Raw genomic sequence first — 56,414 nt, 5'->3', positions numbered from 1 at the left:
GGGGTCTACGTTCATTCCGGTGCCGGGGCTGACGAGGTTCCCGGCGAGCAAACCCACGACGAGGGCGACCGTGGTCGCGACCTCGAACCAGATGAGGGCCTTGATCCCGATGCGGCCGAAGGCCTTGAGGTCTCCGGCCTTGGTGATTCCGGCGACGACCACGCAGAAGACGAGCGGGGCGATCATCGCTTTGATGAGACGTACGAAGCCGTCGCCGAGCGGTTGGACGGCGGTGCCCGCATGGGGCCACAGCCGTCCGACGAGGACTCCGATCACCAACGCGCAGGCGACCTGCGCGAACAGTGAGGTTCGCAATGTGCGTGCTACGCGTCGCGGTATGGACGGTACGGACTGCGGCACGGGCACTCCTGTAGTGAGGCTTCAGTTAACTTCTGCCATACGGAAAATTCTTTCCGCGAGGCGTCACTATGGCGGAGTGAGTGCTTCTGCAAAAGACCTACAGATCACATCGGCGTAAATCTTGGATCATGCTCCAAATCGCCGAATCGGAGCGATGGGTTCCGGAGTTGGAGGAGGAGGGTTCCGGAGTCGAGGAGAAGGGCTCAGGAGTCGAGGAGAAGGGCTCCGGAACGCTTCAAGGGGCGGCCGGGGTCACGAAGGCGGCTCCGGAGAGCACCCTCCATGCCTCGGCCACCCCTTGGAGGGACAGCGCCCGGCCGGTCCGTCAGCAGCGCAGCCTGTTCGCCGTCAGAGCCCCCTGCTCGGTGGCCAGCGTGCGGTCGTAGCATCCGCCGTCGCCGTACACGCGGTAGCGCTCACGGGACGTACCGACGGCGTGCCGGTCCTCGCGGGGGACGTCGACGGTGTACGTGGCGTCGCCGTCGTAACGGTCGTCGGTCACCGAACGAGTGCGGCGGCCGTCGTGCGTGATCACGGTTTCCGCGCGGTCGCCGAGGGAGATCTCGGTGCGCAGCCGGTCACCGGCGCCGAGTGTCGTCGTACCGTCCATCGTGTACGTCCGGTCGGTGCGGGTCGCGCGTCCGTCCGTGGTGACCGTCTCGCGGTCCGTCCAGGTCGACTTGAGCGCGTCGGTCGACTCACCCTCGGTCCAGCGGTGGACGGAGGCGTTGGCGAGCGCGCGGCTGACGGTCGTCTTGACACGGCCGTGGGAGGTGTCGACGTATCCCGAGACACTGAGCCGGTGGCTGCCCCTGGTGTCGAGACGGTGCTCTCGTTCGGGCGAACCGGGCCTGTACGTCGCCTTGTTGGCGAGGTCGCCCGCCGTGCGCCCGGTCAGCTTGCCGGAGACGTGCTCGCTCTTCTCGTCCTGCCAGACAAGGATGTTGGTCGGTGTGTGCCAGCCGGCCGTCGCCTCCGGCCTGCCCGCGACGGACACCTCCACCTGGTGCTCACGGCCGTCGTTGAGCAGCCCGGCGAAGGGCGTCAGGTCGTACTCGATGGGCTTGATGTCGAAGGCACGGGGACCCGGAATCACGTACCACAGGAAGGGGTTGGACCAGCCGCCCGTCCACACGGTCGGGAACGGCGTGGCGATACCGGCGAGTTGACCGTCGACCGTGACCTGCACCTCGCGGTAGGGCCCGTCCTCGGCCTTGCAGGAGTACGGAGCCGCGTCCGGGACCGTCAGATACCAGTACTCCTCGCAGCCGCCGCCGGAGCCCGTCGCGTAGACCTCGGCGACGATGCGCTCGCTGTTGCGCGGGGTGGTGAGGGCGGTGCCGTCGCCCAGCGGAAGGACGCGGTCGGGTGGTGTCTGCTGCTTGTGCTTCGCGCCCTTCTCGGGCTTCTCGCCCTTCTCGGGCTTCTCAGCCTTCTCAGCCTTCTCAGCCATTTTCGCGGCGTAGAAGGTCAGGGTCGCCTTCACGTCGATGACACCCGTGTACGTCTCGTTGACGACGTTCCCGATGAGCATCTCGACCCGCTGGTCGCGTCCCAGGGTCTCTCGGTAGCGCGTGACGTCCTTCTCCACGGACCAGGTGATGCCGTCGACGGACGGCTCCGGAGTGGACGTACGGAAGACTTCGACGCCGCCTATGCGGAGATAGCCGAGGCGGTCGTACTGCCGCCCCTTGACCTTGCCGTCGAGGCGCAGGACCACCTTGCCCCAGTCACCCGCGCCGCACTTGCCGGGCGGGCTGTAGGCGCCTTCATAGGGCGTGAAATCCTTGAACTGCGCCTCGGCGAGGGCCATTTCGCACGACTTGGTGTGCGGCTTCGGGACGGGCGGGGCGGCCGTGATCGGGTCGTGCCAGTCGTTGCCGAACTCCGGTGGTGGCGTGTCGGCCACTGCCGGGCCCGCGCTGAAGAGTGTGCTCGCCGCGAGGGTGACCCCGGCGAGCATGGACATGACGCGTCTTCTCATGGGGGATTTCTAGCCCGGAGAAGTCGCGCGGGCTAGCCCTTCAGGTTCCCCTTGTCGCCCATCACCACGACCGGGTGCTGCTTCGGGTCGAGCTTCTTCAGGAGATACTCCATGCCCGTCTTCGACAGACTCACGCAGCCCGACGTGCCGCTGCCGTGGTCCATGTGCAGCCAGATGCTGCCGCCCTTGGACTGGCCCTGGGGGCGGGTCGGGTCGTTGGGCGGTGTGCCCTTGGCACGGTTGTAGTCGATGGCGATGACGTAGTCGAAGTCGTGCCAGTGCGACTTGGACCAGTAGTGCGGCGCCTGCATCGAGGCACTCTCGGTGTACGGGAGTCCGGCGCCGGGATCCGCGAGGACACCGCCCGCGTCGGTGAGCGTGTAGACGCCGACCGGGCTGCGCTTGTCGTTCTCGCGGTGGTCGGTGGTCCAGCCCTTCTTGCCGTTGTGCGCGGCCCAGCTACGGGTCTTGTCCCATGTCGAACCGGACTTCGTGTACAGGACGACGGTGGACTTCGCCGAGTCCTCGCCCTCCCCGTAGACCGCGACGACCTGCCGGGAGTTCTTGGGAATCTCGCTCTGGAGGCGGTCGCCGACGTCGGGGATGCTCTTGAGGTCGGTCGTCGCCGACGGCTCGGCCCTGTTCGCCTGGTCCGTGCCCGCGTCACCCTTCGCCCCGTCGTCCGTGCTTTCGCAGGACGTCAGAAGAACACCGCAGGCCGCGAAGGCAGCCACCGCTCGCACCGCACCAGCTATACGCATCCGTCCATGGTCGCACCCGGATCACGTGAGCCGTCCCGACGCTCGGCCGCGGGCGGAGAAGGGGCCGAATCTTTACTCACCGACGGAAAATCGTTTGCTTCGCACCACCGTCCGAGGCGAACCTTTCACCGCCTGTTACCGCTGCTTGTCACCTGTTTCGCTGTGCCTGTTCACCACCGTCCGTTCACGCCGGCATGCTCCGCCGAACCGACGGTCCGCTTCTCCGACCCGACCCGACCCCGACCCCGACCCTGGGACGTCACACGTCATGCAGATTCGCGATCTTCCGTTCACCGACCCGGGCATGCCGGATGCCCGCTCGGGACCTCACTTCCTGCGCTGGCTCGGACGCAACCAGCTCGGCGGCCAGCTGAAGTCCCTTGTCTGGGGTCTCCTGCACTTCGGCTCCATCGCGGTGCTCCCGTACCTCGTCGGCTACGCCGTGCAGGCCGTGATCGACCGCTCCGGAGGGCGCCTCGCCCTCGCGGGCGCGGTGATGGCGCTGTTCGGCGTGGCCATCGCCCTGGGCGACACCATGCTGCACCGCACGGCGGTCACCAACTGGATCACCGCCGCCGCCCGCGTCCAGCAGCTCCTGGCCCGCAGGACCGCGCAGCTCGGCTCGGCGCTCACGCGGCGCGTCGCCGCCGGTGAGGTGGTCGCGGTCTCCACCGGTGACGTCGAGAAGATCGGCTGGTTCGTGGAGGCGGTCTCGCGGTTCGCGGCGGCCGCGCTCACGGTCCTGCTCGTCTGCGTGGGCGTCGTCATCTACCAGCCCGCTCTCGGCATCGTCGTCGCGGTGGGCGTCCCGGTGCTCGCGCTCGCCGTACTGCCTCTGCTGCCGCGCGCCACCCGGCGGGCCGACCACCAGCGGGAGAAGGCAGGGCGTGCGACCGAACTGGCGTCGGACACCGTGGCCGGGCTCCGGGTGCTGCGGGGCATCGGCGGCGAGGAACTCTTCCTCGACCGTTACCGCCGCGCCTCGCAGGAGGTGCGTACGGCCGCCGTGCGCAGCGCCCGGATGTGGGCGGTGATCTCGGCGGTCCAGGTGCTGCTGCCGGGGCTGCTCCTCATCGTGGTCGTCTGGCACGGTGTGCACCTGGCCCGCGAGGGCCGGATCACCGTCGGCGAGCTGGTCACCGTCTACAGCACGGTCACGCTGCTGACCTATCCCTTGCGGCACTTCGAAGAGATCGCGATGGCCTACAGCTTCTCGCGTCCCTCGGCCAAGCGCGCCGCCCGCGTGCTCTCGCTCCAGCGCACGGCGCATGTCGCGGGCGGGCTACCGGACGACACCGCCCCGGCCGATGGCGGGCAGCGGGACGGCACGACCTCGGCCGGTGGCGGGCAGCGGGACGACGTGGAAATCCCCTCCGGCGATCTCTACGACCCGGTGAGCGGGCTCCTCGCCCCCTCGGGCCGTCTGACCGCAGTCGTGTGCGGCGACCCGGACGAGGCGGGGCGGCTCGCCGAACGCCTCGGCGGGCACGCGGCGTTCGACGACGCGGAGAAGCTGCCGTCCGTACTGCTCGGCGGGGTACCGCTCGACGAGGTGCCGCTGGTCACCGCCCGCACCGCCGTCCTCGTACAGGACAAGGACCCGGTCCTGCTCTCCGGCACGCTCCGAGGGCTTCTCGACGTACCGGCGTCGGGAGCGGTGGACGCCGACGAGGCTCTGGAGGCCGCGCAGTGCGCGGACGTCCTGGACGCCCTCGCGCAGGCTTCGGTCGACGAGGCCCCGCTGGACGCCCATGTCACGGAGCGCGGGCGCTCCCTGTCGGGCGGGCAGCGGCAACGGCTCGCGCTGGCCCGCTCGTTGGTCACCGACCCCGGCGTCCTCGTGCTCGACGAGCCGACTTCCGCCGTCGACTCGCACACCGAGGCACGGGTCGCCGAGGGCATCAAGGGGCTGCGCAAGGGGCGTACGACCGTGGTCCTCACGTCGTCGCCGCTGCTCCTCGACCGGGCCGAACGCGTCGTCTTCCTCCATGAGGGCGAGGTCGTGGCGGTGGGCGAACACCGCACGCTCGTGCACAGCGAGCCGCGCTACCGGGCGGTCGTGACGCGCGAGACGGACGAGGAACGGGCGCCGGAGGCGCTCACCGGCACAGCGACCGACACAGCGACCGGCACAAGGACCGACATAGAGATCAACATCGGCATCGACATCGAGGAGACGGCATGATCGGCCTGGCGCCACCGGAGTACGACCCGGCGGCCCCGACCACCGCGGACACCCTGCCCGTCGGCGCGCCCGCGACGGTCGGAGCCTACGTACGCGAGCTTGTCAGGCGGCACCGCCGGGCCTTCGCCCTGCTCATCACGGTCAACACCTGCGCCGTGGTCGCCTCCATGGCCGGTCCCTACCTTCTCGGCGATCTGGTCGAGAGCGTCACGGACAGCGCTCGCGACCTCCATCTGGGGCGCACCATCGGGCTCTTCACCGTCGCCCTTCTCGTCCAGGCCGTCTTCGTCCATCAGGTGCGGCTGCGCGGCGCGATGATCGGTGAGCGGATGCTGGCGGATCTGCGCGAGGACTTCCTCGTGCGTTCGGTCGGGCTGCCGCCGGGCGTCCTCGAGCGGGCCGGGACGGGAGATCTGCTGTCGCGGATCACCACGGACGTCGACCGCCTCGCGAACGCCATGCGGGAGGCGGTACCGCAGCTCGCGATCGGCGTGGTGTGGGCCGCTCTGCTCATCGCCGGTCTCGCCGTCACCGCGCCGCCGCTGGCGCCCGCGATCCTCGTCGCCGTGCCGCTCCTTGTCGTCGGCTGCCGCTGGTACTTCAAGCGGGCGCCCTCCGCCTACCGTTCGGAGGCCGCCGGGTACGCCGCGGTGGCCGCCGCCCTCGCCGAGACCATCGACGCGGGGCGCACGGTGGAGGCGCACCGGCTCGGTGAGCGCCGCGTGGAGCTGTCGGAGCGCCGCATCAAGGAGTGGACGGCGTGGGAACGCCACACTCTCTACTTGCGCTCCGTCCTCTTCCCGGTCATCACCTTCACCCATACCCTCGTGCTCTGCTCCGTCCTGATGATCGGCGGCGTGTTCGTCCTTCAGGGCTGGATCGGCGTCGGCCAGCTGGCCACGGGTGCCTTGATCGCGCAGATGCTCGTCGACCCGCTGGGCATCATCCTGCGCTGGTACGACGAGCTGCAGGTCGCCCAGGTCTCACTCGCCCGGCTCGTGGGCGTACGGGACATCGAACCGGACGCGGGCGAGGGCTCTGTCACTCCTGACGGACGCGATGTGCTCGCGGACGACGTGCACTTCGGCTACCGCGCGGGGGTCGACGTCCTTCGGGAGGTGTCGCTCGCCGTCGAACCGGGTTCGCGGGTCGCTCTGGTCGGCCCGTCCGGCGCGGGCAAGTCCACGCTCGGCAGGCTGCTCGCCGGGATCTACGCACCACGCAACGGTCACGTGACGTTGGGCGGCGCGGAGCTTTCGGCCATGCCCGCGGAGGAGGTCCGCGCCCACGTGGCCCTGGTCAACCAGGAGCACCATGTCTTCGTGGGCTCCCTGCGCGACAACCTGCTGCTCGCCAGGACAGGGGCGCGGGACGCAGAACTGTGGGCGGCGCTCGGCGCGGTCGACGCGGACAGCTGGGCGCGGGCTCTGAGCGAGGATCTCGACACCGAGGTGGGCTCGGGCGGCTTCGCCCTCACCCCTGCGCAGGCCCAGCAGATCGCACTGGCCCGCCTCGTACTCGCCGACCCGCACACGCTGGTCCTCGACGAGGCGACTTCTCTCCTCGACCCGCGCGCGGCACGCCACCTGGAGCGCTCCCTCGCCCGCGTCCTGGACGGCCGCACCGTCGTGGCCATCGCCCACCGGCTGCACACCGCGCACGACGCGGACGTCATCGCGGTGGTCGAGAACGGCCGGATCAGCGAGCTGGGCAGCCACGACGAGCTGGTGGGGGCGGGGGGTGCGTACTCGGCGCTCTGGCGGTCCTGGCATGGATAGGTCGTCTCGGGCAGTGGGCGAGGGGCTGGGTCGGGGGCGGGGTCACGGGCACGGGCACGGGCAGGGGCAGGGCCGGGGCCTGGGTCCGTCCAGCTTTACGCCTGGCGTATCGCATCAAGCGCTGCTGAGTCGCCTGCTGCCAGAGGAAACGGTGGCCGAACTGCCCTTCGTTGAGGGCCAGTTCCACCTTGTGGTGAACGGTAAGGATCGGGTGGTGCGCTTCGCCCGCACCGAGGCGGCAGCGGCCCGGCTGACCGCGCGGGCGGCTGCCCTGCGTGTGCTCGCCGGGCTCGACCTCGGTTTCCGCACGCCCGAGCCCCTGCTCACCGGCGGCGCGCACGGCACGGACGAGCCGCCGTACCTGGTCCTCAGCCGGGTCCCCGGAGCGCCGCTGCCGGATGGCGCACTGGCACGCCCCGAGGTGGCCGCGTCGGTTGCGGCGCAGTACGCCACGCTGCTGACCGGCCTCGCCGGGGCGGGCACCGACGAGGCCGTACGGGCGGCGCTGCCGCATACGCCCGAGGACGCGTGGCGGCTCTTCGCGGCGGACGTCCGCGCCGAGCTGTTCGGCCTCATGTCGGACGCCGGGCGTTCTCGTGCCGAGCGGGAGCTCACGGCGCTCGACGGCCGCCCCCACAACACCGGGGCGGTCGTGCACGGTGACCTCGGCGGGGAGAACGTGCTGTGGGAGGACGCCGACGGGTGGCCTCGGCTCAGCGGCGTGGTCGACTGGGACGAGGTCGCGCTCGGCGACCCGGCAGAGGACCTCGCGGCCATCGGCGCCAGCTACGGCGAGGCACTCCTGCATCGGGTGCTCGCGCTGAGCGGCCGGCCGAAGGCGGATGACGGAGTGGCCGAACGTGCCGCCACCATCCGCGGCACGTTCCCCTTGCAGCAGGCGCTGTCCGCGTATCGCGACGGCGACGAGGAGGAGCTCGCAGAGGGACTGGCGGGGTACGTGTGAGGGACGGCGGGGTGCGCGTAAGGGACCACACCCCGCCCCCCTCAGATGAAGTTGAGCGCGGCCGCGCCCCCCACTCCTCCGAGCAGCATGAAGACCGGCATCAGCACCTTCAGCTCGATCCAGCTGCCCGCCCGGAACCGCATCAGCTTCGGCGGCCCGATGGGGTACCAGCGCTTGCGGCCGATGGGGATGGGCCAAAGGATCGGGCAGCCGGAGACCGTGAGCGCGTCCCCGAGGTCGTGCACCAGGGCGCCGAGCACGATCGGAAGACCCAGCCACAGATATTCCTGGCCCGGCGCGGTGAACAGCCAGTCCGCGCCGTTCCCGGGCTTGTCCAGGACTCCGGCGAGAATCCAGGCGCTCGTCGCGGCGAGCAGCCAGACCAGCACATCGCTGCTCGAACCCCGCGCGGCACGCCACAGCAGGCCCTCGATGGCGAGCACCATGTGGATGAAGAGCAGGGCGAGGACCGCCCAGCGGCCGCCGAAGATGGCGAGGGCCGAGGAGCCCGCACCGATGAGGACGGCCCACAGCCAGGTGTGCGTCAGCGTGCGGTGCCCGCCGGCTCTGCGCGGGTCGCCCTGCTTGCGCGTCGCCTTGTAGACGGCCGCCGAGAGCTTGTCGACGATCTCGCACAGACCTCTGGATACGGGTCCGAAGGCCCGCGAGATGGTCGCCGATTTGTGGTCGAGGTCGGGCGCCAGCGCGGCCCCGGCGCAGATCAAGGCTCCGACCAGGAGGACCGGCCAGGGCATCGTGTGCCCCGCGGCTGTCGCGGCCGCTCCGACGCCCAGCCAGGCCGCCGCTCCCGACAGTGAGTGTGCCGGACCCATCATGGCTTTTCCCCGCCCCATTTCCGTTGTACTGATGCCCCGTTGGCGACACAGCGTAGCGTTCATGATCTTCGTACGGACCGCCGGTTCCCTGATCGAGGGTGAAGAAGGGCAAGATGGGGGTGTGACACTTATTGATCAGCTGCCGCCGGATGCCGACCCCGATGCCCTCTTCGAAGCCTTCTCCTCTTGGGCCGAGGGGACGGGGATCACTCTCTATCCGGCTCAGGAGGAGGCGCTGATCGAGGTGGTCTCGGGAGCCAACGTGATCTTGTCCACTCCGACCGGTTCCGGAAAGAGCCTGGTCGCGGCGGGCGCGCACTTCACTGCCCTTGCCCAGGACAAGGTCACCTTCTATACGGCACCGATCAAGGCCCTGGTGTCGGAGAAGTTCTTCGACCTGTGCAAGCTCTTCGGCACCGAGAACGTCGGGATGCTGACCGGCGACGCGTCCGTCAACTCCGACGCGCCCGTCATCTGCTGCACGGCCGAGGTCCTCGCGTCGATCGCGCTGCGGGACGGCAAGAACGCCGACATCGGCCAGGTCGTGATGGACGAGTTCCACTTCTACGCGGAAGGGGACCGCGGCTGGGCCTGGCAGATTCCGATCCTCGAACTGCCGCAGGCGCAGTTCATCCTCATGTCCGCGACGCTCGGCGACGTCTCGATGTTCGAAAAGGACCTGACGCGCCGCACAGGGCGCCCCACATCGGTGGTCCGCTCCGCGACACGCCCGGTGCCCCTCTCGTACGAGTACCGCCTGACGCCCATCACGGAGACCCTCACCGAGCTCCTTGAGACCAAGCAGGCGCCGGTCTACATCGTGCACTTCACGCAGGCACAGGCCGTCGAGCGCGCGCAGTCGCTGATGAGCATCAACATGTGCACCCGCGAGGAGAAGGACAAGATCGCCGACCTGATCGGCAACTTCCGCTTCACCACCAAGTTCGGCCGCAACCTCTCGCGGTACGTACGCCACGGGATCGGCGTGCACCACGCGGGCATGCTGCCGAAGTACCGGCGGCTCGTGGAGAAGCTGGCGCAGGCCGGCCTGCTGAAGGTCATCTGCGGCACGGACACTCTCGGCGTCGGCGTCAACGTCCCGATCCGCACGGTGCTTTTCACCGCCCTCGCCAAGTACGACGGCACGCGCGTGCGGACCCTGCGTGCCCGGGAGTTCCACCAGATCGCGGGCCGCGCGGGACGTGCGGGCTTCGACACGGCGGGCCTCGTCGTGGCGCAGGCGCCCGAACACGTCATCGAGAACGAGAAGGCGCTCAACAAGGCGGGCGACGACCCGAAGAAGCGCCGCAAGGTGGTGCGCAAGAAGGCGCCCGAGGGCTTCGTCGGGTGGACCGAGGAGGGGTTCGAGAAGCTCATCGCCTCCGAGCCCGAGCCGCTGACCTCCCGCTTCCGCGTCACGCACACCATGCTCCTCGCGGTGATCGCCCGTCCGGGCAATGCCTTCGAGGCGATGCGTCACCTCCTCGAGGACAACCACGAGCCGCGCAAGCAGCAGCTGCGGCACATCCGCCGCGCCATCGCCATCTACCGTTCGCTGCTCGACGGCGGCGTGGTCGAGAAGCTCGACGAGCCGGACGCCTCGGGCCGCATCGTGCGTCTGACGGTCGACCTCCAGCAGAACTTCGCGCTCAACCAGCCCCTGTCGACGTTCGCGCTTGCCGCCTTCGACCTGCTCGACCAGGAATCGCCTTCGTACGCCCTCGACATGGTGTCCGTCGTCGAGTCCACCCTCGACGACCCGCGCCAGATCCTCGCCGCCCAGCAGAACAAGGCGCGCGGCGAGGCCGTGGCCCTGATGAAGGCCGACGGCGTCGAGTACGAGGACCGCATGGAGCGGCTCCAGGACATCACGTACCCCAAGCCCATGGAGGAGCTCCTCTTCCACGCGTACAACACCTACAAGACGAGCCACCCGTGGGTCGGTGACCACCCGCTCTCCCCCAAGTCCGTGATCCGCGACATGTACGAACGGGCTCTGACCTTCACGGAGTTCACGTCCTTCTACGAACTCGCCCGCACCGAGGGCATCGTCCTTCGCTACCTCGCGAGCGCGTTCAAGGCACTCGAGCACACCGTCCCGGACGACCTGAAGTCCGAGGACCTTCAGGACCTCATCGCCTGGCTCGGTGAGATGGTCCGCCAGGTCGACTCCAGCCTCCTCGACGAGTGGGAGCAGCTCGCCAACCCCGAGGTCATGACAGCCGAGGAGGCCCAAGAGCGCGCCGACCAGGTCAAGCCGGTCACCGCCAACTCCCGCGCCTTCCGCGTCCTGGTCCGCAACGCGCTCTTCCGCCGCGTCGAGCTCGCCGCCCTCGACCACGTCGAGGAGCTGGGCGAACTGGACGCCGAGTCCGGCTGGGACGCGGACGCCTGGGGCGCGGCCATGGACAAGTACTGGGACGAGTACGACGATCTCGGCACCGGTCCCGACGCGCGCGGCCCCAAGCTGCTGCTCATCGAGGAGGACCCGGACCACGGTCTGTGGCGCGTCCGGCAGACGTTCGCCGACCCGAACGGCGACCATGACTGGGGTATCGGCGCGGAGGTCGATCTCGCGGCCTCCGACGAGGAAGGCCGCGCCGTCGTCCGGGTCACCGACGTCGGCCAGCTCTGAGCACGCCACGCTTCCCCCGGACTGGAGTCGAGGAACCGTCATGAACAATCCCGCCGACCGTCTTGTCGATCTGCTCGACCTGGAGCAGATCGAGCTCAACATCTTCCGTGGCCGCAGCCCGCAGGAGTCCCTGCAGCGGGTGTTCGGCGGACAGGTCGCCGGGCAGGCTCTGGTGGCCGCCGGACGTACCACCGAGGGCGAGCGCCCTGTGCACTCGCTGCACGCGTACTTCCTGCGGCCCGGCCGTCCGGGCGTGCCGATCGTGTACCAGGTCGAGCGGGTGCGGGACGGGCGTTCCTTCACCACGCGCCGTGTCACCGCGGTCCAGCAGGGGCGCACCATCTTCAATCTCACCGCTTCCTTCCATCAGCCCGAGGAGGGCGCTTTCGAGCACCAGCTTCCGCCGCGCATCACGGCTCCCGATCCCGAGTCGCTGCCGACGGTCGCCCAGGAGATCACCGAGCATCTGGGCGAGCTGCCCGAGCAGCTGGAGCGCATGGCCAGACGCCAGCCCTTCGACATCCGCTACGTGGACCGGCTGCGCTGGACCCCCGAGGAGATCAAGGACGCCGAGCCGCGCAGTGCGGTCTGGATGCGTGCGGTCGGCCCGCTCGGCGACGATCCGCTCGTCCACACCTGCGCACTGACCTACGCGAGCGACATGACGCTCCTGGACGCCGTCCGCATCCCCGTGGAGCCCCTGTGGGGCCCCCGGAGCTTCGACATGGCCTCGCTGGACCACGCCATGTGGTTCCACCGCCCCTTCCGCGCGGATGAGTGGTTCCTTTACGACCAGGAGTCCCCGATCGCGACGGGCGGTCGCGGTCTCGCGCGCGGCCGGATCTACGACATCGAGGGCAGGCTGCTGGTCTCGGTCGTACAGGAAGGGCTCTTCCGGGCCTACGGGGAGCGCCACATGGACGGCCGCCCGTCGACAGGATGAGGCAATGGACGCATGAGCTACTTCATGTACAACGTCCTGGGCGAGACGGTCGACGAACCTGACCCGGAGACGATGAGGCACGTGTTGGACGGCCTCACGAACGCTGATGACGAGCATCCCGATCTGGTGGCCCGTGAGGAGACCCTCCGGCTCTTCGGGCTTCTGGCAGCCGGTGACGTCGTACCGATCGAGGCGCTTTCGTGGCAGAGGTGACCGGTCTCCACCGGCCCCGCGCCCGGGCATCGCGGCCCGTTACCTCACCGCGCATGCCGTCGGTGAGAATCACCTCCTGAGTTCGATGGGCCCGCGCCCCCTCCAGAAGCCGCAGCGGTGACCTTCTTCGGTGAAGGTGCGGGCCACAGGGGGGCCGGGCGGCCGGAGTGGGGCAGAGAGAGGGACAGGGCATGAACAGGGACGAGGACATCACCGGTCACCGCGACCGCAGGCTCGCCGAGGCCGTTCGGCTGCGCGAGGCCGGTCTCCGCGAAGAGGCACGGGAGCAGTTGCTCGCCCTGTGCGAGCAGTTCCCCCTGGACACGGAGGTGGCGTACCAGACCGCGTGGGTGCACGACACACTCGGCCTGGAGGCCGAGGCGGTGCCGCACTACGTGCGCGCGGTCGAGAACCCGGGCCTTACTCCAGATGACCGCCGGGGAGCGCTCCTCGGCCTGGGCAGCACCTACCGCGTCCTTGGCCGGTATCCGCAAGCCGTCACGACCTTGCGGGACGCGGTGGCCGAGTTCCCCGACGACGACGCCCTCAAGACCTTTCTGGCCATGGCCCTCTACAACACCGGCCGGGCACACGACGCGATGGAGATCCTGCTGACCCTGCTCGCCACCACGAGCCAGGACCCGGACATCGCCGGCTACCGTCCCGCGATCGAGTACTACGCCAAGGATCTCGACACGACCCTGTAGCAGAGCTGCCCACGGGTCGGCCCCCGTCTCCGCCTCGATCGCCGCCTGGCTACGCTCCCCTGCGTCGCATCCACTTGAACAGACCTCGCGGCTCCGGAGCTCCCCCTTTCGTCTCCGCGTCGGGAAGTGCGGCGTCGGGCAGCGAGTCGGGGTGTGCCTCGTGATCCGGCGCGGCGGGAGGGCTTGGCCGAGCGCCGGGTTCCGCCCGGGTACCAGGACCGGGACCGGGAACGGGTTCACTACCAGGGCCAGCACCGGAGTCCGGCGCGGGCCGCGGCGCAGGTCGCTGCCCTCGGGCCTGGGAGAGACTGATGGTCAGATTCGCCCGCAGCCAGCGGATCTCGTCCGGATCGTCCGCGGTCGCGATCTTCTGAATGATCCGTCCCGCCGGTGACTCGGGTGCGCCCTGGCCGAAGGGCTCGGGCATCAGCCTGCTTACGTAGGCGCGTTCATAGGGATCCTTGATGATTTCCGCGATCTGGACCGGGTCGAGCAGCGAGGCCACGACTGCTGCACGCTCCCAGGGATCTTCGGACTGCCGCAGCAGCGCTCCCGCGTGGCGGCCCCGCCAGTTCCGTGCCCGCAGGTCGGCACCCGCCTCCAACTGGGCGCGGAGCGCGCCAGGGGCACGGCCGGTGAGCAGACTGGCATTGACCTCGGACTCGGCGAACTGCCTTAGCTCCTCGGCCAGATACAGCCAGACGACTGCCCTGTACCGGTTTAGGTAAAATTTTACCGGCGTCACGAGACCCGCGCGTGTGAGCCGGGTGAACCGGGCCGTGGAGATGTCCATGAGAGTCGCGCCCTCAGTGGTCCCCACGGCTCTGATGCGCTCCACCCATGCCTCGGGAAAGTCCTCCCCGGCACGGACGCGCTCGATCTCCCCGCGTGTGACGCGACGCCGTCCACCGACTGCGTCGCCGACGGTGCGGATGCGCCCCAGCATCACGGCCAGTTCGAACTCGCCGCGTTTCAGACCCAGTTCTCGTGCCGCGCGGGTCTGCGTGACCGATGTCTGCGCTGTCGTGTCCGCGGCTTCTTGCGTGATCGTGTGACCTGACATGGTGGTTCTCCCCCGTGAGGCGTCTTTGCTCTCGGGAAAACCGTAGCGCGATCACCGCAATCCGCGCCGAGCCTGTGGATAACTCTCGCCGCGCCGACGTTTCAGCTGGTCAGAGGTCTACCACGGGTGTCCGCTCCAGCTGCCGCGCGTCCACACCGAGGTGCTCGCCGACACGGTTGACGAGCAGTGTCATCTCGTACGCGACCTGGCCGATGTCCGCCTCCGCGGAGCTGAGGACGCACAGGCAACTGCCGTCGCCGGCCGCGGTGACGAAGAGCACCGCGTCGTCGAACTCGATCATCGTCTGGCGCACGTTGCCCGCATGGAAGTGCCGGCCTGATCCCTTGGCCAGGCTGTGCAGACCGGACGACACCGCGGCCAGATGTTCCGCGTCCTCCCGCCTCAGCTCGGAGCTCGCGCCGGTCACCAGACCGTCATTGGACAGCACCAGCGCGTGTCGCACGGACTCCATACGCTTGGTCAAGTCGTCGAGCAGCCAACCGAGCCCCGAGTTCTGCACCATGTTCCCGTCTCCCCGCCTCACTGCTCCCCCTGGCTGGAGGAACTGACCTGCCAGCCTTCCCCACCATCGGCGCCCCGGCAAGCATGATGAGGACATGGCACAGAAGATGACCGATGACCAGTGGCGGGCTTTCGTCTCGCAGGGCACCCGCACCGGCAAGCTGTCGACCGTCCGGGCGGACGGAAGCCCACATATCGCACCGATCTGGTTCCTCTTGGACGGGGACGAGCTGGTGTTCAACACCGGAGCCGAGACCGTCAAGGGGCGGAATCTGGCGCGGGACGGGCGTGTCGCACTGTGTGTGGACGACGACAACCCTCCGTTCGCGTTCGTGGTACTGCAGGGGCAGGCCCGACTGAGCGACGATCCCGACGAGGTAAGGCACTGGGCGGCCCGGCTCGGAGCCCGCTACATGGGTGAAGGGCGCGCCGAGGAGTTCGGCGAGCGCAACGGCGTGCCCGGTGAACTCCTCGTGCGCGTCAGGATCGACAAGGTGGTCGCTCTCGCCGCCGTATCCGACTGATGCTCCGGTCCACCGTGTGACGCCTCAGCCCACCGTGTCGAGCAGCCGGGCGGTATGCATCCGCCCGGCGTACTCGACAAGACGTATCAGCACCTCCTTTCCCGAATCGCGGTCCCGCGCGTCGCACAGCACCACGGGGGTGCCGCGGTCGAGGTCCAGGGCCCGTGACACTTCGTGCGCACCGTACGTACGCGCGGTCGCGAAGCAGTTCACGGCCACCACGAAAGGGATGTGCCGATGCTCGAAGTAGTCGACGGCGGGGAAGCAGTCCTCGAGCCGCCGTGTGTCCGCGAGGACGACGGCACCGAGCGCGCCCTGGGACAGCTCGTCCCACAGGAACCAGAAACGGTCCTGCCCCGGCGTACCGAAGAGGTACAGCGACAGGCCCGACCTGATGGTGATGCGGCCGAAGTCCATGGCGACGGTCGTCGTGGTCTTGCGGTCGACTCCACCGGTGTCGTCGACCAACTGGCCCGCCTGGCTGAGCAGTTCCTCTGTGCGCAGCGGGCGGATCTCGCTGACCGCGCCGACAAGCGTGGTCTTGCCCACCCCGAAGCCGCCCGCGACCAGAATCTTCAACGCCATGGCAGTCGTGTCGTCATCGTCGGCGTCAGAGCGCTCGGAGCCCATCGATCACCTCTCGCAGGATCTTCTCGTCGGGTAGCTGCGCGGGCGGCACGGGTCGGCTCACCTTCACGCAGCCCATTTCCAGCAGGTCGCCGAGCAGCACCCTGACCACTCCCACGGGCAGATCGGCATCGGCCGCCAGCTCGGCGACCGACTGGGTCTCGGTGCGGCACAGTTCGATGAGCGACCGGTGTTCCGGTCCGAGCGCGGTGTCGTCCCCGGCGCCCGGCGCGTTCTCGTCCAGCGTGACGAGTGCGATCAGATCGAAGCGCACTCCGCTGGGTCCCGGTTGGGTCCGCCCGCCGGTCATCGCGTAGGGACGGACCAGCGGTCCGGCCTCGTTGTCGTACCACTGGCTGCCCACGTCGTGCGGGACGCCGCTCCTGTCCTCGGTCATCTGCGTCGACCGCCCTGTGTCATCCGGCGGCCGGTGGCTGGGAACCGAAGCGCGATGGCGTGTGGAGGTGCTCGCCCACCCGCTTGACCAGGCGTGCCATCTCGTAGGCGACCAAGCCGATGTCGGCCGTCACGGAGCTGAGTACGGCGAGACACGAGCCGTCGCCCGCCGCCGCCACGAACAGGAAGCCGTCGTCCATCTCGACCATGGTCTGGCGCACTCCGCCGGCCCCGAAGTGGCGGCCCGCGCCCTTGGCGAGGCTGTGGAAGCCGGAGGCGACCGCGGCGAGATGTTCGGCGTCCTCACGAGTGAGGGCGGTCGAGGCGCCGACGGCGAGCCCGTCGTTGGACAGCACCACGGCGTGCCGTACCTCGCCGACGCGCAGTACCAAGTCGTCCAGCAGCCAGTCGAGTTCGCCGGACCGGCCGGCGGTGATGCTCTGATCCTGGATCATGCGGAGTCTCCTTCGGTGCTGTCACTGGCCGGTGCGGGCCTTGGAGTGTCGGGAACCGCACCGACGATGCCCGGTCGGCGACCGCCGCCGCGGGCCCAGCCGTCGCGGTAGGCGGTCATGCGATCCCGTACCTCGTCGGGGTTGCGTTCGGTCGCTTCGCGGGCGCTCACGGACCCAGCCGCGTCATCGGGGCGCCGTTCGCGCAGTTGGGGGGCCAGGCTGGCCTGGCGCACGCGGCGAGGGAGGTCTTCCGAAGGCTCCGGCTCCGGGACGCTGTCAGGTTCCGGGTCCGGGGGCTTGCGAAGGCGGAGTGTAGTGACGCCCGGTGGTGTCGTCTCCGGGGCTTCCGTCGAAGCTCCCAGTGCGGGGCGGGCGGCCGGGGCGGGAACGGAGTTGCCGTTCATCGATGCGGCTTCGGGCACGCGCGCGTGCCCGTTCTGTTCGCGGTCACGTTCCATGGTGTGGGCTCCGGGACTCTCCGGTGTGATGCTCTGCAGCAGTGCGGTGGGCAGGAGGACGACCGCGGTGGTACCGCCGTAGGGGGACGTACGGAGGTGCACTTTGACCCCGTGTCGCGCGGCGAGCCTGCTGACCACGAAGAGCCCCAGTTGGTCGCTGTCGAACAGGTCGAGCGCTTCGGACTGCTCGATACGGCGGTTGGCTTCAGCCAGGGCCTCTGCGCCCATGCCGAGGCCGCGGTCCTCGATCTCCAGGGCGTAGCCGTTACCGACCGGCTCGCCGTTGACCCGGACTTTGGTGTGGGGCGGCGAGAACTGGGCGGCGTTCTCGACGAGTTCGGCCAGGAGGTGGATGAGGTCGGCAACGGCCGTGCCGACGACCGCGGCCGCGGGGAGCTGTCGTAGCTCCACGCGCGCGTAGTCCTCGACTTCGGAGACGGCTGCGCGGACGACGTTCGTCAGAGCGACAGGCGTGCGCCAGGCGCGCCCCGGCGCGGCTCCGGAGAGGATGATCAGACTCTCGGCGTGCCGCCTCATCCGGGTGGTGAGGTGGTCGAGCCGGAAGAGGTCGCTGAGTTCGTTCGGGTCGTCCGACCTGCGCTCCATGCGGTCGAGGAGGTTGAGCTGGCGGTGGACGAGGACCTGGCTCCTGCGGGCGAGGTTGACGAAGACGCCCGAGATGCCGCCGGCGAGTTCGGCGCGCTCGATGGCGGCGTGCAGGGCCGCCCGGTGCACGGTGCCGAGCGCTTCGTAGACCTGCCCCGTCTCGTCCTCCGCGGGAGGGCCGGGTGGCGCTTCGGCGTGAATGTCGATCTCCTCCCCGGCGCGCAACCTCCGCATGGCGTGGGGAAGTTTGTGCCGGGCGATCTCGAGTGCGCCGTTGCGCAGGCTCACCAGCTCGACGACCAGGCCCCGCCCGATGCGTACGGAGATGACCAGTGAGGCGACTACCGCCACGAGTCCGAGGAGCACGGCGGCGCCTGCCGGAGTGAGCAACCCGCGGGTGAGCGGATCGGCCCGATCGGCGGCGCTGCGACTCGCGCCCACGTCGATCACGCGGAGCTCGTCCTGTACGACTCCATGAGCGCTGTCCCATGTGGCGGCCGGTGCCGCGGCGGCGGCTTGCCTGCCCGGGGGTGCGACGATCACCTTGTCCTCGACCGCGCGCACGTCGGCGTACGCGCTCCCCTCCACGAGGTTCTGCCAGGCTGCTCGTTCGGGTCCGTGCAGATCCGCCACCGCCGCCTCGGTCAAGGTCCGCCGGGTGTCGACGGCTCCGGTGAACTGCCGCAGCCGCTCCCCGTCCAGAGACCCGTCGAGTCGCGCGCTGGACAGGACGGCGTCCTCGCGCGCCAGCATCTCGGAGGCCCTGGCGAATTCGAGCAGCACGCGCGCGTCGGAGCCGAGTTCGGCCTCCTGGATGCCGGTGAGCGCGCCGCCGACTCCGAAGGCTGCCGAGATGGTCCTCGTGTACTGGCCGTAGGTCGCGTCCCAGGCCGTGCGGTGGTCGAGCACGTCGGTCCGCAACGTGCTCAGGTCATCGGCCGCGGAGACGAACGTCGCGAGCCTGGACGCCACGCCGGTGGGCAGATCGCCGCCATCGGCGATCGTCCGTCCCCCGCCACGACGCAGCTTCGCCACAGCGCGATCCGTACCTTCCGCCTGCCTCTTGAGTTCGCTGCCACGCTCCGGCGTGGGCTCGGTCGCGTAGCTCACGGCTGCCACTCGCTCGGCCTGCAACGCGGCGATGGCAGTGTCGACCGGGCCGCGCACCTCGGCGTCGACGCGCTGCAGTTGTCGTAGGCGCGCCACGTCCTGAGCCGTGGTGACCGTGGCGTATCCCCACAAGGCGAGCAGGGAGATGACCGGCACCATGAGCAGGCACAGGATCTTGGCTCGTACGGTACGAGGGCGCGGCCACCACGACCCCCGGGGCGCGGGGGTCGTCAGCGGCCCGGGCTCCGAGGGGGCTTCCACTTCGGGCCGTTCGTCGGCGGGCGCTCCCGCGTGTGCGCGGCGACCACGTGCCGGGTCCCCGGACTGCGGCGGCGATGTGCCGTCGGCCGGGTCGGGGGTCCTACGGGGTGTGCGCATGGCCTCCTCGTTCGGAAGGTTTCGAGGCGTGTGTCCGCCCGACCGTGAGCGTCCTGGTGCGCCGCTACCGGGCGGCTCCCTCCACCGGTCGCTGGGCGGCCACGGAGGCTTCACGCTCCCCCGAGGTCGGGGACAGCGCGACAAATGCCGAGGTCAGGAAGAGGTACGACCCAAGGCCGACCGCGAGGGGGAAGACGAACTGCATCGTCGTGGCCCCGGGCAGCGCGGCGCCCGACTCCGTGATCCGCACGCTCACGGCCAGCATCCCGGTGTAGTGCATGCTGCTCACTGCCCCGCCCATGACAAGCGACGCGACGGCGACCGCAAGAGGGGAATTGATGTTGAGCGCCGCCCACAGGGCCGCGGTCGCGGCGACGACGGCGATGACTACGGAGAGGCCGACCAGTACCGGGTCATAGCGCACGTCGCCGTTCAGTCGCAGCGCGGCCATGCCCAGGTAGTGCATGCTCGCGACGCCGAGCCCGGTGGTGAGCCCGCCGAGCGCGAGCGCACGCCCGCGGTCACGGCCGTAGCCGACGGAGAAGACGCCGACTCCTACGACGGCCATCGCGACGATCAGACTCAAGATCGTCAGGGGCACGTCGTAGCGGATCTCGGTGCCGGTGACGCCGAAGCCGAGCATGGCCACGAAGTGCATCGTCCAGATGCCCGTACCGATGGCTGAGGCCGCCGTGATGAGCCAGTTGCGGCGCGAGGCGCCCGTGGCGCCGAGCGCACGGACGGTACAGCGCAGCCCGAGAGCGGCGCCGATACAGGCCATCGCGTACGACAGCACGGGGGTCAGCCAGCCGAAGGTGGCGTGGTCCAGGTGTCCCATGGCTCCGGGACGCTAGTCCGGGCAGGGGCGCACAACGGGGGCGCAGTTCGAAAGGTGTTGGAATATGACTGAGAGAGGATCCTGAACGATCGCAGCACGCTCGAACGTGTGCCCCCAAACGCGCATGCGCGTCATTGAGTAATCATGGCCACATGAGCGACGACCACACGCGTGTCCGTGACTTCTTCACCGCCCGAGCGGCCGACTGGGACACCCGGTTCCCCGACGACGGTCCCGCCTATCGAGCCGCCGCGGCCGAGCTCGGCCTTCGCCCCGGCGGTCGCGTCCTCGATGCCGGGTGCGGCACCGGCCGGGCACTACCGGCCCTCAGGGAGGCCGTAGGGCCCTCCGGGTCCGTACTCGGGGTCGATCTGACTCCCGCCATGCTCGAGGCCGCCACACGAGCGGGCAGGCACCGTGAGGGACAGCTCCTGCTCGCGGACGTGACCCGGCTCCCGTTGCGCGACGCGTCACTCGATGCCGTGTTCGGCGCGGGCCTGATCTCCCATCTGCCGGATCCGGCGGAGAACCTGCGGGAGTTGAGGCGCGTGGTGCGGCCCGGCGGGGCCCTCGCCCTCTTCCACCCCATCGGCCGGGCGGCGCTCGCGGCGCGGCAGGGCCGCCGGATCACCACGGACGATCTGCGGGCCGAGGGGAATCTCCGTCCGCTGCTCGCCGGTTCCGGCTGGCGGCTGACCTCGTACGTCGACGAGGACACGCGGTTCCTCGCTCTGGCCGTACGACAGGACTAGGCCGGTCCGGGCTGCGGGCAGGAGACGACGGCTGTCGGCGTCTCCAGGGCGTCAGCGTGTTCCTCCAGGGAGTGGCAGAAGCTGCGTCCGCCTACTCGTCCGTGTGCGCCACCGGGCAGCCCCGGACGCCGGGCACCGGGAACGTACCGAGCTCGCCGACCCGATACCCCCTCGGGTAGCCCTTGATCTCCCGGTTCTGCCGGGCGTAGTGCGGTGCGGTACGGGGCGGCATCAGGCGCACGGCACGGCCGCGCAACCGCACCGCGCGCCTGACCAGCGTGCGGGTGGCGGCGCCCGGCGGTTCGTAGTGGAACGCGTGCAGAAGAGGCTCGTCGAGCAGGGCGAGGGTCGAGGCACGCAACAAGGGCGCCAGAGGGCGGGGATACCAGGAGGCCATGAGATCGAGGGTCGCTTCGGACACCTTGCGCGCGCTCTCGTCCCACGCGAAGTGGGCTTCTTCGTAGGCGTCGAGACACTCCTCGAAGGCTACGTAGGAGTCCGGGATGTCCTGGATCCCCATGCGCCGCCCCAAGGTCCGGTAGTGGACGGCGGTCGCGGTCGTCTCGTGGCGTGACAACCTGCGCCATCCGTAAACGTCGATCCAGCGCTTGGGCACCACCACGAACGTGCACAGCACGTAGCGCATGTCTTCATTACTGATGTCGTAGCTGCGGTGCATCTGGTTGATCCGGCGAATCGCCGTGCGGCCTTCGTCCGTGCCGAAACCGTGCTCCACGACGGTGTCGAGGAGCAGGGCCGTGTCGTCGTACCGCTTCTGCGTACGGTCCGTCAGTTCCGCCGTCTCGGCGAGGAGCCGACCGATGCTGGGCACGGCATATGTGCGGTAGAGCGCCAGCTCAAGAGCTCGGGTGTAGTCCCAAGGGAACTCGTACGTCGCGCTGAACCGGTAGATCGTCAGGGCGTCCTTCTCCGGGTCGAGACGCCGAATCTCCTTGAGCCGGTCATAGCGCTTCACCACCCGGTCCCCCTTCTGTCGTCGGGGCTCCAACTCTACTTTGGAGTAAGGCAGATGAGTGGTCATCAGCGGTAAACAGAACCGGGGGAAGGTGGCCCACATGTTCGACAAGCTCCGCAAGCTCTGGCGCTCGGACGACGCTGTTCGCAGCAAGCGGCAGCGCCCGCACAACCTCTTCGAGGCGGCCGCCGCATACGTGGCCGCGTGCGCCGAGGACGACCAGGACCGCATAGACGAAGCCACGGACTGGGTCTCGCCGGAGGCCTTGTCCTTCGGCGTCAGCGAGCTCGCCTGTCGAGCGGTCATCGCCCTCGCCAGGGAGCGCGACGAGTCGCCGACGGACGTGGCGCGTACGCTCCTCGGCCTGCCGGCCGCCTGACGTCCGTGCGCGAGTTCCGCGTGCGTACGGGAGAGTTTCCTGGTCATGTACCCCTCGACGATCAACCGGACCTGTGGTTAGGGTGCGCCGACAGATGAAGCGATGGGGAGGCTGGCATGGCCGGAACGGACGACGCTGTCGCCGCCGAGGACGACGCGCTGTACGTGCTGACCGCGGTGCTGCTGACGCCCGCGAAGTTCCCGAGTGTGCTCGGCGACGACTATCCGGAGGCGTGCGCGGCTCTGGGGATCGCGCCGCTCGCCGACGGGTACGGTCTCGTGCTCGGTCAGGACGGTGCGGGCGCCCGGTGGACCGTCGTCGTCGACGACGTGTCACTCGTGGCCGTCGCGATCGCTTCCTGGGACTGCGGCATGGAGTACGACCTGTCGCCCGACGAGCGTACGGTGGTCGCCGGGCTGCCCGGCTGGCCGCTTGCGGTGGCCGTCGCGGCACCCAATGTGCCCCCGCCTCACGACCCCGAGGACGCGGACGAGAAGCCGCTCTCACCTCCTCAGTCCGACTCGTGGGGACCGGCTCAGCGAAGGCTCGGCGCCGACGAGATCGCGCTCCAGTGGGCGGTGTGGCGCGAGCAGATCGACGACGTCGACTTCTTGAGCGACGGTGCCGATGACGGCGCGGCTCAAGAGGAAGGCGCTGCTCAGGAGGGCGAGGACGCTCGCCCGGAGAGCAGTGACACCGACGCCGAGGTCGATCAGGGGCAGCTCACCGGCGTACGCCGTGTCCTGGCGGAAGCACGGGCGTACGTGAGTACGCCGCCGCCCTTGGGCCGCGTGCGATCCTCGTTCGCCTCCGGAGAGGCCCGCACCCTGCGTGCCGACGGCCCTGGCTGGTCCATGGTCGCCAGGACCGACGACATCGCGTTCGTGCTCCTCGACGAAGAACCGGGAGAGGTGCTGCCGGTGGGCCGCGGGCCCGAACTCCCCTGGCTCCTGGACGCGCTCGACAAGATGGCCGTACGCCCCACCTGACCCCTCTGTTCCGGCGCCCCCGTCAGTGGTTCTGCGCGGGTTCGAGCAGAAACGCGGCCATCGCCGTGTCATGGTCTGCTGGCAGCCGTTCGGGGCGTTCCTCGACGAGGTCGAGGAGCCGTTTTAAGCGCGCCGCGTGGTGTTCGCCGTGGCGCACTGCGGCCAACGACGTGTCCCATGTCAAGGCTGCCGCATGGGTGCACAGGCCCACTGCATGCATCGACAGGGCCAGGGCGTCAGCGATGAGGGTTGTCTGGGAAGAGCCGCGCCGGACGCGCAAGGCTTCACCGACGCCCGAGAGGTGACGTCGGCGACGACGGTTTCCTCGTCGCCTTCCCTCACCAGACGTGCCAGAAGGTCGGCGTAGGCCTCCCCCATGGATTCGCGCACGGGCCCCCCACGCTCGCGTGGGGGGAAGGGCCGTGGGTCGAAGTAGGCCTTCAGCCAGGCCGATGTCAGTGGCGCGGGAGTGGGCTGAGGCTGGGAGGACGGCGGCCGCGACGCCTCGTATGCGGCCATCAACGATCACCGAGGGATCGCTGGGCCTCCTTTCGGGAAGTCATGTGCGTCATCGTCACCGCCGGGCTGCAGGGGCGCGATGGGATTTCCGCTCGCGGAGCCGCCCCGGGCAGGACCGCGAGCGGAGCAGCCGTCAGCCCCAGTTCATCGAGCGTCCGCTCACCGGTGCAGAGCGCCGTCCGGGGTGGCGGCTCAGCGGCCGAGCTCCTTGCGGGAGACGCGGCGCAGCCTGCGCCGCTGTGCGGGGTCGAGGGTCAGATAGGCCGCGGCCGGTACCCCGAGCACGATCAGGAGGGCGGCCCACCATGGCAGCCAGATCAACAGAATGATGCCGGCCGCCACACCTCCTGCGGCGATCTTCGCGTTCTTAGACATGTGTGTCGCCTCCTTCGCGGCTGTTGCCGCTCTCTGTCTTGAGAAACGGGCTCGGGCCGCACACAGTTCCAGTCTGCTCCCCTGATTGATCCCTGAGGAGCGACCCTGACGCAACCCTGAGCCGCACCTCGTGTCGGCCCTGTTACTCGACCCGCAGGGGCTCGCCGACCTCGTACATGTGGCGCAGCACCTGTCGGTAGGAGTCGATGAATCCGGCCTCCGTGTACGGCATGCCCAGCTCGGCGCAGTGGGCACGGACCAAGGGCTGGGCGCGTCGCAGGCTGGGGCGGGGCATGCTCGGGAACAGGTGGTGCTCGATCTGGTAGTTGAGTCCGCCCAGGAACCAGTCGGTCAGTACGCTGCCGCGGATGTTGCGCGAGGTGAGGACCTGGCGGCTGAGGTGACCCCAGCGCTCGCCGTCGGGGTCGGGCATCTCCATGCCCTTGTGGTTGGGCGCGAAGGCAAGGCCGAGGTGCAGTCCGAAGAGAGCCTGGTGGATGGCGGCGAAGGCAAGGGCGTGGCCCACCGGCATGGTGGTGAGCAGGAGCGTCACGTATCCGACGAGGTGGGCCACCAGGAGAAGGCCCTCAAGGACGCGTTCGCGCGGGGACTGTCGGCGCAGGTCCTGGAAGCCGTAGATCTTCATGGCGATGCCCTGGAGCAGCGTCAGCGGGAAGAACAGCCAGGCCTGGTTGCGGGTGAGCCAGCGCCGGAAGCCCACACGGACCTTGGCCTGCTTGCTGGTCCAGACGAGGACGTCGGCGGCGACGTCGGGGTCCTTGTCGATGTGGTTGGGGTTGGCGTGGTGGCGGTTGTGCTTGTCGTTCCACCAGGCCGAGCTCATGCCGAGGAGGAGATTGCCGTGGATGAGGCCGATGGCGTGGCTCACGCGGCGGTCCCCGGTGATCTGGGAGTGCCCGGCGTCATGGCCTATGAACGCCGTGCGGGCACACAGTGCGGCCAGTACGGGCGCCAGGAGCAGCACCCACCAGGAGCCGCCGATGAGGAACATGCCCGTCACCACGGCGGCCAGCGCCAGGGCGTTGACCACGATGGTGCGCGCGTACCAGCCGGTGCGGCGCCCCAGGAGCCCCTGCTCCTTGACGGTGCGCAGGAGAGGCGCGAAATCGCTCCCGGCGGGCTGCCTCGTGGTGGTGCCTGGGGAACGCTCCGCGACTGCTGCGGCGGCCTGGGACATGGTGAGGTCTCCGGTCTCTGACTGGATCGGGCTGACGTGACACAACGTATGAGCCCGTGACCTGGGGCAACCATGGCGCCTTCACCCGTCTTCCGGCGGGGGCCAGCACCGTCGGTAAGGGGGGTTAAGTACACCCCCGAGATGGCGTGACGGGGATCACTGCGCCACCGCTCACGCCTTAGCCGTAACGTGCTGTACTCTCGGCCGACCCAGGCCCAGTAGTCAAGTTTGAGGAATGCGCCATCGCCGTGCCCAGGCCCCCTGCCGCGTCACCTTCCGAGATCTCTGAACTGTCCCGCTGTTCTGTGCTGTTCGTATCCGCCGACCCGGCACGCACCAGTCGGGTCGCCTTCTGGCGGCCCGACGGGGACGCGCCGCCCGCCTGCTCCGCGGGCGCCCCCGAAGAGCTGACCATCGCCGTGCCCGGCGACGACGGAGCACAGCTGAGCGACATCTCCGCGACGGTGCTCCCGGTGCGCGCGGCGCTCCCGGTCCTGACACGCGCGCGTGCCGCGACAGGTGCTCATCCGACGGCCGCGTTCTGGGGCACGGCAGGCGTGCTCGCGCTACAACTCGCCGCACGCGGGCTGCTGCTGCCCGGACTTACGCCGAATGATCACGATGCGTGGCGCTCGGGTCCGCTGGGCGAAGACAACCTTCGTCGTCTGCGCGACCTCGCCGCCGCGATGCCGCCCGCCGCGCACGCCCTCCCGCTGGACGACTCCGAACCACTGCGGCTGCCCGAAACCGAGCGGCTGTTGCGCCAGTTCCTGGACGCGGTGGCCGACACGCTGCCTCGTACCCCCGCCGCGACACTCGCCGCGGGCGCTTCGCCCTTCGCCTCTCCGCAGCCGCAGCGCATCCCCGAGCAGCGCCCCTGGGCCACTGATGTCGCCGCCGGGCACGACGCAGGCGTACGGATCTCGCTGCGCGTCGAAGTGCCCGGCCTGGTGTCGGACACTCCCGACGGGAACCGGCTGCCGTTCCGCGCCGTACTGCAGATGCACAGCGTCAGTGACCCCTCGCTCGTCGCGGACGCGGCCGAGGTCTGGGCGGGCTCCGGCGCCTCGGGGCAGGCCTTCGGGCCGCGGTCACGGATGGACGCCCTGCTCGCGCTGCGTCGCGCCACGCGCGCGTGGCCGCCGCTCGCCCCGCTGCTCTCGGCCACCGTCCCGGATGCGGTCGAGCTGGCCGACGAAGAGGTCACCTCGCTCCTGGGCGAGGGATCTCGCATGCTCGCCACCGCGGGGGTCGAGGTGCACTGGCCCAAGGAGTTGGCGCGCAACCTGACCGCCCGTGCGGTCATCGGCCCGCCCGACGACGACACTAAGGACCCCGACAAGCCGTCGTCGGACACGCCGTCGCACCTCTCCGCCGACGCGTTGCTCGCCTTCAACTGGCGGTTCGCGCTGGGCGGTCAGCAGCTGTCACGCGAGGAGCTCGATCTCCTCGCCGAAGCCAACCGTCCCGTGGTTCGCCTGCGCGACCAATGGGTGCTCATCGACCCCGAAGAGGCCCGGCGCGCTCGCGCACACCAGGACCACAAGGTCACGCCGATCGACGCCCTGAGCGCCGTTCTGACGGGTACCACCGAAGTGGCGGGTCGCCGCGTGGACGTCCAGCCCACGGGCTGGCTGGCCACACTGCGCGAACGCCTCGCCGACCCCGAGGGCATGGAACCCGTGGGCCAGCCCGAAACACTCGCCGCCGACCTGCGCGACTACCAGTTGCGGGGCCTGAACTGGCTGGCCCTGATGACCTCTCTGGGCCTGGGCGGCTGTCTCGCGGACGACATGGGCCTCGGCAAGACGATCACGCTCATCTCCCTGCATCTGCACCGGCAACTGGACAGTGAGTCCGCAGGACCCACCCTCGTCGTCTGCCCCACGTCCCTCATGGGCAACTGGCAGCGCGAGATCGAGAAGTTCGCCCCCGGCACCCCCGTGCGCCGCTTCCACGGTGCCCAGCGCAGCCTTGAGGACCTCGCCGACGGCGAGTTCGTGCTCACCACGTACGGCACGATGCGACTCGACGCGGACAGCCTGGCGCACACTCCGTGGGGCATGGTCGTCGCCGACGAGGCCCAGCACGTCAAGAACCCCTACTCGGCAACCGCCAAACAGCTGCGCACCATCGGCGCACGCGCGCGCGTGGCGCTCACCGGCACCCCGGTGGAGAACAATCTCTCCGAGCTGTGGGCCATCCTCGACTGGACGACACCTGGCCTCCTCGGCAAGCTCGGCACCTTCCGCACCCGCTACGCGCAGGCCGTCGAAGGCGGCAAGGACCCGGCAGCCGCCGAGCGGCTCGGCCAGCTCGTACGCCCCTTCCTGCTGCGCAGGCGCAAGTCCGATCCGGGCATCGCACCCGAACTGCCGCCCAAGACGGAGACGGACCGGGCGGTGTCCCTCACCACGGAGCAGACGGGCCTCTACGAAGCAGTGGTGCGCGAGACCCTCGCGGAGATCTCCGGCGCAGACGGCTTCTCCCGCCGCGGTCTGATCGTCAAGCTGCTCACCGGCCTCAAGCAGATCTGCAACCATCCCGCGCAGTACCTCAAGGAGGACAAGCCGCGGATCGAGGGACGTTCCGGAAAGCTGGAGCTCCTCGACGAACTGCTCGACACGATCCTCTCCGAAGACGCGAGCGTGCTCATCTTCACGCAGTACGTCCAGATGGCGCGCATCATCGAGCAGCACCTGGCAGCGCGTGGCACTCCGTCCCAGTTCCTGCACGGCGGTACGCCCATCGCGGCGCGCGAGGCGATGGTCGAACGCTTCCAGGACGGCGAAGTCCCCGTCTTCCTGTTGTCGTTGAAGGCCGCGGGCACCGGGCTGAATCTGACGCGGGCCGAGCACGTCGTGCACTACGACCGCTGGTGGAACCCCGCCGTCGAGGCGCAGGCCACCGACCGGGCATACCGCATCGGGCAGACGCAGCCGGTGCAGGTGCACCGGCTGATCGCGGAGGGGACGATCGAGGACCGCATCGCCGAGATGCTGCTGCGCAAGCGGGAGTTGGCGGACTCGGTCCTCGGTTCCGGCGAGGCGGCGCTGACGGAACTCACCGACGCCGAACTGTCGGATCTGGTGGAGCTGCGAGGGGGGACGCGATGAGCGACATGTACGACGAGTCGAACGGCGACACACACGCGGACGGCCGCCATGGGGAGGACGGGCACGAGCGCACCTTCGCCGCCCTTCCGGCCACGCACGGGCGGGGGTTCGCGCAGAGCTGGTGGGGCCAGGCCTGGCTGAAGGCGCTCGAGGACACGGCACTTGACCTCGCGCAGTTGAAGACCGGCCGCAGGCTCGCGCGCTCGGGAGCCGTGGGCGCGGTCTCGGTGCGCCCCGGTCGGATCACCGCCGTCGTCCACGACCGTGACGGCACCCCGCGCCGCTCCGACGTACTGCTGCAGCGGCTCAGCGAGGACGAGTGGGACCGCTTTCTGGGCATGGCCGTCGAGCGGGCCGGGCACATCGCGGCGCTGCTCGACCGCGAGATGCCGCCGCACCTGGTGGAGGACGCGGCGGCAGCGGGTGTCGAACTGCTGCCCGGCATCGGCGACCTGGAGCCGCAGTGCGACTGTGACGCCTGGGACCATTGTGGGCATACTGCCGCGCTCTGCTACCAGGTGGCCCGGCTGCTCGACCAGGATCCGTTCGTGCTGTTCCTCATGCGTGGCCGTGCCGAGCGCGAGCTCCTTGACGAGCTGCAAGTACGCAGCGTGGCGGAAGCCGAGGCCGAGGAGACCGCTGCGGAGGAGCAGGAAGAGGCCCAGGAGGGCGTGAGCGCCGACGAGGCGTACGCGGAGGGAGCCATCCTGCCCCCACTGCCCGACCTCCCTCCGCTGCCGCCAGAGCCGGGCCTGCCGCCCTCCCTCGACACGGAGGCGGATCCCGCGCCCGGTCTCGATGTGGCAGCACTGGAGTTCCTGGCGGCGCGGGCGGCCGTGGAGGCGCACCGGATGCTGGCCGAGGCGCTCTCCCCCGGGCACGAACGGCAGCCGGTCGAGCAGGAACTGACGCCGGACGAGGATGCCGTGCGCCTGGCCGCCGCGGCTCCCGCGACAGCGGTGGCCGCGCGCCTGTCGACCGCCGCCGGCCGCGGCAGGGACGGGCTCGCGATGGCCGTGCGGGCCTGGGGGTACGGGGGTCCGGCCGCGCTGTCCGTCCTGGAAGAGGAGTGGACGCCTGAGGCAGAGGCACTGGCACGCGCGCGTGCGGCGCTGGAGGCTGCCTGGGACGACGACGAGCGGCCGCGGCTGCGCGCGGCCCGCAATCGCTGGACCGTGGTCGGGAGCGACGCCCAGCTGCGACACGGGACCGACGGCCGCTGGTGGCCCTATCGCAAGGAGCGCGGCCGCTGGACCCCGGCGGGCCCCGCGGCCCATGACCCCGCGACGGCACTGGCCTTGGCGACAGGCGGCGAATAGGGCAGGCAGGTCTGGTGCGGGCTTCCCCATACGCCTGCACCGGACCAGACCGAAGGCGCGACCCGATCACGACGGCGGCCGTATGGAAACATTCGCGCCCCCCGAAGCACACTCCATCTCCGGAAAGCACGCGGCTGCCACCGGCGCATCGACGCCGCTGACACACGCGCCGGGAACACGAGCGCGTGCACTCCCCCTGACCAGCGATTGAGCGCGGGCATGACATCCGGGAGTGTGGATCACACCGGTTCAGGGAGTACCGACCGCGACTGGACTCCCCCGTCCCGCAGGGCCGTCCGGGACTGATTCAGTACGTCAGCGCGATCCAGACGAAGGGACGAGGAGGGCCAGGTGCCCAACCACCGCTGACCGACCTGCGGGTGACGGCGGCGCCTCCTGCCCCTCGCGGGAGGCGCCGTCAGCATGCCCCCTCGCGTTCACCTTCCTGCCTCCCTGTGTTCGCGGCGACGGCGAAGTCTGACCCTTGTCACCGAACCGAACACTTGCGCCTCAGGAGGCACTCATGTCCCCGCACGCCGCCCGTAAGCGTCGCGTCCGCCGTTCCGTTGTCGCGGGCGTGCCGTTCGCCGTGCTCGCCGCGATCGCGGTGACGGGTACCGCCACGGGCGCCCAGACCGGCGGCGATGAGAAGGCACCGCGGATCATCTCGACGGCGACGCTGGGCGACGTCCCTCTGGGCACGTTCAGCAACTCCCTGTTGCCCGGAACAGTGAGCGACGACCGCGGTGTGGATCTCGGCGGCATCGGCAGCGACATCTTCCCGGCGGGACGCAAGGGCGAATTCTGGACGGTCACGGACCGGGGGCCCAACGGCCAGATCAAGGTGGACGGCAAGAAGCGGCGCACCTTCCCCGTCCCCGGATTCGACCCGGCGATCGTCAAGGTCCGCGTCTCGGGTGACTCCGTGAAGGTCATCGACGCGCTCCCGCTGACGACCTCGTCCGGGAAGCCCGTCACCGGACTGCCCAACCAGAAGGGGCGCGACGAGGCGCCGTACACGTACGACGCGAAGACGGCCCTGCCCTACGACCCGAACGGTCTGGACACCGAGGGCATCGTGCGGGCGCACGACGGCAGCTTCTGGCTGGTCGACGAGTACGGGCCCTCGCTCGTCCATGTCTCCGCGCGCGGGAAGGTTCTCAAGCGCTACGTTCCCCAGGGGCTGAAGCTGTCGGGCGCCGACTACCCGGTCGTCGAGGCGCTGCCGGGCGTGCTGCTGCACCGCAAGGGCAATCGTGGCTTCGAAGGGCTCGCCCAACTCCCGGGCGGAGATCTGGTGATGGCGGTGCAGAGCCCGCTGTCCCTCCCGGACGAGGACGCGGGTGACGCGTCGCGCACGACGCGGCTGCTGCGCTTCTCACCCAAGAAGCAGGCGGTCACCGCCGAGTACGCGTATCGCTTCGACGCGGTGGGGGTCGTCGACCCGGGCGAGGACGACACCTCCGAGTTGAAGATCTCCTCCGTAGTGGCCGTCGGCCGTGACCGCCTCCTCGTAGAGGAGCGCACCGACAAGGCCGCGCGGTTGCAGACGGTGAAGTTGGACCGCAGCGCCGACATCCTCGGCAAGCGGTGGGACGACGCCGCCACGAAGCCCTCCTTGGAGCAGCTCGACGATCCGGCGGCCTCGGGGGTGCCCGTTCTGAAGAAGCGCCTCCTGGTCGATCTGGGCGGCATCGACGGTGTGCCCGACAAGATCGAAGGCGTGGCCCGCGTGAACAGTCACACCCTTGCGCTGATCAACGACAACGACTTCGGTATGACGGACGGGGCGGAGGCGTTCGACAAGAACGGCCGGCTCGTGGACAGCGATGTGGAGACGAAAGTGACGTACGTGAGGCTGCCGAAGGCCATCTGACCTCGCGTCCGAGGCGCCCGCCAGCACAGCGGCTCGGGCTCGGGCTCGGTGAAAGAGTGGGGGCACTTCACTGTCCGGGCGTCACGGGATCAGGGAGTCCAGGCCGCTCGGCAGATCGCTGGGGAGGCCCGATGGCAGGTTGCTGGGCAGATTCGACGGCACCTGCGTCGGCAACTGCGAGGGAATCTCCGACGGGATGCTCAGCGACGGGCTGGGCTTGCCGCCTGAGCTCCTGCTTGTCTCGGAGGGGCCCTTCTTGCCGTCGGAGCCGTCACCGCTGGTGACCACAAGGAACACCGCGACGACGGCTCCGACCGCGATGATCACGGCAAGCAGCGCGAACAGCGCGCTCCGCCGTCCGGCGGGCCCTCCGGACGGCGGCTGAGGCGGCCAGCCGCCTCCACCACCACCACCAGGGGGCACACCGCCGCCTCCCGCAGGAGGCCATCCCCCGCCGCCCGGAGGCGGTCCGTACCCTCCGCCGGGCGGTCCGAAGCCACCGTCGCCCGGAGGCGGCGTGTCACCCGGCGGAGGGGGAGGCTGCGGCGGTACGGGCGGCATGGCCATACCGTCAAGAGTCGCCTCGAAAGGGTCAAGATGCGACCCTTGTGCGGAACTTGCTACCTGCGGAGTGAGAGCCTCCGGTCAGCCCCGCGCCCCAAGAAGATGATCCATGGCCAGCTGGTCGAGGTGCTCGAAGGCCATGCCACGGTCCGCGGCGGCCGTCACGTCGAAGTCCTCGAAGGCGCTGCGGTCGGCGAGCAGGCCGGAGAGGCCGTCCTCGGCGGTCGGCAGGGACAGCTCGTCCAGGCGGGATGCCCGCAGGGCCTCCTGGACCTCCGGGTCGGCGCGGAACGCGGCCGACCGCTCCCGAAGGATCAGGTAGTTGCGCATGCAGCCGGACGCCGACGCCCACACTCCGGCGTAGTCCTCCGTACGCGGCGGCTTGAAGTCGAAGTGCCGCGGTCCCTCGTAACCGCCCCTCTCCAGGAGGTCGACCAGCCAGAAGGCGCTTCGCAGATCGCCAGCCCCGAAGCGCAGGTCCTGGTCGTACTTGATGCCGGTCTGGCCGTTGAGGTCGATGTGGAAGAGCTTGCCCGCCCACAGGGCCTGGGCGATGGAGTGCGGAAAGTTGAGACCGGCCATCTGCTCATGGCCCACTTCGGGGTTGACGCCGAACAGCTCGGAGCGCTCCAGGCGCTCGATGAAGGCGAGGGCGTGCCCGACAGTGGGCAGCAGGATGTCACCGCGCGGCTCATTGGGCTTGGGCTCGATCGCGAAGCGCAGGTCGTGCCCCTGCTCCGTGACGTAGTCGCCGAGCAGGTCGAATGCCTCCTTCATGCGGTCGAGAGCGACGCGCACGTCCTTCGCCGCACCGGACTCCGCACCTTCCCTGCCGCCCCACGCGACATAGGTCTGAGCGCCCAGTTCCACCGCGAGGTCGATGTTGCGGATCGTCTTGCGCAGCGCGTAGCGGCGCACGTCCCGGTCGTTGGCGGTGAACCCCCCGTCCTTGAAGACGGGGTGGGTGAAGAGGTTCGTGGTCGCCATCGGCACGACGAGGCCCGTTGCGTCGAGCGCCTGCCGGAAGCGCTTGATGTGCGACTCGCGCTCGGTGTCCGTGGCGCCGAAGGGGATCAGATCGTCATCGTGGAAGGTCACTCCGTAGGCACCCAGTTCAGCCAGGTGACGCACGGAGTCGGCCGGGTCGATGGCCGCCCTGGTCGCGTCGCCGAACGGGTCCCTTCCCTGCCAGCCGACGGTCCACAGGCCGAAGGTGAACTTGTCCTCAGGAGTGGGCTGGTACGTCATGTGCGGCTCCCTGGATGACTGGTGCACGTCTGCGCGGCCGACCCGGGCACGACGACGTGCCCGTTCATGTACGGCTGCCACGACTATTTCGTCATGGCACTTAACAAATTAGTATCCAGAGGCATCCCTGGGAAGGTCGGACGGAAAGAAGTCCGGGCGTGCCCGGAAAGAACCGCGGGAACGGAGACCCCCGATGTCATCAGCGCCAGCAGCCGACGGACCCCTCGTCGTCGGCGTGGACAGCTCCACGCAGTCCACCAAGGTCCTGGTCGTCGACGCCGCCACGGGCAGGGTGGTGGCAAGCGGTCAGGCCCCGCACAGCGTCAGCTCGGGCACCGCCCGCGAGAGCGATCCCGAGGAGTGGTGGAACGCCCTGTGCTCGGCGCTCGACCAGTGCGGCGACGCGGCGCGCGAGGCCGCCGCGGTATCGGTCGGCGGTCAGCAGCACGGGCTCGTCACACTGGATGCGCAGTCGAGGCCGGTGCGACCGGCGCTGCTGTGGAACGACGTGCGCTCGGCGGAGCAGGCCCGCTCGTTGGTGGACCGCCTGGGGGGACCGAAGGCGTGGGCGGAGCGCGTCGGCAGCGTGCCGGGGCCCTCCTTCACGGTGACCAAGTGGGCCTGGCTGAGCGAGCACGAGCCCGCGGCGGCCCGTGCCACCGCGGCCGTGCGACTCCCCCACGACTACCTCACCGAACGCCTCACGGGATGCGGCACGACCGACCGGGGCGACGCCTCCGGGACGGGGTGGTGGGCGTCAGGGACGGAGGCGTACGACGAGGAGATCCTGGGATTGGTGGGCCTGGACCCCGAACTGCTGCCGCGCGTGATCCGCCCCGGCGAAGTCGCCGGCACCGTCCGCGGAAGCGGCGAGCTGCCGTTCTCCAAGGGCACGCTGGTCGCGCCCGGCACCGGCGACAACGCGGCGGCCGCACTCGGGCTCGGGCTGCTCCCCGGCACCCCGGTGCTGAGCCTGGGAACGTCGGGCACCGTCTACGCGGTCTCCGGCAGGCGCCCAACGGACCCGACGGGGACGGTGGCCGGGTTCGCCGACGCGCGCGGCGACTGGCTGCCGCTGGCCTGCACGCTCAACTGCACCCAAGCCGTGGACCGGGTGGCCGCGCTCCTGAGCCTCGATCGTGAGGCGGTGGAGGCGGGCGGCGCGGTCACCCTGCTGCCCTATCTGGACGGCGAGCGCACCCCTGACCTTCCGCACGCCTCTGGGCTGCTGCACGGGCTGCAGCACGACACGACTGCGGGCCAGGTGCTGCAGGCGGCCTACGACGGAGCCGTGCACTCGCTGCTCGGCGCCCTCGATCTGGTCCTGGACGCGGACGCGGACCGTTCGGCTCCGCTCCTGCTCATCGGCGGCGGGGCGCGGGGCACCGCCTGGCAGGACACCGTGCGGCGGCTGTCCGGACGGGCCGTTCAGGTGCCCGAGGCCAAAGAACTGGTCGCGCTCGGCGCCGCCGCACAAGCCGCGGGCCTCCTCACGGGCGAGGATCCGGCGGCTGTCGCGCGCCGCTGGGGTACGGCCGAGGGGCCTGTACTGCCCCCTGTGGAGCGCGACGAGTCGGCGCTCGCCCGGATCGCCGGGGTAGTCTCCGACGCGGCGCCGCTGCTCGGTGCCACGGGCCGCGAAGAAGCACGGCCATGAGGACGGAAGAACAGGGACTGACGGGGGCATGACCGCACCACCGCACGACGCGCGCCGGGGCACGTCCGGAACCCCGCTGCCCGACACCCAGCAGGGGATGCGCCGCCGTAACCTCTCGCGCGTCATGCACGCCGTCGCGGCGCACGGGCCGTTGTCCCGTGCCGCCGTGGCCACCCGGATCGGTCTGACGCGAGCCGCTGTCTCCACCCTGGTGGACGAGTTGATCCGCTCCGGGCTCCTGGACGAGCTGGGCCCCGAGCGCCCCGGCAAGGTGGGGCGTCCCGGCTCCGCACTCGCGGTCAGCGGAAGCGGACCGGCCGGGATCGGTGCCGAGGTGGGCGTCGACCATCTCTCGGTGTGCGCGGTCGATCTGCGCGGAGAGGTACGCGCGCGTGCCGTGCGACAGGGCGACAACCGGGGGCGCGACCCCGAACCCGTCCTCGCCGAACTCATCGCCCTGGTACGGCAGGTGATCAGGGAGGCCCAGCTGGCAGGACTGCGTCCGGCGGGACTGGCCGTCGCCGTCCCGGGCCTCGTCGCCCGCGGTACAGGGCTGATCGTCCGCGCCCCCAACCTCGACTGGCACGACGTCGACCTTGGCGCACTACTGCCGGGCAAACTGCCGCTGACGGTGGACAACGAGGCCAACTTCGGCGCACTGGCCGAGCTGTGGCTCGGCGACGGGGTGCCGCAGGACTTCCTCCACGTATCGGCGGAGATCGGCATCGGTGCCGCCCTGGTCGTCGACGGGCGGCTGCTGCGCGGGACGCGCGGCTTCGCAGGTGAGCTGGGGCATGTGCCGGTGTGGCCGGACGGCCCGGCGTGTCCGTGCGGCGGCCGTGGCTGCCTGGAGCAGTACGCGGGCGAGGAGGCGGTGTTGCGCGCGGCCGGTCTTGATCCGGGTGCAGATCGCGTCGGGCTGCTTGCGGAGCGCGCCGCGCGAGGCGACGAGGATGTACGAAGGGCGCTGCACGGTGCCGGGGCCGCACTGGGCATCGCGCTCACCGGTGCGGTGAATCTGCTGGATCCGCGCTCGGTGGTGCTCGGCGGCGCACTGTCACGGCTCGCACCGTGGCTGCTGGCTTCGCTCGGGGCCGAGTTGGGGCAGCGCACGGCGGGCACGACGTGCGATGTCGGTGTCTCCGGACTGGGATCCGATGGCCCCCTGCTGGGGGCAGCGCACTCGGTCGTGCGGGCGGTGCTGGATGATCCCGCGGGTGCGGTGGCATAGCGTCGATCGGGCTGCCAGGGCGCTACGTAGCTGTTCGGCTGCCTCCGTGTGGCCCACCCCTTCTGACCCCTCCCCTTGTGGCCCGCTTCCTCGCGGTCCTACTCCCTGTGGCCCGCTCCTTGTGACCCGCCTCCTTGTCGGCGCCAAACCGGTCCCCCGACGAAGTGCACGTCGTACCTGTCGTGCAGATCATCCATGCTGTCCCACTCTGCCTCACCTCGCGCGATGCGCCCCAGCTGCCGGAAGTACCCGAACCGTTCGATCCCCGGCGTGAGCACGGCGAAGAACTCAGCAGGTCCGTCGGCCGACGCCCCGAAGGCGTGCACTGATCCGGGCGGCACCACGATCAGGCCGTCTTTGCCGACTGCCGTCAGGGTGCCGTCGAGCAGGAACTCCATGGTGCCGTCGAGCACATAGAAGAGTTCCGTCGAAAGCCGGTGGTGGTGCGGGCGGGTGCCGTCGGTCCCGGCGGGCAGGACGAGCCGGTTGGCCCCCAGGAGGCCGCCGGTCGCTCGGCTGTCCTCCAGCAACCGGAACTGGCCGCCTCCGGGCAAGGGCACTTCCTCCGCGTCTCGTGCGTGGACGATCAGGGCTTGCGCGTTACGCGGCATGTCGTACTCCTCCGGTGCCGTGAGCTCGTGAGGACCAGTCCATCGCGGGAACACAGCGCGTCCAAGAAGCTGTTCATGAAGGGAGTGATCACTCGCGCTGATGAATGCGCGCAGTGTGTACCGCTCCACGGAAGGGGTGGCGACGGTTGTGGAGCTTCGACAGCTTGAATACTTCGTGGCGGTCGCAGACGAAGGCGGCTTCGGCAGGGCGGCCGTGCGGCTGCACGTCGTGCAGGCCTCGGTGAGCCAGCAGATCGCCCGTCTCGAGCGGGAGTTGGGCGTACGCCTCTTCGACCGGACCACCCGCCGAGTGGGTCTGACAGCGTCCGGCGAGCGGCTGCTGCCGGAGGCGCGGGACGCGCTCGCGTCCGCTGCCCGTGTGGGCCGCGTAGCCGCCGAGATCGTGTCCAGTGGGGAGGGTGTGCTGCGACTTGGCACCGCCCGGGCATTCGCGGAGCGCGTCCACCCGGCTCTCGACGCGCTGGCGGAACGGGTTCCCGGACTTCGGGTCCGGTTGGTCCAGGACGCCCGTGAGCGGCGTATCGACGCACTACGGAGTGGCGAGTTGGATGCTGTGCTCGTCCGGGGAGACACACCGCTACCCGGGCTTGCGGCGGTGCCGGTCTGGGACGATCCGTTGATCGTCGCATTGCCCGCGACGCATCCGCTGGCGGCTCAGCCTCTTATCGAGACGGCCGATCTCGCGGGCCTGCCCCTGCGGTTGGCGCCGCGAGACCGCAATCCCGCGTTTCATGATCTGGTGACTGGGCTGTTGCGGGCCTCGGGCATCGATGTGCCGCCAGGGCCGTACTTCACCACCTTGCACGAGACTCTGACGGCGATCGCCACGGACGCTGCGAGCGGGGCGGCCTCCTGGACCGTCTTCGACATCGTGGGTGCACTGCCCACGGCGCGCCGTATAGCGTTCCGGCCGCTGCCCGGCACGCGCTCGACCGTCAGTCTTGCCATGAGGCCCGGGCCGCCGTCCCACACGATCCGGCATCTGATCGCGGCGCTGAAGCCCGCGGATGCACAGCAGATGCCGCACTGCGTCCCCGTAGGTGACGGAGCTTGAGTCTCCAGTAGGGGGAGACGTGAGGGTGAGGACATGAACGGCGACATGCTCTATTCGATCGGTGATCTGGCGCGGCGGACCGGCCTTACGGTCAAAACCGTCCGGTTCTACTCCGATGCGGGGATCGTGCCGCCCGCCGACCGCAGCCCGGCCGGCTACCGCCTGTACGGCACCGATGCCCTCGCCCGCCTCGATCTCGTACGCACCCTGCGCGATCTGGGTCTTGACCTTCCCACCATCCGGAAGGTCGTGGACCGGGAGGTCTCACTTCCCGAGGTCGCCGCGGCGCACGCGGATGCGCTGGAGGTGCAGATCCGTGTGCTGCGCCTGCGGCGCGCGGTCCTGACGGCGGTGGCCAAGCGCGGGTCCACCCCTGAGGAATTGGATCTCATGCACAAGCTGGCCAAGCTCTCCGAGGACGAACGCCAACATCTGATCGACGACTTCCTGGGCACCGTCTTCGACGGCCTGTACGACCACCCTTCCTTCGCGGCGGTCACCCGCTCCCTCACTCCCGAGCTGCCCGACAACCCCGAGACTGAGCAGGTCGAGGCGTGGGTGGAGCTGGCCGAGTTGTTCCAGGACCCCGGGTTCCGTTCCACCATGCAGGGCATGGCCAGAGATCTGGCGGCCGATCGCGCCCCGGACGACAGCACCGGCCTGCCGCGCATCCTCGCCGAGGCGGTCCGGGCACAGGTCATGCCGGCTCTCGCGGCAGGCACCGATCCAGCCTCTCCAGAAGCGGAGCCCGTCGTCACGGCGCTCTCGGGGCACTACGCGCACATTCTCGGCCTCCCCGACGAGACCGGCCTCCGCCAACGCCTGGTGACCCGCCTGGAGACCATGGACGACCCCCGAAGGGATCGCTACCTGTCACTGCTCGCCGTGATCAACGGGTGGCCCGCGCCGGAGAGCCTGGCGCCGATGCTCGACTGGACTGTCCGGGCTCTGCATGCCCGAATGCCCCGATAGTGGACCGACAGAGCTCGATCTGCGCCGCCCCCGTCGAACCGACCGATGCCGCGCCACGACGATCTCTCGCAGGCTACCGGGACTTGATCGACGTACCGGGCTTCTGGCGTCTCGCCACGATCGATATGGCCTCGAAGCTGCCGCCCGGCATGGTCGGCCTGAGTCTGCTGCTCCTGGTCGGCCAAGGCCACGGGTACGGAACCGCGGGCCTTGCGGTGAGCGCCTTGGCGATGGGCTAGGGAGTCACCGCTCCGCTGCGCGGACGACTCATCGACCGACACGCTCCCCGTCCGGTCCTACTGGGCTGTCTTGCCGCGTTTCTGCCGGCCACCCTTGTGCTGGTCCTTGTGGCGCACGGAGACGGGTCCGTCCCCGCGGTTCTGACACTCGCCGCGGCCATGGGTGCGAGCACTCCGCCGGTCGCCGTCATGATGCGATCGGTGTGGCACCACTCCACGGACACCGGGACGCTGGCCACGGCGATGGCTCTCGACTCGTCGATGATGGGCACCGCGCTGATCACCGGCCCCGTGCTTGCCAGTTGGCTGAGCCTCTCGGTCTCACCGGTCGTGCCGTTCGCAGTCGTCGCGGTGCTGACGGCGGCTACGGTCGGCCTGCTGATCAACTCGCCGCGCCCACCGTCGCGTACGGCTCGGTCCGGGCACTGGCTCGGCCCCCTGGCATCCGCTCCCCTGCGTCGCCTGCTGGCCGCAGACGCCCTCTTCGTCATGGCGGTGACCGCGGTGGATGTGGTGCTGCCGATCTACGCACGGGCCTATCACGCGGCCGAGTTCACCGGCTTGTACCTGGGGAGTCTCGCCGTCGGCAGTGTCCTGGGGAGCCTCGCCATGGGCGCCTTTGCGAATCTACTGTCACGCGGCCCGAAGATCTCCGCACTCCTCTGCGCGTTCGCGACAGGGACCGGTGCGCTGTCCTTGGCCACAGGGATGTCGCCTCTTGCGGTCCTCATGGTGTGCCCGCTGGCCGGCCTTGTGATCGGCTGCGTCTTCGCGACGCTGCGCACGACCGGCGGCGACCTCGCCCCTGACGGCCGCGTCACCGAGACGATGTCCTGGCTGAGCAGCGTCGACATGGTCGGCGGTGCGGTGGGTGCGGCGGTGTTCGCCCGCGTCGCGGTGGCCGAGGGAAGCAGGACGGCACTGCTGCTGATACCGGCGGTCGCCCTGCTGGCTGCGGTGATCGGTCGCAGCACGCGGACGAGGCAGCCGTGACGGGTCTGCGGTCCAAGATCGGTAGCAGCCCGCATCGCGGCAATATGTCGTTCCGGTGAACCGAGCGTCGCCCTCGTATCGCGCGGGCAGAATCGCGAGACTGGACGAAGCCGACGGGAGAGGGGACAGCAATGGAAACGGACCGGCATGCCCACGTCCTGAGTGGCACCAGCGACGAAGCCGCGCGCCACTACGAGCGGGCGCTCGACGCGCTGTTGTTCTTCCGTGGGGAAGTCGCCGACGAGGCGCAGGCGATGGCGGCGGCGTCCCCGGATTCCGCCATGGCGCACGTCTTCGGCGCCTATCTCGGGCTTCTCGGCACCGAGGAGAAGGATGCCGCCGAGGCCCGGCGGTCCTTCAGCGCCTTCCGAGGCGCGGTCGATCTTGCCGGGCTCTCGCCTCGCGAGAAGATGCACACGGCGGCTGCCGAGGCGTGGCTTGACGGGGACATGCTTCGGGCCGGTGAGATCCTCGGCGAGATCGGCACCGAGTTCCCCCGCGACGCCCTCGCCCTGGCCGTCGGTCACCAGATCGACTTCTTCACCGGCGACGCCCAGCGGCTGCGCGACCGGATCGGTGGCGCGCTCTCCGCGTGGGACGGCGACGACCTACACTTCGGCCCGCTGCTGGGGATGTACGCCTTCGGGCTCGAAGAGGCAGGGCACTACGGCCACGCGGAAGAGATCGGGCTTCGGGCTGTCGAACTTCACCCGCGGGACGTGTGGGGGATCCATGCGGTCGTCCACACGTACGAGATGCGGGGACTGTTCGGCGACGGGATCCGCTACCTGGACGCGCGGACCGAGGACTGGGCCGACGGCAACTACCTCTCCGTGCACAACGCGTGGCACTACGCCTTGTACGCGCTGGAGGCCGGGAGCATCGAACGAGTCCTCGGCGTCTACGACAGCACATTGCACAACGAGGCCTCGCAGGCAGTCGCCATGGAACTTCTGGACGCCTCCGCTCTGCTGTGGCGGCTGCTCCTTGCCGACATCGACGCCGAGCGCCGCTGGGCGGCGCTCGCCCAGGCATGGGCCGGGCGCGAGGACGGCGCCTACTACGCCTTCAACGACGTCCATGCGGTGATGGCGTACGCGGGGGCCGGGCGGCTCTCCGATGCCGAACGGCTGGTGAAGGACCGTGAGCAATGGCTCGCCCGGACCGATCCCGCCGTGTCGAACCGCGCGATGACACGCGAGATCGGGATCCCGGTGTGCCGCGCCCTCATCGCGTACCGGCAGAGGCAGTACGGCCGGGTGGTCGAGTTGCTCGCCCCGATCCGCTACCACCTCAACTCCTTCGGCGGAAGCCACGCGCAGCGCGACGCCATCCAGCGGACGCTGGTGGAGGCAGCCATCCGCTCCGGCCGGCACGACCTCGCCCGCACCTTGCTCAGCGAACGCATCAATCTGCGTCCCGTCTGCCCCTACAACTGGCGGGCCCGTGCCCGGCTGGCCGATCGGCTCGGAGAGACGTCGCAGGCGGCGACTGCTCGCTCCCGTGCGGAGGAACAGGCCGCTGTGGGGGCGGCTGCGTTGGGCTGAGTACGGCTCATTCATCCCGCTCATCGCGCCCAGGCCGAGGCCCAGACTTCCGTTACCGGCCCCTCTCAAGAGTGGGCGAGTTATCCACAATCACGGTGCCGTACACAGATTTTGATCCTGCTCTTCCGCCTCAACCAGCCAGCGCCGTAACGTAATTCACGCGAGACGCTCCCCCGATCCACGTGAACCCGACCCCGCTGGCGTCGTGACACCCACGGCGCTCCTTACGGCGCCACCCCAGGCACATAGCCATGGCGGCGCGCGCCCATTTCGACGACTACGACGATCCCGAAGAACACGACGAAGCTCGACGACCTCGACGACCAAGGCAACGCAACCACCGGGGGTCGCACGCGCGGCTGCGAGAGACGGCCACGCTGCTGCCCCATTGAGAAGTCCAGCTGTTCCCCCCACCGAGAGGCAGGCCAGCCATGGATCGAGCGAGACGATTCCCCAGCAGGCGCAGGCTGTTGCAAGGAGCGGCCCTGGCCGCCGTCCCTGCCGCGCTCCTCCCCGCCACCCGCGCCACGGCCCGACCTCAGGCCGTCGACTATCCGCTCGCCCAGTGGGTTCCGGCAAGCACCTCCAACTACACGGCCGCCAACCGCCCCAGCACCTACCCCGTCGACTTCGTGATCGTCCACGTCACCCAGGAGACCTACGCCGACACTCTCGCCATCTTCCAGAACTCGGCGAAGAAGGTGTCGTCCCACTACGTGGTGCGCTCCCAGGACGGTCACATCGCCCAGTGCGTCCGCGAACGCAACGTCGGTTGGCACGCGGGAAACTGGGACTACAACACCCGCAGCATCGGCATCGAGCACGAAGGATGGGTGGATCAGCCCGAGTACTTCACCGACGCGATGTACGAGCAGTCTGCGCTGCTGACCTCGGCCATCTGCGATACGTACGACATCCCCAAGGACCGCAAGCACATCATCGGGCACGTCGAAGTGCCCGGAACCGACCACACCGATCCGGGGGCGCACTGGGACTGGACGCGCTACATCCGACTGGTCAACTCTGCCTGACGCCGCCCGGCTGATACTGGGGAGCCTGTCGAGGCGCTTGTCGGGGCACGCTCACGGGGCGACCATGGCAGCACCGCATCGCCGTCCCGGGAGGCCGAATTGACCGAACCATGGGTGGCCCTGGAGTCGGGTGCCGATCCTGCCGAGCGGATGCGGATACTGCGGCGGGCGCACGAGAGGTTCACCGAGGCGGGGACGGTCGCGCGGCCGGTGCGTTCCGTGGTGGCCGACTCGTGGCGGCGTTCGGCCAAGGCCAGGGTCAGCCCGGAGGACACCGGTGCGGCGGTGGAGCTCACCGACGGGGACCTCGGTTCGTATCGGGCCGAGCATCCGCTGGCCGCGGTGATGCCGCTGTTCCGGGAGCTGATGGGCACGTTCGCGATGGACGGTGAGCATCTTCTCGCGGTGTGCGACGCGCACGGCAGGCTGCTCTGGGTCGAGGGCCACTCCGCGACCCGGCAGAAGGCGGGGCGGATGAACTTCGTGCCGGGCGCGCGGTGGGCGGAGTCCGCGATGGGGACGAACGCTCCGGGTACGGCGGTGGCGGTGGATCGGCCTGTGCAGGTGTTCGCCGCCGAGCACTTCATCCGGCGCGTCCAGCCATGGACGTGCGCGGCGGCTCCGGTGCACGATCCGCGGACCGGGCGGCTGCTCGGGGCGGTGGACATCACCGGAGGTGACCGTCTCGCGCATCCGCACAGCCTCGCCTTCGTACAGGCGGTCGCTCGGGCGGCGGAGTCCCACCTGGCTCTGCTGGCGCCGCCGGTGAGGACCAGGAACATCGTGGGGCTCACCGCGCTCGGCCGTGATGAGGCGTTGCTGCTGACAGGTGGCCGCAAGGTGCGGCTGAGCCGTCGGCACAGCGAGATCATCCTCCTGCTCGCCCGGCACCCGGAGGGGCTGACCGGCGACGAGCTGCTGTGCGCGCTGTACGAGGACGAGTCGGTGACGCCCGTGACTCTGCGGGCCGAACTGGCCCGGCTTCGGCGGCTGCTCGGGCCGGAGCTGCTGCGATCGCGCCCGTACCGGCTCGCGGTACCCGTCGATTCGGATGTCGATGCCGTCGAGCGACGCCTTGGTTCGGGGGCGGTCACCGCGGCCGCCGCCGCGTACGCGGGTCCGCTCCTGCCCGCTTCGCAGGCGCCTGCAGTGGCGCGGCTGCGGCGCAGGCTCGCCGATCAGCTGCGGGCGGCGCTCATCGCACGCCGCGACCCCGACCTCCTGGCCGACTGGGTGCACACTCCGTGGGGCGAGGACGACCTGGCGGTGTGGCGCGCCCTTGCGCAGGTACGGGCGACCCCACCGGTGCTGGCCCGCCTCCGAGAGCTGGACGGGGAGTTGACGGACGCGAGACACGAGAACTGAGCCCGCCAGCCCGCCGGTCGACTTCCGCAACGTACCTGCAACGTCTGCGCTCCTACGCTCCGGGCGAGAGCTGCCCAACGGCGGGCAGCCTTCCCCGGGAGGCCAGCAAGATGACCCGTTACGCAGCGCCCGGCACCGACGGTGCAGTTGTCTCCTACCAGGCCCGCTACGACCACTTCATCGGCGGCGAGTACGTTCCGCCCGCCCGCGGCCAGTACTTCGAGAACCCGAGCCCGGTCAACGGGCAGCCCTTCACCGAGATCGCCCGCGGTACAGCCGAGGACGTGGAGCGCGCCCTGGACGCGGCGCACGCCGCCGCCCCCGCCTGGGGCCGCACCTCCCCGACCGAGCGCGCGGACGTCCTGCGGAAGATCGCCGACCGCATGGAGGCGAACCTCGAACAGCTCGCGGTGGCCGAGAGCTGGGAGAACGGCAAGCCGGTCCGCGAGACACTGGCCGCCGACATCCCGCTCGCCATCGACCACTTCCGCTACTTCGCGGGGGTCCTTCGCGCGCAGGAAGGGTCGCTGAGCGAGGTGGACGAGGACACCATCGCCTACCACTTCCACGAGCCGCTCGGCGTCATCGCGCAGATCATCCCGTGGAACTTCCCCATCCTGATGGCGACATGGAAGCTCGCGCCCGCTCTGGCCGCGGGCAACGCGGTCGTCCTCAAGCCCGCCGAGCAGACCCCGGCCTCCATCCACTACTGGATGAGCCTGGTGGCCGATCTGCTGCCGCCTGGAGTCGTCAATATCCTCAATGGCTTCGGCGTCGAGGCGGGCAAGCCCCTGGCCTCCAGCCCGCGTGTCGCGAAGGTCGCCTTCACCGGTGAGACCACGACGGGGCGGCTGATCATGCAGTACGCCTCGGAGAACATCAAGCCGGTGACGCTGGAGCTGGGCGGGAAGTCACCGAACATCTTCTTCGACGACGTGTGGGCCGCCAACGACGACTTCCGTGACAAGGCACTCGAGGGCTTCACCATGTTCGCCCTCAACAACGGCGAGGTCTGTACCTGCCCGTCGCGTGCCCTCGTCCAGCAGGGTCACTACGGCGAGTTCATGGAGGCGGCGGTCGCCCGCACGGAGCAGATCGTGCCGGGCCACCCGCTGGACACCGACACGATGATCGGCGCCCAGGCCTCGAACGACCAGTTGGAGAAGATCCTCTCCTACCTGGACATCGGCCAGCAGGAGGGCGCCAAGGTCCTGACGGGCGGCCAGCGCATCACGTACGACGGGGAGTTGGCCGGTGGCTACTACGTCCAGCCGACGATCTTCGAGGGTGACAACCGCATGCGGATCTTCCAGGAGGAGATCTTCGGCCCGGTTGTCTCGGTCGCGTCGTTCAGCGACTTCGACGACGCCATCAAGACGGCCAACGACACGCTGTACGGCCTGGGCGCCGGAGTGTGGACACGCGACATGAACACCGCGTACCGAGCGGGCCGGGCGATCCAGGCGGGCCGGGTCTGGACGAACTGCTACCACGCGTATCCCGCACACGCGGCGTTCGGCGGCTACAAGCAGTCCGGGATCGGGCGCGAGACGCACAAGATGATGCTGGAGCACTATCAGCAGACGAAAAACCTCCTGGTGTCCTACTCCCCGAAGAAGCTCGGCTTCTTCTAGGGGCGCAAAAGAAGGCGCCTGACCTGGTCTTTTTCCCGTCAGGCGCCTTGCTTTCTGTTCGGTCGGCATCGAGGCCGGTTTGCGAGGTACCTCCCAGTAATTCCCACGGCTGCCCCAGTCCTGACCAGCTCTTCCGGACCAGTCGCGGACCAGAATCCCTACTCACTCCGCAGACTCCCCGCTCTGGCTGACGCGATCCCACTCCTGCATCGATCGTTCGATGAAACGGTTCACTTGCTCCTGCACGCCGTCCAGGAACTTCGCGTAGTAGCGGAAGAGGACTTCGATGCTCTGCCCAGCCCTGCGGGCGCATTCACGCCGGAGTACAGCCAGAACGAGATCCCTGCGTGGCGAAGATCGTAGGGCCGCTTCGCCAGTCTCGAAGCCAGTTCTGTACAGGTCAGGACGTACTCCCGGGCCTGTGACCAGGTGATCCCATAGGCCGTTGCGTCCACATAGTCGCCCACCTGGTTCCGGAAGAGCCGGCCGTCCGGCGTGGCACCAAGTCGCTCGATGTGGGAACGCAGGACGCGGACGAATTGAGGCGGGATGGGCACAGGTCGGGTAGCGGTCGCCGCGCGCCGCTTCAGGGAGTGCACCTCGTACACGGCGCCATCGTCCGACCACCTCTAGCCAGCGGCCACGACGCCACCCGACAGGTTGAGCAGGCCCCACCCAGTCTCAGGCGGATGACACTGCTCAAGTCGCAGATGAATTGCCTCCCCCGGCCGCATGGGCGCGTAGTACGTACAGTCGAAGAACGCCTCCAGATGAGGGCCGCGTCCGCGCTGTTGGGCAACGCCCGTGATGAGCCGGGCGACCTGCGCCGGGTTCGGGACCGCCGTCGGATCAACCTCCTCGTTGACCGCTGGAGGTTTCCACCGAATTCCATTCAGGGGCTTTCTGTGAAGCACCCCTTCTCCACTGCCGTGTTGAGCACCTCGCTGAAGGCGGCTCGCTTGCTCGCGCGGTCGTGGCGGCAGCTGCATTGCCATCCACCTTGCGGCATATGGCGTCCAGCGCCCGTCGGATCACATCTGCTTCCGAGAGCGCGCTCACTGGCAGGAAGTTCCGCTTTATCCAGTCCAGCACCTTGCGCCACTCGTCCGGCGGCCCTTGAGCCCACGCCTTCTTGTTGAACGCCCACGGGTTTAGGGCGCGCCGTAGCACCCTCGGTTCCGGGTAGCTTGCGCCCCGGGGTACGACGGCAGGGGTGATGGTAGCGAACGCGTCAGCCAGGGTGCGGCGCGTGTTGCCCGGCGTGCGGTCCCAGCGTTCGTCAAGATACTCGTGCGCAAGATCATACCACGTGATCCTTTGCCTGATGGCCCGGAGTTCAGACGCCGGCAACCCGGTATGGACGTCGAAAGCCTCACCGTCGCGTGCCGCCGTCATCAGTTTGGCTCGCCGACTATCAGCGAGCCCAAAGGCCATGAACGACTCTGAATTTTCGCGCCTCGACAGTCCAACGAACCATGAACGACTTACGCCGGTCGGGATGCTCACGTATATCCCAGAACCGGACGTTGTAGCCCATCGCCAATGATCCGCATCCTTCTGACACATATCCCACCAGGCGTCCAGGTCGGCTCGGCGACACCGGAGTTCACCATTGCGTAGCTTGATCATCTGAGGCGCCTGCCCACGAGCGCGCATCCGGCAGAACGCTGACGGACTCATGCGGAGCTCCGCCAGAACCTCGGCGAGCTTAAGCACCGGACGGCGAGCTATTTCGTTTCACCTTCATTTCTGGAGAGACTCGGCGTCGAAATCTCCACGTGCAGCAGAGACAAGTAGAATTCCAAAGCCGCTGACATCAAGAGGTGACAACGGATCCAAGCAATAGCGGCGGCGCACGGATCCTCTACTCCCCCTAATTTCTTGCGAAGTCACCGGCTCCCTTCCCCCGACCCCACCGCCAAGCACAGGTGAATGCGAACACCTCAATGGTCGCCAGGATCGCCGGTTTGGCTAACCGGCGATCGTGGTCTATGTTGCGCGCCGCATCAGATGAATCCGACAGCTCCGCGGGCTGGCCGAATTCAGGACGCCAGCCGGTACGAGCGCAGAGCTGAGATCGCACCATCCGCGACGAGCACCACCAGGCCGCCATCGGTCAGGCGTTCAAGATTCCTCACCACGACACGCTTGGGAACCCCGACGGCATCGGCTACGTGCCGAGTTGCGGCTCTGGGCTGCGCCGCAACAGGTGCGAAGACGGCCCTGTCACGGGGGTAGCTGCGCTGCAGCAGGTCCTCGCTGAAAGGGCCGGCAGCGCAGACGCATATGCGCAGCCCGATGGAAGCGGCGTCGTATCCCCCGCCGCGTGGTCGAACCAGGCGTTCAGCGCGCCGAACGCAAAGAGGACAGGGGAAGTGAAGCGGGTCGATCGAACAGCGGAATCCGACAGATGGTCCTCCCAAGTAGGACCATGCCAGCGAGGCAGCCCGATGCGGTGCGGGGTTCCGAATCAATCGCAACTCGGCCACACCGGAGAATCCGCATCGACCTGACCTGGTATTTTCCGAGACATTGTACGTTGACATGCTCCCGGCGGAGGTTTCCAGTCCTTTGGAGTTCCTTCTTGTCTGCCGTAGGCGAATTCTTACCCAGGGCCCCACGTAGAGTCCTTCCGTGCGGCCCTATTGACCGGAAGGAAGGGCGGTGGACCTGCGCAAGGCGTTGCCGCAGGTCGGGGATCTCACTGCGGGCTGCTCCTGGATGGGGTCCGAGTTCAGCGCTGCGGAGCGCTTTTGGCCCACTGCCCGATGGCGGCGAATGAGCGCGCCCGGTCAGCACCGCCGAGCAGGCCACCAGCGGCACGCTCACGAACGATGGACGTCTGCCGCGCTGGTGTTGCGGATCGGCCAGGGTCTGCAGCCGTTTCGCCAGCGGCCTGATCACCCTGCCGTCGTACCCCTGACCCCACCCCCACAAGGGTGGGGTTCTCCATACCTCCCAACGGGGGGCTCCGTCATGGTCACCCAGCGCTTTCCCATGGGTGAATGATCTTGGGCCGGACGCACCGTCCAGCCGACTGTTCGGCACCACAACACACCTTGCTTGCAAGGGAGTTACGTGCTTCGAACGGCCTCCAAGACATGCGAGGTAACCACCATGACGCAGCTAAGAAACTCCGCCTCCAGGCGCCGCCGTCTCGCCCTGGGCGCCGTGGCGGCAGTCGCCGCCACGGCGGCACTGGCGATGCCCACGGCGCAGGCGGCCCAGCCGGACGCCCGCCCGGCCGATTCCGGCCGGGCGGACCTTCAGCGGGGCCTGGACGACATCGTCCGCAAGGACGGACTGGTAGGCGCCGAGGCCACCTTGGCTAAAGGTCACGGGAGCAGCTCCGTGCGCAGCGGCACCGCCGAACTCGGCACCGACCGGCCGGTGCCGCGCCAGGGCTACTTCCGGATGGGCAGCAACACCAAGACCTTCGTCTCAACCGTTGTGCTGCAACTCGTGGGCGAAGGCCGCATGCGACTCGACGACACCGTCGAGCGCTGGCTGCCCGGAGTGGTCAAGGGCAACGGCAACGATGGCGGGCGGATCACCGTGCGCCAGTTGCTGCAGCACACCAGCGGGGTGCCCGACTATGCCGGTCACCTGCCCATCCTCGACGGAGACCAGTTCCAGAAGCACCGCTTCTACCGCTACCAGCCGCGCGAACTGGTCGACATGGCCCTGCAGGACCGGCCCACCTTCGAGCCCGGCAAGGGCTGGAGCTACTCCAACACCGGCTACATACTCGCCGGGATGATCATCGAGGAGGCGACGGGGCGTCACTGGAGCGACGAAGTCCGTGCCCGGATCATCGAACCCCTCGGCCTCAAGCACACGTTCTCCGCGGGCATGCGCACCGGCCTTCCTCGGCCGCACGCCAAGGGCTATCACCAGTTCAAGCCCGGCGCCCCACTGGTCGACAGCACCAAGATGAGCATGACCTGGGGCAGCTCGGCGGGCGACCTCGTCACCAACTCGAACGACCTCGCGCGCTTCTGGCGTGGTCTGCTCGGCGGCAAGTTGCTCAAGCCGAAGCAGTTGGCGCAGATGCAGAAGACGGTGCCGGTCCCTCAGGAGGGCAACGCGGCGCCCAGGAAGGCAGGACTCGGCATGTTCTGGACGCAGCTCAGCTGCGGCGGCGGCTCCTGGAGCCACGGCGGGACCACCATCGGTCATCTGAACGCCAACGGCTTCATCGACAAGGGCAAGAAGGGAGTCATCGTGATGCGCTCCACCAACCTGAATAAGGAAGACCGCGACAAACGCACCGACCGGCTCGTCGACGCCACCTTGTGCAAGATGAGGTGACCGCGCGGGCACGCCACTTGCGCTAACTGTCTCCAACAAAAGCTGTTGATCGTGTGACTGTTAGCGTCTTCGCTCGTTGGTCTGGTTGTGGCGAAACGTCAGTCGCGGCCGTAGATCGTGTCGGATGAACTGCGGTCGCTCATCGAGCCGTTGCTTCCCGAACCGGCACCGAAGCTGGTGCAGGGAAGACCACGGGTGCCGGACCGGCAGGCCTTGTGCGGGATCCTGTTCGTGCTGCACACCGGGATTCAATGGGAGTACCTGCCCCAGGAGCTGGGCTTCGGCTCGGGCATGACCTGCTGGCGGCGGCTGGCCGCCTGGAACGAGGCCGGCGTCTGGGACCAACTCCACGTCGTCCTGCTGGAGAAGCTGCACTCGAAGAACCAGCTGGACTGGGACCGGGCGTTGATCGACCCCTCGCACGGCCTGGCGGGATGCGGCCCCTGCGCCCCGACGCCCGGCACGCACTCCCCCAAGTTCTCGGCTTCGCTCGAGCCGGGGGACCCCCGGTCGCACGCATTGACCGCCGCTGTGCCCGCGCTGCGCGCGGACGACGGGCGTCCAAAGACAGGATCTGAGGGGCCAAAGCCCCGCCCTCGGATCCACACGCCTGCCGCCGTTCAAATGCGGGGACGCCAAAATCCTGGCGGGCCCGTGCCGTGCTCTGGGAGTTCCGGCCGGGGCCGCAAGAGCTGGGCCCGTACGCGCGGGCGGTCCTCGACGGCAAGGAGGTGGCCGGGACCGGCCGGCTGCCGTACGAGCGGCACCTGCCGATCGTCTGGCCCCGCCTACTTGGCCTCGGATGATGTGGACGGAACGGCCGCCAGTGTGCGGCACAGTGGGCGTCGACCCGCTGGACGCCGGTGAGGCGGGCCGGATGGCCATCGGCTCCGATCCGTCGGGCGCGGTGTTCGGCATCTGGCAGGCGGCGGAGCACCTGGGCATGGCGGCGACCGGTCGTACCGGGCACGGTGGCGTGGAACGAGCTGGTGACGCGGGAGACCGCGAGCGTCACCAAGTTCTACCGCTCGGTCTTCAGCTACGCCGAAGAGGCCGTCGTCTCGGCCGACTTCGACTGTCTGACGCTGCTCCTCAAAGACCGTCCGGTGGCCTCCGTACACGGTGTCGGGCACGCGCTGCCGCCCGAGCGGGGATCGCGCTGGATGACGTACTTCGAGGTGGCGGACGTGGACGAGGCGGTGAAGTAGGTCGCCGACCTCGACAGTCACGCCGTCCAGGCCGCCCGGGACGGCGCGCGGGGCCGGGTGGAGACGGCGGCGAATCTCTAAGGGGCGCAGTTCGCGCTGGTGGCGTCGGCGCCCTCGTGACCACGCGGTCCGCCGTCACCGACTAGGCGACATCAGGTGCGGGGAAAGCTCCGGCCCCGCTCAGCCGCTCAGCCACTCACCACACCGAGCAGGACCCGGACCGTCTCCGCCATCGTCTCCCGGCCCTGGGCGACGTAGGGGCGGGGGTCGGTCAGGTCGGGGCGCTCCGCCAGCGTCTCGCGGACCGCGCCGGTGAACGCGACGTTGAGAGCGGTACCGATGTTGATCTTCACGATGCCCGCCTGAACGGCTTGTCGCAGATCGTCGTCGCCGACGCCCGACGAACCGTGCAGCACCAGAGGTACGGGCACGGCCTCCCGCAGGCGTTCGATGAGCGCGTGGTCCAGGGTCGCGGAGCGTTCGGTCATCGCGTGGCTGCTGCCGACGGCGACGGCCAGGGCGTCCACGCCGGTGTCCGCGACATAGCGCGCCGCCTCCTGCGGGTCGGTGCGCACCCCGGCCGCGTGGGCGCTCGCGGGAGCGTCGGGCTTGCCGCCCACATAGCCGAGTTCGGCCTCCAGCCACAGGCCCGCGCCATGGGCCCACTGGGCCGCGGCGCGGGTGGCGGCGAGGTTCTCGGCGTACGGCTGCGCCCCGGCGTCGAACATCGCGGAGGAGAACCCCGCGTCGGCCGCCGTGCGCAGCAGCCGCATGTCCGTCACGTGGTCCATGTGCAGTGCGACGTCGACGTCACAGGCCTTGCCGACCTCGGCCGCGGCCCGCGCGATCGGCTCGACCCGGCCGCCGTGGAACCGTACGGCGTTCTCGCTGATCTGCAGGATCACCCCCGGGGCGCCCGCGGCGGCCGCGCCGGCGGTGATCGCCTCGGCGTGCTCCAGCGTGATCACGTTGAACGCCGCGACGGCCCGGCCTGCGGCGGCGGCCTTCGAGACGAGTTCGCGCGTGGGAACCAGGGGCATAGAGGTGTCCCCTCGCTTTCATGTCGGTTCGGTGCGTACGGGCCGGTGTCGGCCCGTGCCGCTACGTGGTTCGGCCGGTACGGATATGTGGGCGATCAGGCCTTCTGCGGGGCCGGACTCACGTCCGCGCCGTCGTCCGCCGCGCCCGGGGCCACGGAGTTCTCGCCGCTCTTCTCGTCGCTGTAGACCATCAGGGTCGAGCCCGCGAGGGCCAGCACGATACCGAGGGCGCCCCACACGTTCGGGAGCGTCCGGTAGATCGCCAGGGACAGCACGATGGTCAGCACCGGGGCCAGCGCGTTGGTGATGGGGGCGACGACCGTGGCCTTGCCCCGGCTGAACGCCATGACCAGGAACAACGCGCCTACCGCGTTGAGGACCTGTGTCACCGCGGTGAGTGCCGGCGCCTGCCACGGAGCGTCGGACGGGAAATCGCCCATCATCACGAACGCCACCGGAACCAGCAGCAGTCCGCTGATGGTCATCCAGCCGAAGGTCGTCGCGTCGTTGACCCCGACCACCGCGGCCTTGCGCATGCAGAACGCCTGCACGCCCCAGGCAACACAGATCAGGATGGCCATCAGCAACCACGGGCCGTGCGAGTTCGAGTCGTCCTTGCCGCTGGGAATGCTGAGCAGCACGATCGCCGCCAGCGCCGCGACGACACCCACTAGGGCGAGCCGGTTGATCCGCTCCCGCAGCAGCGCCATCGCCATGAGGACGGTGACCACCGGGGAGAGCGACACCAGGGGGAAGATCAGGTACGCCGGGCCGTTGGCGAGCGCGTGGAACAGCAGGAGTTGGCCGCCGGCGCCGGTCAGTCCCGCGATCAGTCCGTACACAGCGGCGATCGGCCGGCGGTCGAACCTGTTGCCGCGCATCGCGAAGTACGCGGGTATGAGCATCGTGAAGGCCCAGATGATGTAGATCATCTCGTTGGGGTAGCCGTACCTGCTGTTCGGCTCGCTGGAGAAGGCGCCCCACACACCCCAGAACAGGACCAGCAGCGACGCGTACAGGATCCAGCTCTTCGTGCCTCTGTTCATCGGTCTTCCCCTCTTGAGGCAGAGACCCCGGAGGCCATGCGCAGCGCGTCGAGCGCGGGCTGGTCGAGCGGGGATTCGGCGATTTTCGCCGCGTACAGGGCGGCACCTACGACGGGCTCGTACAGAGGGTGTCGCAGTTCGTAGTGGGGGAAACGACTCTTCAGTCCGGTGGCGAACGCCTCCAGAACCGCGTCCGCGCCGAAGGTGCCGCCCGAGTAGGAGACCGGTACGGTCTCGTCCTGGCCGAACTCCAGCCGCTCGCGGGTGACTTCGACGAGTAGGGCGAGTTCCCGGCCGGCCTCGGCGAGGATCGCCGAGGCGGCCTCGTCGCCCAGACCGGCCGCCTCGGCCACCGAGCGGCTGAGCGCGGCGATCCGGCCGCGGTCGCCCTGCCACTGGTTGTGGACGACGTCGATCACGTCGAGGTCGGACGCGAGATCCAGGTGGCGCCGGAACACCTCGGCCAGGGGGCCCTCGGGGAGCCGTCCGTCGCCCATCCGCGAGAAGGCGTTGAGGCCGCGGACCGCGATCCAGTGCGCCGATCCCTCATCGCCGAACATCTCGCTCCAGCCCCCGACGCGCACGCCCCGGCCCAGCCGCTCGCCGTAGGTCATGGAGCCGGTGCCGCTGATGACGTTGATGCCGTCGACTGCGCCCAGTGAACCGGCCCAGCCGCAGACCATGTCGTTGTCGCAGGCGTAGCGGTCGTGTCCGAGCACGGCTCGCGGGGTCGCGTTCAGGGCGGGCAGATCGCGGGCCGCCTCCCCGTAACCGGGCAAGCCGAAAAAGGCGTACTCGATGTCGGCGGGGGTCAGCTCGGCCGCCGCACAGACAGCATCGACGCCTTCCCCCAGCACACGCTCGACGAGCTCGATGCCGTGGGAGAAGTAGTACGAACTTGCCGCTTGCGCTCGCGCCACGACTTGTCCGGACCGGTCGACCAGGCAGAATGCGGTTTTCGTACCGCCACCGTCGACACCTAGGAACATCGTTGTACCTCCGTCCGGCGCCCTCGATCCGCGCCGTTGATGCCTTTGATCAGTTGTGCAAGGAGTGCAAGGTCACGCCCTGCACCACGCGGTTGATCTCACCCGAGGGGAACGGGTTGTCGGGCCGCAGGCCCCGGGCCAGGGAGGCGCGCAGGGCGATGAGCTGGGCGTACACCACGGCGGACAGCGCCAGGGCGACATCTTCGACGCCCTCGAGGCCCGGCAGCGGCCAGGCATCGTTGCCGTCCGCTTCGGCGTCGGGGCCCGCGGAGACTGTGACGACGCTGCCGGCGGGAAGATTTCCGCGCAGCTCCGCGGAGATGTCCTGGTCGTACTTGCGGGTGTAGGGATCGTTCGACATGTACACCACGGCGACCGAACGGTCGTTGAGCACCGCCTTGGGGCCGTGCCGGAATCCCAGCGAGGTCTCCGAGACGGCCATGAGCCTCCCACCGGTGAGTTCGAGCACCTTCAGCGCCGACTCCTCGGCCAGGCCCTTCAGCGGGCCGCTGCCCAGGAAGACGATGCGCTCGGGCGCGCGGGACACGAGGGCGCCGACGGTGCGGTCCACGGCGTCGCTCTCGCAGATCGACTCGACCGCCTCGGCCAGGCGTTCGGCGACCCCGTCGTAGGCGCTGCCGCCGAGAGCGAGCAGTGCCGCGAGCGTCATGCACGTGAAGCTCGACGTCATGGCGAAACCGCGGTCGTTGGACGCGGGCGGCATCAGCAGCACGTGGGACTTCGGCAGCTCCGCGTGCTCGCGGGCCAGGCGGCCCTGCTCGTTGCAGGTGATCACGAGGTGGTGCACCTCGGAGAGGACCTGGTCGGCCAGGGCGGCGGCGGCCACGGACTCGGGGCTGTCACCCGAGCGCGCGAAGGAGACCAGCAGCGTGGGAACGTCCTCGGCGAGACAGCCGCGGGGGTCGGCGACGAGGTCCGTGGTGGGGACCGCGTCGACGCGGCGTCCCAGGCGCCGGGCCAGGGCGGTCTTGAGCACCTGGCCGGCGAACGCGGAGGTGCCGGCACCGGTGAGTACGACGCGCAGGTCACCGCGGGCGACGAGCGGACGCACGAAGGCGTCAAGCGACTCCCGGGAGGCCGCGACGATCCGGTCGACCTCCCGCCACAGGGCGGGCTGCTGGGCGATCTCGCGGACGGTGTGGGCGGCGCCGTCGTCCAGGGACAGGGTGCCGGGGGGCGTGGTCACACGTGCTCCATCAGGTGGGGGTGGGAGGCGCGGTCGTAGTCGCGCAGAACGTCGCGGACGTGGTCCACGGCCAGGTCGCGCGGCCGGGCGGCGAGCTCGTCGTGGCGGACGCGGGCGTACTGGAGTGGTAGGTGGGCGCTGAGCAGCGGCAGGGGAATGTCCACGGCCGAGAGGTTGTCCATCAGCCGGGCCTGGGCCTTTTCGATCTCAGGGTCGGGCCAGTAGTAACGCATCCGGTCGCTGTAGCTGTAGCGGCGTGCGAGGCGCTGCTCGGCAGCGCTGCCCGGGTAGTAGCCCTCCCACTTGGCGGGCTCGGCGAGCATCCGCTCCTCGACGACCTCGGGAAGGCGTGACCGCTCGGCGGCCGGGACCAGTTCGTCCTCGATCGCGGCGAGGGCGAACAGCGCCTCGCGCAGGGCGAAGGTCAGCCCGGGGCCCACCTTGAGGACCGCCCAGTGGTCCTCGACCAGCGCGGTGAGCGCCTCGGCGGTCTGGTAGTCGGTCGAGTGGGCCTCGTAGACCATGGTGGGCTCGTCGTCGAGGACCTTGCGCAGCTCCTCGGTCAGCTCGCGCCGGTAGTCGACGACCTGCACATGGTCGAACT

General features: G+C 69.5%; 48 protein-coding genes and 3 pseudogenes (2 of these 51 only partly in view). 27 read left to right on the top strand and 24 right to left on the bottom strand.

The window, feature by feature from the left end; all coding sequences use genetic code 11:
- The 3 genes from ACWFRJ_RS04115 to ACWFRJ_RS04105 form a co-directional block, all read right to left on the bottom strand.
- Positions 1 to 360: the 5' portion of a cation:dicarboxylate symporter family transporter gene (locus tag ACWFRJ_RS04115; RefSeq protein WP_453524621.1), read on the bottom strand. It extends 1,101 nt beyond the left edge of the window; 360 of the gene's 1,461 nt are visible here — the first part of the coding sequence; it begins with the start codon at positions 358 to 360; its stop codon lies off the left edge, out of view.
- 325 nt (positions 361 to 685) lie between these two features.
- A complete protein-coding gene (locus ACWFRJ_RS04110) occupies positions 686 to 2,344 on the bottom strand; it encodes a peptide-N4-asparagine amidase (protein ID WP_453524620.1) in 1,659 nt (552 codons plus the stop codon).
- Positions 2,345 to 2,376: 32 nt separating this feature from the next.
- Complete coding sequence (locus ACWFRJ_RS04105; protein ID WP_453524619.1) at positions 2,377 to 3,105, bottom strand: L,D-transpeptidase family protein; 729 nt, start codon at positions 3,103 to 3,105, stop codon at positions 2,377 to 2,379.
- Positions 3,106 to 3,373: 268 nt separating this feature from the next.
- Between ACWFRJ_RS04105 and ACWFRJ_RS04100 the strand changes: the two genes are divergently transcribed.
- The 3 genes from ACWFRJ_RS04100 to vph all read left to right on the top strand — a co-directional run bounded on the left by ACWFRJ_RS04100 (position 3,374) and on the right by vph (position 8,032).
- Positions 3,374 to 5,290, top strand: a complete 1,917-nt coding sequence (locus ACWFRJ_RS04100; RefSeq protein ID WP_453524618.1) for an ABC transporter transmembrane domain-containing protein — start codon at positions 3,374 to 3,376, stop codon at positions 5,288 to 5,290.
- On the top strand, positions 5,287 to 7,068 hold the full coding sequence (locus tag ACWFRJ_RS04095; RefSeq protein WP_453524617.1) for an ABC transporter ATP-binding protein: 1,782 nt from the start codon (positions 5,287 to 5,289) through the stop codon (positions 7,066 to 7,068). Before ACWFRJ_RS04100 ends, ACWFRJ_RS04095 begins: the two co-directional genes overlap by 4 nt.
- Positions 7,069 to 7,147: 79 nt before the next feature.
- A complete protein-coding gene (gene vph / locus ACWFRJ_RS04090) occupies positions 7,148 to 8,032 on the top strand; it encodes a viomycin phosphotransferase (protein WP_453525062.1) in 885 nt (294 codons plus the stop codon).
- A 41-nt stretch (positions 8,033 to 8,073) separates the two neighbouring features.
- On the opposite strand, the gene ACWFRJ_RS04085 is transcribed toward vph, so the two are convergent.
- Positions 8,074 to 8,868, bottom strand: coding sequence for a metal-dependent hydrolase (locus tag ACWFRJ_RS04085; RefSeq protein ID WP_389910778.1), 795 nt, complete (start codon positions 8,866 to 8,868; stop codon positions 8,074 to 8,076).
- A gap of 61 nt (positions 8,869 to 8,929) precedes the next feature.
- Here ACWFRJ_RS04085 and ACWFRJ_RS04080 point away from each other — a divergent pair, with 61 nt between their 5' ends.
- The 4 genes from ACWFRJ_RS04080 to ACWFRJ_RS04065 all read left to right on the top strand — a co-directional run bounded on the left by ACWFRJ_RS04080 (position 8,930) and on the right by ACWFRJ_RS04065 (position 13,366).
- A complete protein-coding gene (locus tag ACWFRJ_RS04080) occupies positions 8,930 to 11,503 on the top strand; it encodes a DEAD/DEAH box helicase (protein ID WP_453524616.1) in 2,574 nt (857 codons plus the stop codon).
- A 40-nt stretch (positions 11,504 to 11,543) separates the two neighbouring features.
- A complete protein-coding gene (locus ACWFRJ_RS04075) occupies positions 11,544 to 12,446 on the top strand; it encodes an acyl-CoA thioesterase (RefSeq protein WP_453524615.1) in 903 nt (300 codons plus the stop codon).
- A 12-nt stretch (positions 12,447 to 12,458) separates the two neighbouring features.
- On the top strand, positions 12,459 to 12,659 hold the full coding sequence (locus tag ACWFRJ_RS04070; RefSeq protein ID WP_453524614.1) for a hypothetical protein: 201 nt from the start codon (positions 12,459 to 12,461) through the stop codon (positions 12,657 to 12,659).
- 191 nt (positions 12,660 to 12,850) lie between these two features.
- A complete protein-coding gene (locus tag ACWFRJ_RS04065) occupies positions 12,851 to 13,366 on the top strand; it encodes a tetratricopeptide repeat protein (protein ID WP_453524613.1) in 516 nt (171 codons plus the stop codon).
- Positions 13,367 to 13,415: 49 nt separating this feature from the next.
- Here the strand turns inward: ACWFRJ_RS04065 and ACWFRJ_RS04060 are convergent, their stop codons facing one another.
- Both ACWFRJ_RS04060 and ACWFRJ_RS04055 read right to left on the bottom strand, forming a co-directional pair.
- Positions 13,416 to 14,429 (bottom strand): DUF6397 family protein, encoded by a 1,014-nt coding sequence (locus ACWFRJ_RS04060; RefSeq protein WP_453524612.1) that lies wholly within the window; start codon positions 14,427 to 14,429, stop codon positions 13,416 to 13,418.
- Positions 14,430 to 14,538: 109 nt separating this feature from the next.
- Positions 14,539 to 14,952 carry a roadblock/LC7 domain-containing protein gene (locus ACWFRJ_RS04055; protein WP_389910795.1) on the bottom strand — a complete coding sequence of 138 codons (414 nt, stop codon included), beginning with the start codon at positions 14,950 to 14,952 and terminating at the stop codon, positions 14,539 to 14,541.
- 94 nt (positions 14,953 to 15,046) lie between these two features.
- Here ACWFRJ_RS04055 and ACWFRJ_RS04050 point away from each other — a divergent pair, with 94 nt between their 5' ends.
- Complete coding sequence (locus ACWFRJ_RS04050; RefSeq protein ID WP_453524611.1) at positions 15,047 to 15,475, top strand: PPOX class F420-dependent oxidoreductase; 429 nt, start codon at positions 15,047 to 15,049, stop codon at positions 15,473 to 15,475.
- A 24-nt stretch (positions 15,476 to 15,499) separates the two neighbouring features.
- Here ACWFRJ_RS04050 and ACWFRJ_RS04045 read toward each other — a convergent pair whose 3' ends face one another.
- From ACWFRJ_RS04045 to ACWFRJ_RS04025, 5 genes are all read right to left on the bottom strand, one after another.
- A complete protein-coding gene (locus ACWFRJ_RS04045; RefSeq protein WP_453524610.1) occupies positions 15,500 to 16,105 on the bottom strand; it encodes a GTP-binding protein in 606 nt (201 codons plus the stop codon).
- Positions 16,086 to 16,499: a DUF742 domain-containing protein gene (locus ACWFRJ_RS04040; RefSeq protein WP_453524609.1), complete on the bottom strand. Its 414-nt coding sequence runs from the start codon at positions 16,497 to 16,499 to the stop codon at positions 16,086 to 16,088. Before ACWFRJ_RS04040 ends, ACWFRJ_RS04045 begins: the two co-directional genes overlap by 20 nt.
- A 19-nt stretch (positions 16,500 to 16,518) precedes the next feature.
- Positions 16,519 to 16,953, bottom strand: coding sequence for a roadblock/LC7 domain-containing protein (locus ACWFRJ_RS04035; RefSeq protein ID WP_453524608.1), 435 nt, complete (start codon positions 16,951 to 16,953; stop codon positions 16,519 to 16,521).
- Positions 16,950 to 19,505 carry a sensor histidine kinase gene (locus tag ACWFRJ_RS04030; protein WP_453524607.1) on the bottom strand — a complete coding sequence of 852 codons (2,556 nt, stop codon included), beginning with the start codon at positions 19,503 to 19,505 and terminating at the stop codon, positions 16,950 to 16,952. Before ACWFRJ_RS04030 ends, ACWFRJ_RS04035 begins: the two co-directional genes overlap by 4 nt.
- A 64-nt stretch (positions 19,506 to 19,569) precedes the next feature.
- Positions 19,570 to 20,343, bottom strand: coding sequence for an MHYT domain-containing protein (locus ACWFRJ_RS04025; protein WP_453524606.1), 774 nt, complete (start codon positions 20,341 to 20,343; stop codon positions 19,570 to 19,572).
- A 152-nt stretch (positions 20,344 to 20,495) separates the two neighbouring features.
- Between ACWFRJ_RS04025 and ACWFRJ_RS04020 the strand changes: the two genes are divergently transcribed.
- Positions 20,496 to 21,095: a class I SAM-dependent methyltransferase gene (locus ACWFRJ_RS04020; protein WP_453524605.1), complete on the top strand. Its 600-nt coding sequence runs from the start codon at positions 20,496 to 20,498 to the stop codon at positions 21,093 to 21,095.
- 91 nt (positions 21,096 to 21,186) lie between these two features.
- Here ACWFRJ_RS04020 and ACWFRJ_RS04015 read toward each other — a convergent pair whose 3' ends face one another.
- A complete protein-coding gene (locus ACWFRJ_RS04015; RefSeq protein ID WP_453525061.1) occupies positions 21,187 to 22,071 on the bottom strand; it encodes an oxygenase MpaB family protein in 885 nt (294 codons plus the stop codon).
- Positions 22,072 to 22,171: 100 nt separating this feature from the next.
- Here ACWFRJ_RS04015 and ACWFRJ_RS04010 point away from each other — a divergent pair, with 100 nt between their 5' ends.
- Entirely contained in the window at positions 22,172 to 22,450 is a 279-nt protein-coding gene (locus ACWFRJ_RS04010; protein ID WP_453524604.1) for a hypothetical protein, read from the top strand.
- Positions 22,451 to 22,566: 116 nt separating this feature from the next.
- On the top strand, positions 22,567 to 23,439 hold the full coding sequence (locus ACWFRJ_RS04005; RefSeq protein WP_453524603.1) for a hypothetical protein: 873 nt from the start codon (positions 22,567 to 22,569) through the stop codon (positions 23,437 to 23,439).
- Positions 23,440 to 23,461: 22 nt separating this feature from the next.
- Here ACWFRJ_RS04005 and ACWFRJ_RS04000 read toward each other — a convergent pair whose 3' ends face one another.
- The 3 genes from ACWFRJ_RS04000 to ACWFRJ_RS03990 all read right to left on the bottom strand — a co-directional run bounded on the left by ACWFRJ_RS04000 (position 23,462) and on the right by ACWFRJ_RS03990 (position 25,531).
- Positions 23,462 to 23,719 carry a hypothetical protein gene (locus tag ACWFRJ_RS04000; RefSeq protein ID WP_453524602.1) on the bottom strand — a complete coding sequence of 86 codons (258 nt, stop codon included), beginning with the start codon at positions 23,717 to 23,719 and terminating at the stop codon, positions 23,462 to 23,464.
- Positions 23,720 to 24,150: 431 nt separating this feature from the next.
- Positions 24,151 to 24,333, bottom strand: a complete 183-nt coding sequence (locus ACWFRJ_RS03995; RefSeq protein ID WP_453524601.1) for a hypothetical protein — start codon at positions 24,331 to 24,333, stop codon at positions 24,151 to 24,153.
- Between the two features lie 142 nt (positions 24,334 to 24,475).
- Positions 24,476 to 25,531 carry a fatty acid desaturase family protein gene (locus ACWFRJ_RS03990; RefSeq protein WP_453524600.1) on the bottom strand — a complete coding sequence of 352 codons (1,056 nt, stop codon included), beginning with the start codon at positions 25,529 to 25,531 and terminating at the stop codon, positions 24,476 to 24,478.
- 248 nt (positions 25,532 to 25,779) lie between these two features.
- On the opposite strand from ACWFRJ_RS03990, the gene ACWFRJ_RS03985 reads away from it, so the two are divergent.
- From ACWFRJ_RS03985 to ACWFRJ_RS03975, 3 genes are all read left to right on the top strand, one after another.
- Positions 25,780 to 28,647, top strand: a complete 2,868-nt coding sequence (locus ACWFRJ_RS03985; RefSeq protein WP_453524599.1) for a DEAD/DEAH box helicase — start codon at positions 25,780 to 25,782, stop codon at positions 28,645 to 28,647.
- Positions 28,644 to 29,966 carry an SWIM zinc finger family protein gene (locus ACWFRJ_RS03980; protein WP_453524598.1) on the top strand — a complete coding sequence of 441 codons (1,323 nt, stop codon included), beginning with the start codon at positions 28,644 to 28,646 and terminating at the stop codon, positions 29,964 to 29,966. The genes ACWFRJ_RS03985 and ACWFRJ_RS03980 overlap by 4 nt, the downstream gene beginning before the upstream one ends.
- A 523-nt stretch (positions 29,967 to 30,489) precedes the next feature.
- Positions 30,490 to 31,842 (top strand): esterase-like activity of phytase family protein, encoded by a 1,353-nt coding sequence (locus ACWFRJ_RS03975; protein ID WP_453524597.1) that lies wholly within the window; start codon positions 30,490 to 30,492, stop codon positions 31,840 to 31,842.
- An 81-nt stretch (positions 31,843 to 31,923) separates the two neighbouring features.
- On the opposite strand, the gene ACWFRJ_RS03970 is transcribed toward ACWFRJ_RS03975, so the two are convergent.
- Entirely contained in the window at positions 31,924 to 32,265 is a 342-nt protein-coding gene (locus tag ACWFRJ_RS03970) for a hypothetical protein (protein ID WP_453524596.1), read from the bottom strand.
- A 222-nt stretch (positions 32,266 to 32,487) separates the two neighbouring features.
- Positions 32,488 to 33,654 carry a xylose isomerase gene (gene xylA, locus ACWFRJ_RS03965; protein ID WP_453524595.1) on the bottom strand — a complete coding sequence of 389 codons (1,167 nt, stop codon included), beginning with the start codon at positions 33,652 to 33,654 and terminating at the stop codon, positions 32,488 to 32,490.
- A gap of 193 nt (positions 33,655 to 33,847) precedes the next feature.
- Here xylA and xylB point away from each other — a divergent pair, with 193 nt between their 5' ends.
- Positions 33,848 to 35,311 (top strand): xylulokinase, encoded by a 1,464-nt coding sequence (gene xylB, locus ACWFRJ_RS03960; RefSeq protein WP_453524594.1) that lies wholly within the window; start codon positions 33,848 to 33,850, stop codon positions 35,309 to 35,311.
- A 28-nt stretch (positions 35,312 to 35,339) separates the two neighbouring features.
- Positions 35,340 to 36,542 (top strand): ROK family protein, encoded by a 1,203-nt coding sequence (locus ACWFRJ_RS03955; protein WP_453524593.1) that lies wholly within the window; start codon positions 35,340 to 35,342, stop codon positions 36,540 to 36,542.
- 98 nt (positions 36,543 to 36,640) lie between these two features.
- Here the strand turns inward: ACWFRJ_RS03955 and ACWFRJ_RS03950 are convergent, their stop codons facing one another.
- Complete coding sequence (locus ACWFRJ_RS03950; protein WP_453524592.1) at positions 36,641 to 37,153, bottom strand: cupin domain-containing protein; 513 nt, start codon at positions 37,151 to 37,153, stop codon at positions 36,641 to 36,643.
- 100 nt (positions 37,154 to 37,253) lie between these two features.
- Here ACWFRJ_RS03950 and ACWFRJ_RS03945 point away from each other — a divergent pair, with 100 nt between their 5' ends.
- From ACWFRJ_RS03945 to exaC, 8 genes are all read left to right on the top strand, one after another.
- The gene (locus tag ACWFRJ_RS03945) at positions 37,254 to 38,228 is read left to right on the top strand and encodes a LysR substrate-binding domain-containing protein (protein ID WP_453524591.1); all 975 of its coding nucleotides are present in this window, start codon (positions 37,254 to 37,256) and stop codon (positions 38,226 to 38,228) included.
- A gap of 33 nt (positions 38,229 to 38,261) precedes the next feature.
- Positions 38,262 to 39,200 carry a MerR family transcriptional regulator gene (locus ACWFRJ_RS03940; protein WP_453524590.1) on the top strand — a complete coding sequence of 313 codons (939 nt, stop codon included), beginning with the start codon at positions 38,262 to 38,264 and terminating at the stop codon, positions 39,198 to 39,200.
- Positions 39,201 to 39,283: 83 nt separating this feature from the next.
- On the top strand, positions 39,284 to 39,439 hold the full coding sequence (locus ACWFRJ_RS03935) for a hypothetical protein (protein ID WP_453524589.1): 156 nt from the start codon (positions 39,284 to 39,286) through the stop codon (positions 39,437 to 39,439).
- 15 nt (positions 39,440 to 39,454) lie between these two features.
- On the top strand, positions 39,455 to 40,432 hold the full coding sequence (locus ACWFRJ_RS03930) for an MFS transporter (protein WP_453525060.1): 978 nt from the start codon (positions 39,455 to 39,457) through the stop codon (positions 40,430 to 40,432).
- A 131-nt stretch (positions 40,433 to 40,563) separates the two neighbouring features.
- Positions 40,564 to 41,979 (top strand): tetratricopeptide repeat protein, encoded by a 1,416-nt coding sequence (locus tag ACWFRJ_RS03925; RefSeq protein WP_453524588.1) that lies wholly within the window; start codon positions 40,564 to 40,566, stop codon positions 41,977 to 41,979.
- 431 nt (positions 41,980 to 42,410) lie between these two features.
- Positions 42,411 to 43,010 (top strand): N-acetylmuramoyl-L-alanine amidase, encoded by a 600-nt coding sequence (locus ACWFRJ_RS03920; RefSeq protein ID WP_453524587.1) that lies wholly within the window; start codon positions 42,411 to 42,413, stop codon positions 43,008 to 43,010.
- A gap of 99 nt (positions 43,011 to 43,109) precedes the next feature.
- Complete coding sequence (locus ACWFRJ_RS03915) at positions 43,110 to 44,375, top strand: GAF domain-containing protein (RefSeq protein ID WP_453524586.1); 1,266 nt, start codon at positions 43,110 to 43,112, stop codon at positions 44,373 to 44,375.
- A 110-nt stretch (positions 44,376 to 44,485) separates the two neighbouring features.
- Positions 44,486 to 46,009 carry an acetaldehyde dehydrogenase ExaC gene (exaC, locus tag ACWFRJ_RS03910; RefSeq protein ID WP_453524585.1) on the top strand — a complete coding sequence of 508 codons (1,524 nt, stop codon included), beginning with the start codon at positions 44,486 to 44,488 and terminating at the stop codon, positions 46,007 to 46,009.
- 1,548 nt (positions 46,010 to 47,557) lie between these two features.
- Here exaC and ACWFRJ_RS03905 read toward each other — a convergent pair.
- Positions 47,558 to 47,740, bottom strand: a pseudogene (locus tag ACWFRJ_RS03905) (helix-turn-helix transcriptional regulator); the annotation flags it as partial.
- A 1,386-nt stretch (positions 47,741 to 49,126) separates the two neighbouring features.
- Between ACWFRJ_RS03905 and ACWFRJ_RS03900 the strand changes: the two are divergent.
- The 3 genes and pseudogenes from ACWFRJ_RS03900 (at position 49,127) to ACWFRJ_RS03890 (ending at position 51,609) form a co-directional block, all read left to right on the top strand.
- Positions 49,127 to 50,320, top strand: a complete 1,194-nt coding sequence (locus ACWFRJ_RS03900) for a serine hydrolase domain-containing protein (RefSeq protein WP_453524584.1) — start codon at positions 49,127 to 49,129, stop codon at positions 50,318 to 50,320.
- 114 nt (positions 50,321 to 50,434) lie between these two features.
- Positions 50,435 to 50,740: pseudogene (locus ACWFRJ_RS03895) on the top strand (transposase); the annotation flags it as partial.
- A gap of 239 nt (positions 50,741 to 50,979) precedes the next feature.
- Positions 50,980 to 51,609: pseudogene (locus tag ACWFRJ_RS03890) on the top strand (VOC family protein).
- Positions 51,610 to 51,716: 107 nt separating this feature from the next.
- Here the strand turns inward: ACWFRJ_RS03890 and ACWFRJ_RS03885 are convergent.
- The 5 genes from ACWFRJ_RS03885 to ACWFRJ_RS03865 all read right to left on the bottom strand — a co-directional run.
- Positions 51,717 to 52,568: a class II fructose-bisphosphate aldolase gene (locus tag ACWFRJ_RS03885; protein ID WP_360976394.1), complete on the bottom strand. Its 852-nt coding sequence runs from the start codon at positions 52,566 to 52,568 to the stop codon at positions 51,717 to 51,719.
- Between the two features lie 95 nt (positions 52,569 to 52,663).
- On the bottom strand, positions 52,664 to 53,614 hold the full coding sequence (locus tag ACWFRJ_RS03880; RefSeq protein WP_453524583.1) for a DMT family transporter: 951 nt from the start codon (positions 53,612 to 53,614) through the stop codon (positions 52,664 to 52,666).
- Positions 53,611 to 54,603, bottom strand: a complete 993-nt coding sequence (locus ACWFRJ_RS03875) for a BadF/BadG/BcrA/BcrD ATPase family protein (protein ID WP_453524582.1) — start codon at positions 54,601 to 54,603, stop codon at positions 53,611 to 53,613. Before ACWFRJ_RS03875 ends, ACWFRJ_RS03880 begins: the two co-directional genes overlap by 4 nt.
- 49 nt (positions 54,604 to 54,652) lie before the next feature.
- Positions 54,653 to 55,810 (bottom strand): SIS domain-containing protein, encoded by a 1,158-nt coding sequence (locus ACWFRJ_RS03870; protein WP_453524581.1) that lies wholly within the window; start codon positions 55,808 to 55,810, stop codon positions 54,653 to 54,655.
- On the bottom strand, positions 55,807 to 56,414 hold the final stretch of the coding sequence (locus ACWFRJ_RS03865) for a D-tagatose-bisphosphate aldolase, class II, non-catalytic subunit (protein WP_453524580.1). Its footprint extends 688 nt past the window's final position; only the last 608 of its 1,296 coding nucleotides appear in the window; its start codon lies beyond the right edge, outside the window; it ends in the stop codon at positions 55,807 to 55,809. The genes ACWFRJ_RS03870 and ACWFRJ_RS03865 overlap by 4 nt, the downstream gene beginning before the upstream one ends.

This window comes from Streptomyces sp. NPDC055239 (assembly GCF_053606205.1).
The sequence above is the reverse complement of the archived record's forward strand: the minus strand, read 5'-3'. Positions and strand labels throughout refer to the sequence as shown.

Excerpts from the sequence above, each read along its gene's own strand:
- ACWFRJ_RS04110 (WP_453524620.1), bottom strand. The coding sequence starts at position 2,344 with ATGAGAAGACGCGTCATGTCCATGCTCGCCGGGGTCACCCTCGCGGCG.
- ACWFRJ_RS04105 (WP_453524619.1), bottom strand. The coding sequence starts at position 3,105 with ATGCGTATAGCTGGTGCGGTGCGAGCGGTGGCTGCCTTCGCGGCCTGC.
- ACWFRJ_RS04100 (WP_453524618.1), top strand. The coding sequence starts at position 3,374 with ATGCAGATTCGCGATCTTCCGTTCACCGACCCGGGCATGCCGGATGCC.
- ACWFRJ_RS04095 (WP_453524617.1), top strand. The coding sequence starts at position 5,287 with ATGATCGGCCTGGCGCCACCGGAGTACGACCCGGCGGCCCCGACCACC.
- ACWFRJ_RS04085 (WP_389910778.1), bottom strand. The coding sequence starts at position 8,868 with ATGATGGGTCCGGCACACTCACTGTCGGGAGCGGCGGCCTGGCTGGGC.
- ACWFRJ_RS04080 (WP_453524616.1), top strand. The coding sequence starts at position 8,930 with ATGATCTTCGTACGGACCGCCGGTTCCCTGATCGAGGGTGAAGAAGGG.
- ACWFRJ_RS04075 (WP_453524615.1), top strand. The coding sequence starts at position 11,544 with ATGAACAATCCCGCCGACCGTCTTGTCGATCTGCTCGACCTGGAGCAG.
- ACWFRJ_RS04070 (WP_453524614.1), top strand. The coding sequence starts at position 12,459 with ATGAGCTACTTCATGTACAACGTCCTGGGCGAGACGGTCGACGAACCT.
- ACWFRJ_RS04065 (WP_453524613.1), top strand. The coding sequence starts at position 12,851 with ATGAACAGGGACGAGGACATCACCGGTCACCGCGACCGCAGGCTCGCC.
- ACWFRJ_RS04060 (WP_453524612.1), bottom strand. The coding sequence starts at position 14,429 with ATGTCAGGTCACACGATCACGCAAGAAGCCGCGGACACGACAGCGCAG.
- ACWFRJ_RS04055 (WP_389910795.1), bottom strand. The coding sequence starts at position 14,952 with ATGGTGCAGAACTCGGGGCTCGGTTGGCTGCTCGACGACTTGACCAAG.
- ACWFRJ_RS04050 (WP_453524611.1), top strand. The coding sequence starts at position 15,047 with ATGGCACAGAAGATGACCGATGACCAGTGGCGGGCTTTCGTCTCGCAG.
- ACWFRJ_RS04045 (WP_453524610.1), bottom strand. The coding sequence starts at position 16,105 with ATGGGCTCCGAGCGCTCTGACGCCGACGATGACGACACGACTGCCATG.
- ACWFRJ_RS04040 (WP_453524609.1), bottom strand. The coding sequence starts at position 16,499 with ATGACCGAGGACAGGAGCGGCGTCCCGCACGACGTGGGCAGCCAGTGG.
- ACWFRJ_RS04035 (WP_453524608.1), bottom strand. The coding sequence starts at position 16,953 with ATGATCCAGGATCAGAGCATCACCGCCGGCCGGTCCGGCGAACTCGAC.
- ACWFRJ_RS04030 (WP_453524607.1), bottom strand. The coding sequence starts at position 19,505 with ATGCGCACACCCCGTAGGACCCCCGACCCGGCCGACGGCACATCGCCG.
- ACWFRJ_RS04025 (WP_453524606.1), bottom strand. The coding sequence starts at position 20,343 with ATGGGACACCTGGACCACGCCACCTTCGGCTGGCTGACCCCCGTGCTG.
- ACWFRJ_RS04020 (WP_453524605.1), top strand. The coding sequence starts at position 20,496 with ATGAGCGACGACCACACGCGTGTCCGTGACTTCTTCACCGCCCGAGCG.
- ACWFRJ_RS04010 (WP_453524604.1), top strand. The coding sequence starts at position 22,172 with ATGTTCGACAAGCTCCGCAAGCTCTGGCGCTCGGACGACGCTGTTCGC.
- ACWFRJ_RS04005 (WP_453524603.1), top strand. The coding sequence starts at position 22,567 with ATGGCCGGAACGGACGACGCTGTCGCCGCCGAGGACGACGCGCTGTAC.
- ACWFRJ_RS03995 (WP_453524601.1), bottom strand. The coding sequence starts at position 24,333 with ATGTCTAAGAACGCGAAGATCGCCGCAGGAGGTGTGGCGGCCGGCATC.
- ACWFRJ_RS03990 (WP_453524600.1), bottom strand. The coding sequence starts at position 25,531 with ATGTCCCAGGCCGCCGCAGCAGTCGCGGAGCGTTCCCCAGGCACCACC.
- ACWFRJ_RS03980 (WP_453524598.1), top strand. The coding sequence starts at position 28,644 with ATGAGCGACATGTACGACGAGTCGAACGGCGACACACACGCGGACGGC.
- ACWFRJ_RS03975 (WP_453524597.1), top strand. The coding sequence starts at position 30,490 with ATGTCCCCGCACGCCGCCCGTAAGCGTCGCGTCCGCCGTTCCGTTGTC.
- xylA (WP_453524595.1), bottom strand. The coding sequence starts at position 33,654 with ATGACGTACCAGCCCACTCCTGAGGACAAGTTCACCTTCGGCCTGTGG.
- xylB (WP_453524594.1), top strand. The coding sequence starts at position 33,848 with ATGTCATCAGCGCCAGCAGCCGACGGACCCCTCGTCGTCGGCGTGGAC.
- ACWFRJ_RS03955 (WP_453524593.1), top strand. The coding sequence starts at position 35,340 with ATGACCGCACCACCGCACGACGCGCGCCGGGGCACGTCCGGAACCCCG.
- ACWFRJ_RS03950 (WP_453524592.1), bottom strand. The coding sequence starts at position 37,153 with ATGCCGCGTAACGCGCAAGCCCTGATCGTCCACGCACGAGACGCGGAG.
- ACWFRJ_RS03945 (WP_453524591.1), top strand. The coding sequence starts at position 37,254 with ATGAATGCGCGCAGTGTGTACCGCTCCACGGAAGGGGTGGCGACGGTT.
- ACWFRJ_RS03940 (WP_453524590.1), top strand. The coding sequence starts at position 38,262 with ATGAACGGCGACATGCTCTATTCGATCGGTGATCTGGCGCGGCGGACC.
- ACWFRJ_RS03925 (WP_453524588.1), top strand. The coding sequence starts at position 40,564 with ATGGAAACGGACCGGCATGCCCACGTCCTGAGTGGCACCAGCGACGAA.
- ACWFRJ_RS03920 (WP_453524587.1), top strand. The coding sequence starts at position 42,411 with ATGGATCGAGCGAGACGATTCCCCAGCAGGCGCAGGCTGTTGCAAGGA.
- exaC (WP_453524585.1), top strand. The coding sequence starts at position 44,486 with ATGACCCGTTACGCAGCGCCCGGCACCGACGGTGCAGTTGTCTCCTAC.
- ACWFRJ_RS03900 (WP_453524584.1), top strand. The coding sequence starts at position 49,127 with ATGACGCAGCTAAGAAACTCCGCCTCCAGGCGCCGCCGTCTCGCCCTG.
- ACWFRJ_RS03885 (WP_360976394.1), bottom strand. The coding sequence starts at position 52,568 with ATGCCCCTGGTTCCCACGCGCGAACTCGTCTCGAAGGCCGCCGCCGCA.
- ACWFRJ_RS03880 (WP_453524583.1), bottom strand. The coding sequence starts at position 53,614 with ATGAACAGAGGCACGAAGAGCTGGATCCTGTACGCGTCGCTGCTGGTC.
- ACWFRJ_RS03875 (WP_453524582.1), bottom strand. The coding sequence starts at position 54,603 with ATGTTCCTAGGTGTCGACGGTGGCGGTACGAAAACCGCATTCTGCCTG.